Origin of the sequence: Ilumatobacter fluminis, assembly GCF_004364865.1 — a bacterium.
GTDB lineage: Bacteria > Actinomycetota > Acidimicrobiia > Acidimicrobiales > Ilumatobacteraceae > Ilumatobacter > Ilumatobacter fluminis.
In genome coordinates this window covers 2,655,326-2,712,996 of record NZ_SOAU01000001.1, presented here as the reverse complement: position 1 = coordinate 2,712,996, position 57,671 = coordinate 2,655,326, and the positions used below count along the sequence as shown (strand labels likewise).

Sequence of the window (57,671 nt, the reverse complement as noted above, 5' to 3'; positions counted from 1 at the left end):
CACCGTCGTCTCGAGCACGATGCGGTCCTCTTCCTTGACGCGGGTGCCGAATGCGTGAAATCGATCCCACGGCTGCTCCTGTTCCGAACCGGCGAGGGCCGACAGGCGGACGTAGATCGACGTGTGGTCGTCGATCGGCGTGGCGACGCCGAAGAACGCATAGTCGGGCACGTCGCCGTCGAAACGCATACGAACGTGCGTCGTCAGCGGTGCCACGAGTTCGGTGGTGCTCGTCCGGCCGAAGCGGATCGCCTCGTCACCGGTCACGCCGAGTTGGACGCCGAGGCCCTTCTGTTCGGAGCTGAGCACGGCGCGGAAGTACGGGTCGTCGGTGTGCGACACGGCGGGTCGTGCCAGATGGGCGTCGTCCGGGTCGCCGAACGTCGTGCGGTGCACGTAGGCGACATGCGAGTTGTCGAGGTTGTTGTCGATGATACGAGGGGCCGAACACGACCAGGTCTCGAAGAACTCCACGAAGGTCCGCCAGCCGGGGAGCTCGGCCTCCGGCCACGTCGGCGGGTCGTCGAGCACGGGTTCGCCCACCGTGGTCCACACCAGGCCGTAGCGCCGTCGCACCGGCAGCGGTCGCGGTGTCCGCCACGTCGGTGCTGGCGCGGTGACAAACGGTTCACCGGTGCCGTCGAACGTGACTCGGAACGGGGCGCCGAACAGGCGGATCGGCAGGTCGCGGCCGAGTACGCCGTCGACGGCCACCGGGTACCAGTGATCACGCAGGAACGGCAGCTGGCTCACGTACACGATCGGCTCCTCGTCGCGCTCATGATTGCGAGTTCCTCGGTTCCGGCATCGCCTCCGGGAATCGGAACGCTGCGATCTCACGGAGCACCGTCGCGAGGTGCTGAACGCCGTCCTCGAACGCCGCCTTGCCCCGGTCGGCGTCGGCGAGTGTCGGGTCACCGATGACGCCGCCGCTGGCGAAGTCGTTCGACAGCCAGCCGAACGACGTCGTGCCCCCGAAACGAAGGTTGGGGTATGCCGTCAACCAGGTCGGAACCGCTGGTTCGGCGAGCGACAGGTCGACCAGATCAGGACGGATGTGGAGCATCAACGATGTCTCGCCGACGCCGCCGTGGATGCCCTGGCCGGCTTCCTCGGGCGCACCGTCGCCGCCGTGGTCGGGCGGCAGGGCAGCGTGGGCGAGGAAGGTCTCCAGGCCGAACTCGAGACGCAGCTCGCGGCATGCGACGTCGAGCAGGCCGCTGTTGCCGCCGTGCCCGTTGAGGAAGACGAGCTTGCGGGCGGGCAGTGTGCCGAGCGAGCGACCGATGTCTCGCATCATCGCAAGGGCAGTTTCCGGCCCGACCCACAAGGTGCCGGCCGACCAGGCGTGCTCGTTCGACTTGGAGACCGGGATCGACGGCAGGAGCCAGACGTCGAGCTCGTCACCGACGTCGTCGACGACGGCGTCGGCGAAGGCGTCGACGACGATCAGGTCGGTACCGAGCGGGAGGTGCGGACCGTGTTGCTCGATGGCGCCGACGGGGCAGAGCAAGATCGAGTCGGCCCCGATGCGGCGTTCGGCCTCGGGCGACGACAGCTCGGAGAGGCGACGTGAGGTCATGACGCCTCGTCTCCCGGTGCGACCGGATGTCCGGCCTCGACGATTCGGCGCACCCAGCGCCGATACTCGATCGAGGGCCGGTCCGTCTTCAGGTGGACGTTCTCGGTGAGGTCGAGGCGGTAGTCGGTCCAGCAGTGTTCGAGCACGGCCTTGTCCTCGTCCCACACCTGGGCGTCGAACGCCCGGATGTCGTCGGCGGGTCGATCGGCTTCGATGTCGGAGCGCAGGACGAACTGGAGCTGCCGGGTGGTCTCGGCGGTCTCGGGCGTGCACGCCTTGACCATCAGGTGCACGACACCGTCCGGGTAGGTGATCCGGTTCAGCATGAGGAACGGGTTGGCCAGACGGTTGCGGGTGCTGCGGAGCGTCGTGCCTGGTTCGCCGTGTCGGCCCTCGACCTCGATGTCGTAGCCGAGCAGGAGTCCGTCGGGGGAGCGGGTCACGCTCGGCAGCGGTACCTCGGGGCGTTCCGGCGTGCCGAAGCTCTCTCGGTGCACGTAGGCGATGTGCGCGGGGTCGATGTTGTTGTCGATGAGGTGCAATGCCGTGCACGCCCACGCCGACTCGGGTTCGTGGACCGTCCGCCAGCCGTCGAGATCGAACTCGGGGATCTCCGGGATGGCGTGAAGTGGTTCGTCGAGGCACACCCAGACCCAGCCGTAGCGCTCCGCCGCCCGGACGGTGTCGAGCGTCGCCTTGGGCGGATACGACGAGCCGTCGGGGAGCTGGGGGATCCGGCTCGGCGTGCCGTCCTCACCGAACGCCCAGCCGTGATACGGGCACACGAGGCCGCACGTCTCGATCCACCCGGTCGACAGTCGGGCGTCGCGGTGCGGGCATCGGTCGGGAGCGGCAGAGACGATGCCCGGGGCCGACGACCACAGCACCAATTCGACGCCGAGCAGGGTGCGGGCGACGGGTCCGTCGGCCAACGCGTCGGCACGGGCGAGCGGAAACCAGTAGTGTCGGAACGAGGGGTCGTCGAGGACGAGGTCGGGGTTCGATCGAACGGCGAGGGGCACACTCGAAACGTAAGATGACTCTGTTTCCGCAGTGTTTCGGCACGATCAGCCGATGTGGAACCCGTGGTGTGGGTCGCCGTGCTGTTCGCGATGTGATCCGGCGGAGTGGTCAGGAATAGATCGTGCGGATCATGCCGTAGTCGACGAGATCGGGCCGGTGGTACTCGACGGCATAGAACGCCGTCGTCCCCAGCCGCCCGATGCCGAGCTGCTCGGTCCGGAGCGACGCCCTCCCGACCTCGTACTCGAGCAGCGCTGCCGTCTCCGCCGTCAACTCGACCGCCGACGGCCAGGTGCACATCCAGTCGGCTCGGCACGCACCGTACGTCGCGGCGAGTTCGATGACCGGTTCGTCGACGGCGCCGAGGACCGCGGCTTCGTCGCAGCCGCGTCCGAGCGGCACGGTGTCGGTGGCCACGACGGCGACGACGCCGTCGGCCCACCACCGCTTCGTGGTGCGGAGTGCACGAGTCGGAGCGTCGACGTCGAGACGGGTCCGACCGTCGAGCTCGCCGATCGGAGCGACGAACGCCTCGATCACCTCGACGCTGGCCTCGAATCCCACCGCCTCGAGGCGGTCGACGAAGTCCATCTGCTCGTCGAGGCGGACCGGCATCTCCAACGCAGCCGGATTCGCGAACGTGCCCGATCCGTGATGCCGACGCACGAGTCCGTCGGCCTCCATCTGGATGAGCGCCTCTCGAATGGCGATCCGGCTCAGACCGAGCTCTTCGGCCAGGGCGTCGACCGACGGCAACGTGGCGCCGGTCTCGGCCGCCTTCCGCCAGATCGACCGGATGCCGTGGATCGGGCTGTCGGGTCGCGTCACGGCCGGGACCCTAGCGGCACCGGCGCAGGTGATCGGGCTTCGCCGAACCGGCCGTCAGTCGGCGACGGCTGTGCGCAGCATCGCGATGAACGCGTCGTTGTCGGCCTCGGTGACGACGAGCGCGTTGGGTTCGCGGCCCATGAATCCGAGCACGTCCATCACGACCATTCCACGCGTGAGTTCGCTCTCGGTCTCGACCTCGAGGTGCAGGCGGCGGGTCTCGGTCGCGATCGACGGATCGATGGCGTAGGCCATCGTGATCGGGTCGGGCAGATCGAAGCCCGGCAGCTTGGTCTGGGTGGCGCAGAACTCTTCGACGACGCGCTGGATGCCGATGCAGAAGTCGGCGACCGGTGTGCCGATCGAACGCAGGTCGTCCGCGAGTGCGGGTGGCACGACCGCGTGTTTGCGCGAGATGTCCCACCCGACGAACTCGAGCGCCAGGCCCGAGTCGAGCACCGCCTGGACGGCGTGTGGGTCGGCCCACATGTTGAACTCGGCGGCCGGTGTCACGTTGCCGATGTGATCGGCGACGGCGCCCATGACCACCGTCCGCGGGATCCGCTCGGCGAGCGACGGGTCTCGTTCGAGGGCCCGGGCGACGTTGGTGAGTGGGCCGAGGGTGACGAGCGTCAGTTCGCCGGCGTACCGGTGCGATGCGTCGAGGAGGGCACCGACGGCGTCATCACCGTCGGCGGATCGGCCGCTCAGGTCGAGTCCGATGTCGCCCATGCCGTCGCCGCCGTGGACGTTCTGTGCCGTTTCGAGTTCGATCGTGAGCGGCGCTGCCTCGCCGACGTGGACGGGCACGTCGAGCCGCCCGACCAGCTCACGGGTGTAGAGCGCGTTCTGCGCCGCCATGTCGAGCGGCACGTTGCCCGCCACGACGCCGATGCCGACGACGTCGATGTCGGGATGGCGGAGGGCGATCACGAGCGCGACGGCATCGTCGGACGCGGTGTCGGTGTCGACGTAGAACGGGCGGCGGGGCATCCGGCACACGGTACTGCGGGGCCCCGTCGCCCGTTCAGTCTGTCGAGGCCGAACCGGTGTGCTGAACGTCGACTCCCGGAAACCCGCCGTTCACCCGGCCGATCGGATCGCTTCATCCGGTGTGCCTAGGGTGAGCACATGTTCCACAAGCACAAGCGACGGCTGGCCGTCGCGTCACTCCTGGCCATCAGCGGCACGATCGTCGCGACGGCAGGACCCACCCAGGCGGCCGACCCGGCGACGGATGGACTCGTGATCAGCGAGTACGTCGAAGGGTCGAGTTTCAACAAGGCGATCGAGATCTACAACGGCACCGGCGCTCCGGTCTCGTTGTCCGGGTACCAGTTCCGGTTGTACTCGAATGGGCGATCACTGGGCGAGGGGCCTTCGTCGACATACGACTTCCCGTCGGTCGACCTCGCCGATGGAGACGTGTTCGTCGTCGCAAATCCGAGCTTCGACGATGGCCTCGTGCTCGGCGGTGGCATCGACGACGAGTCAAGCGCCATCAACTTCAACGGTGACGACGCCATCACGATCGTCGACGGTGCCGGCACCGTCGTCGACAGCTTCGGCCAGGTTGGAGAACAAGCGAACTACGGCGCCAATGTGACCCTGCGTCGTACCGACTTCGCCCGCGACACCGATCCGGCGGACGCGTTCGATGCGTCGGCCCAGTACGAGGCGTTCGGCTCGAACGACGTCAGCGACCTCGGTCTGCCGGAGATCGATGGCGATCCGGATCCGGACCCGGATCCCGATCCGGTGTGCGACACGCCGGACGCCGACCTGACGCTGATCAGCGAGATCCAGGGTTCCGGCGCCGATCCGGAGGCCCGGTACGACTCGCCGCTCGACGGCCAGACCCACACGATCCGTGCGGTCGTCACGCTCGCCGACTCCGATCTGAACGGCTACTTCGTCCAGGAAGAGCCGGCCGACAGCGATGGCGATCCGACCTCGTCGGAGGGGCTCTTCGTCTTCCAGTCGAGCGGCACGCTTCCCGTCGAGGGTGACACCGTCGAGTTGACGGACCAGGTCACCGCCTACTTCGGTCTCACCCAGTTCTCGTTCCCCGAGACCGTGGTCTGCGACGTCGATCCGGTCACGATCGACCCGACGCCGCTGACCCTGCCGCTCGATCGAACGGGTCGTGAAGCCCTCGAGTCGATGCTCGTCACCACCACCCAGGATCTCCAGGTCACCGGGTTGTTCAGTGCCTACGCCTACGGCGAACTCGGGCTGGCGCTCGATGGTCCGCTGACGCAGGCCACCTCGGCATTCGCGACAGACGATCCGGCGGCCGCCGCCCTCGAGGCCGAGAACCGCACCAAGGAGCTGCTGGTCAACGACCGGAACGAGCAGTTCGACGACTTCACGCCGTACCCCTGGGAGCTGTTCGACGACGGCCTCTCGGCCGGCGACACGATGCCCGCCGGCCGACTCGTCGGTGCGCTGAACTACTCGTTCAGTGAGTACAAGGTGGAGCCCCTCGACAACGAGGTCGGCGATCCGAACGCTCGCATCTTCTTCCCGGAGACCGACGACACGGTTCCCGTTCCGTCGGCGCCGAGCCTGTCGAACGGCAACGACATCGCGTCGTTCAACGTGCTCAACTACTTCAACACGTTCGGCGACAGCGAGGTGCTCCGCGGTGCACGCAACCAGGCCCAGTTCGACCAGCAGACGGCGAAGCTCGTCGACGCGATCAACTCCCTCGATGCCACGATCGTCGGCCTCATCGAGATCGAGAACGACTACGAGGACTTCTACGACGGTGACCCGTCGACCGAGCCCTCGATCGTCACCCTCGTCGACTCGCTGAACGCGGCCGCCGGCTACGACAAGTGGTCGTATGTCCAGCCGGGCGAGGACATCCTGACCTCCGAGGGCCTCGGCGGTGGTGGCCTCGGCACCGACGCGATCGCCAACGGCATCATCTACCAGGGCGCCCGGACCAAGACGGTGCTCCCCGCCACGACGTTCGACATCGACGCCTTGCTCGGCGGTGACGCCGAGAACAGCCGCTGGCCGATCGCCCAGGCGTTCGACCTCGACGGCAACCGGGTGACGGTCGTCGTCAACCACTTCAAGTCGAAGGGTTCGACGTGCGACGACACCTCGGGCCCCGGCTTCGGCCTCGGTGACGACGACGGCTCCACGCTCGCCGGCAACTGCGACCTGACCCGTCAGTACGCCGCCGAGCGACTCGTGGAGTGGGTCGAGACGAAGGGCAACCCGGTCTTCGCCAATCGCAAGACGTTCCTGATCGGCGACTTCAACTCGTACGAGGAAGAAGCGCCGATCGAGATCCTCGTCGATGCCGGCTACGTCGATCTGGTCCAGAGTCAGGGTGACGACGCCTTCACCTACAAGTTCGACGGTCGCTACGGCCGACTCGACTACGTCTTCGCATCGTCGAAGATCGCCAAGAAGGTGACCGACACCGAGGTCTGGCAGATCAACTCGATCGCGCCGACCGGATTCCTGTACTACAACGATCCGATCGACGACAGCGCACACGCGTCGTCTGATCACGACCCGGTCGTCGTCTCGCTGCGCTGACGACGACTCGAACCCGACGGAGCCCCACGCCGGCCGGCGTGGGGCTCCGATACGGGGCGAGCCGTGGCGCCCGTCGTAGGGTCCGGCGGGATGGACCCCCTCATTGCTCGCAAGACGTGGCGGACGCTCGAACCGCTGCACGGGATGATCTACTTCGTGCCGGAGGCCGCCGAACGATATGCGGCTGTCGGCATCACGAACGATCGGGCCGGCTACTTCGCCTCCCGGGCGGCGGCGATGGGGGAGGTGTTGGCCGACGTGGTGATCGCGACCTTCTACAACTTCCATCCCGACGTCGTCCGGCGAGCCATCCCGCACGCCTGGACCGAAGCGTCGGCGGTGAGCCTGCTCGCAGCCCGGCTCGACGCCGTCGATGCAGCGCTCCGACGTGCGCTGGGTGATCTGATCGCCGGGGAGCAGATCGAGCGAGCCGCGACGCTGGCCCGGCAGGCGGCGCTCGTCGCGTGCGAACGTCCGGAAGGCCGACCGCTGTTCGCCGGGCACGCCGGCCTCGAGTGGCCCGACGACCCGCACCTGATCCTCTGGACCGCGCAGACGATGCTGCGTGAATTCCGCGGGGACGGCCACATCGCCGCCCTCACGATCGAGGGCCTCACCGGGTGTGAAGCGCTGGTGATGCACGGCGCAACCGGTGACGTGCCCGGTTCCGTGCTGCAGAGCTCGCGTGCATGGTCCGACGACGAATGGTCGTCGACGATCGTCGGCCTCGCCGACCGTGGGCTCGTCGACTCGGCCGGCGAGTTCACCGACGAGGGGCGAGCGGTGCGGCAGTCGATCGAGGATCGAACCGACCGTCTCGCGCTGGCGCCCTACGAGGCGTTGGGCGAGGAGCGTTGTGCCGAGCTGCGCCAACTCGGTCGTCCGTTGAGCCGCGCTGTCGTCGACGCCGGGCTGCTCGTCCCTGCCCGTCTGCGCTAGCGCAGGGCAGCGCGTCGGCGTTCGAGATGCCGTCGCTCGGGTTCGGTCGTCGCGAGCGCGAGCGCACGGTCGAACTCGCCTGCGGCCTCGTCGCAACGACCGAGTCGCACGAGGAACTCGCCGCGTGCGACGTGGAAGCGGTGTTCTCCGGGAAGGCGCCTGGGGTCGATTTCGTCGAGCGCCTTGAGGCCGGCCCCCGGGCCCGAGGCGTAACCGATGGCGACCGCACGATTCATCGCGACGACCGGGCCCGGATCGACGGTGGCGAGCACGCCGTAGAGCGCTGCGATCTGTGTCCAATCGGTCTCGTCGAACGTCGGGGCCTGACTGTGGAGTGCGTTGATCGCCGCCTGGAGTTGATACGGGCCGACCGACCGGCGTCGCATCGCCGCTTCGAGGAGTGCCGACCCCTCGGCGATCGAGTCGTGGTCCCAGCGGTCGCGCCGCTGGTCGGCGAGCAACACGAGGTCGCCGGCGCCGTCGAAGCGAGCGGGGGAGCGGCCGTGGAGTACCAGCATCAGGGCGAGCAGCCCGATCGCCTCCGGCTCGTCGGGCATCAACTCGGCCAGCTCGCGGCCGAGCCGGATCGCTTCGGCGGCCAGGTCGACACGGAGGGGTTGCCCGGGGCGTGCCGAGAGATACGACTCGTTGAACACGAGATAGACGACCCGCAGAACGGCGTCGACCCGCTCGGGGAGCTCGGCGCCGGAGGGAACTCGGTAGGGCACGTCGGCGCGGGCGATGCGTTGCTTCGCTCGGACGATGCGTTGCCCCATCGTCGTCGTCGGCACACCGAACGCCGAGGCGATCTCGTCGGTCGTGAGCCACGCGACGCTCCTCAGCGTGAGCGCGATCTGCGCCTCGACGTCGAGGCAGGGATGACAGCAGGTGAAGATCAGACGCAGTCGGTCGTCGTCGATGCCGCTGTCCCAGCGTTCGAGGCGTCGATCGATGTCGTCGAGGTCGCGTCGGTCGGCCTCGTCGTGGGCGACGCGTTCCCGGTCGGATCGGCGCCGGTTCGCCTTGATCGTGTCGAGCGCACGTCGGGCGGCAACCGAGTACACCCACGAGTCGGGGCGGTCGGGCCATCCGTCGACCGGCCAGTGCTCGGCGGCGGCGAGCCACGCGTCCTGCAGACTCTCCTCGGCGAGGGTCAGATCGCGGAAACGCCCGACGAGCGCGGCGAGGATGCGGCCCGAGTGGGCTCGGACCGCATCCTCGAAGCGGATGGTCGAGGGATCGGTCAGGCCTGATCCTCCGGCAGCTCCATCAGCGGCCGGACCTCGATGTGACCCCACTTCGCGCTCGGGATCTGGGCGGCGAGTTCCTCCGCGCGATGCCGGTCGGCGACGTCGACGAGGTAGTAGCCGCCGAGCACCTCCTTGGTTTCTGCGAAGGTGCCGTCGGTGACGACGCTCGCCCCGTCGCGAACGGCGACGCAGGTCGCCGTCTCGGGGCCCTGGAGCGGCTCGCCCGAGATCATCTCGCCGCTGTCGACGATGCGCTGGGTGAACGCGAAATAGTCGGACATCATCGACTCGGTCTCCGCCTCGGTCATCTCGATCTCGGGGTCTCCGTAGATCAGCAGCATGTACTTCATGGTGTCCTCCTGGGTTCGGATCGCCGTCGTGCGATCGATGAGGAGACGACACCGCCCCGGTCGATTCGACACCCTCGACGAGATTCCGCGAAGAAATCGCTCGGCGATCGTAACCCGGACGCTGAAAGGCCCCGGGCGGTGCTGCCGGGCCGAAGCCTGGCGCACCCTCCCGGGGCCTCCCAAACAGGTGGGGCATCCACCACTCGGTCGATCGACGGGCGTAGCCTGCGTCACGACCTAACACATCGCCCGTCGTGTTCCCTCGAGAGGGACTCGGCGGGCGATGCCCTTTTTCGGCCGTCGCCGAGGCGAACCTCGGCCGCTGCCGTTCGACGGGCCGTCCGAGCGAACCCGGCTGACCTGTCGCCCCGACCACGGCGGTCGGCGAACCGACCTCCGTCACCGGAGTCGAGACCCGGTCTCCGCCGAAGCGGTCCGTTGCCTCTGCGGCGCCACATCGGTTGCCCGATGCCGGTGCCGCCCCGACCACGACGGCCGGCGAACCGGCCTCCGTTGCCGGAGACCCCCGACCCGGTGACCCGCCAAAGCGAGCTCCGTTGCCGGAGTGGCGCTCCCGGTTGCCGGTTGCCCGGCTCGTGGAGCCCCTCGACGCCGTTCACGCTGACCCGGTTTCCCGCGTCGTCGCACTCGCGCCGCCCGGTCGGGTCTCGAGCCGGACAGTTGGGGTGTCCTGCTCGAGGCCGTCCCGGAACTTCGCCGCCCGACTCACCGGTCTCCCGGTGGGCCGTGCCACGAAGCACGGTGGCTTCTTGCCCCGTCCGGACCCGCTGCGCCTCGTGGACCGAACTCGTGACCGCTCCGCATCGCTCCGAGGAGCGGTGCTGAGCGACCCGGTCGTTCGCTCCCGGTTGGCATGCGCTTTCCGGTACGTTCATCACTCTCGCGAACACGAAACCCCTGGTCAAGCGGTATTTTCGAATCCCCAGGGTTATCCCCCGAACTTTCCTGCAATCCCCAGGATTTCGTCGATCGTCCACCGTCCGTTCACAGGTCGGCACCGTGTTTTCCCCACGGTTGTCCACCGTCATCCACGTGCTCGGATGAACGATCGATGACGTGTCGGTGCGGACGGCGCCGGTGGACTCCGTTGACGGGGCCCTCGGAAGCGGGTTGAATGGTGGCGATGCCGCAGCAGACGTCCACCAACGTTCCGTTCATCATCATTCCGTAGAGCACGTGCCCCGCACGTGCTCGTTCCGCCGCCCTCCGGGCGGCTTTTTTGTTGCCCGAAACCCGACCGAGAGATCACAGCCATGAGCACCCCCGTCGAGATCTTCGACACGACCCTCCGTGACGGCCTCCAAGTGGAGGGCGTCACCGCCACCGTCGAGGACAAGCTCCGCATCGCGGAGCAGCTCGACCACTTGGGCGTGCACTTCATCGAGGGCGGCTGGCCGGGCGCGAATCCGAAGGACATCGAGTTCTTCGCCCGAGCGGCGACCGACCTGTCGCTGACGACCTCGACATTCGTCGCCTTCGGCTCGACCCGACGACCTCGCGGCAAGGTCGACGAGGACCAGACGTTGCAGCACCTCCTCGACGCCAACACCTCGGCGGTGTGCATCGTCGCGAAGAGCTCGGACGACCACGTGACCGAAGCGCTCAAGACGACGCTCGACGAGGGCAGCGCGATGATCGCCGACTCGGTCGAGTTCCTCCTCGCCCACGATCGACAGGTGTTGGTCGACATGGAGCACTTCTTCGACGGCTTCAAGGCGAACCCGGAGTTCTCGTTCCGTGCGCTCGAGGCCGCCGTGGTGAAGGGTGCTTCCCACGTCGTGCTGTGCGACACCAACGGCGGGTCGCTGCCCCACGAGGTCGAGGACATCGTGCGACAGGTGCACGCCCATGTCGGCAACGACGTCGTCATCGGCATCCATTGCCACGACGACACCGGGTGCGCCGTTGCCAACTCGATGGCAGCGGTCCGTGGCGGCGCCCGCCACGTCCAGGGCACGCTCAACGGCCTGGGGGAGCGGACCGGCAACGCCAATCTGACCTCGATCATCCCGAACCTGCAGCTCAAGCAGGACTACACGTGCCTGCCCGAGGGGCGCATCGAGCGCCTGACGGTCGTGTCCCACCGGGTCGCCGAGACGCTGAACCGCGCCGTCGACCCGCAGGCGCCCTACGTCGGATCGTCGGCGTTCGCGCACAAGGCCGGGCTGCACGTGTCGGCCATCGCCCGCGCCAAGGACGCGTACGAACACGTCGACCCTGCGGCGGTCGGCAACGGCACCCGATTCGTGGTGTCGGAAATGGCGGGCCGGGCCACCATCCAGATGAAGGCCGACGACCTCGGGATCGAGCTCGACGGTCCGGCGATCAACGGCGTCATCGACGACCTGAAGCGGCTCGAGCACGAGGGGTATCACTTCGAGGCGGCCGACGCCTCGCTCGAACTGCTGATGCGTCGCGCCGCCGGCTGGCAGCACGACTTCTTCGAAGTCGAGTCGATGCGTCTCATCACCGACGAACTGGGCGACGTGTTCAACACCGAAGCGACCGTCAAGGTGCGGGTCGGCGACGAGCGCCACGTGTTCACCGCCGAGGGCAACGGTCCGGTCAACGCGATCGACACGGCGCTCCGCCGAGCGGTCGGGCGTGCGTACCCGGCTCTCGCCGACATCCACCTGACCGACTACAAGGTCCGCATCCTCGACGGGGGAGAGGCCACCGGAGCCGTGACCCGCGTGTTGCTCACGGCCACGAACGGCGAGCGGGACTGGACGACGATCGGCGTCAGCGCCAACATCATCGAGGCGTCGTGGCGCGCCCTCGAGGACTCGGTCGTGTACGGACTGCTCCACGCCCCGAGCTGATCGCTGGGCACAGCGCTCTCCGGCGTCGGAAGGCGGCGCGTGGATGCGCACCGGAGTACGCTGGCGATCGCTATGGCAGCCCCCAAGTTCGCGCCGAACGGTGCTCGCGAAGACAAGTTCTACTCGTCCCCCGATGTGGTCCCCGATGCCTGGACGCCCGACCGCCCGGGCGTGGTCGACGGTCTCCAGCCGGTCGGTTCCCGCATGGGTGCAATGGGCCCCGACCAGGGCTTCGCCCTGACGATCGCCAACAAGCTCGCCCCGAAGTTGCGCCTCGCCGACGGCGAACGGCTCGACGACGCGATCCGTGGTGGTGTCGTGATCGCCCTGCGCCGTGCGTCGCTGTTCAGCCGGGCGCCTGTGGTCCACGATCTCGATATCGCATTCACGATCTGGGGCTTCTACGACGAGCAACCGCCGGCCGAGCTGCTCGCGCGCCGTGCCGAGCTGTTCGAGGGCGTCGGCAACGTGAACCACCACTACGCCGAGGGTCGCAAGATCGCCGATCTGGTCCCCGAGTCGACGCTCCGCCTCACCCCGGCGGCGGCCGCGGCGGCCTATCCGGCCGACTGGCGATCGCTCACCGGCGCCTGAGCGCCGATCGGCCATACTCGCTCCATGACGACGCCGACGACTCCGGCCGAGGGCAAGCGCGCCCCGGCATTCACCCTGCTCGATCAGCACGAGACCAAGGTCCAGCTCTCGAAGCTGAAGGGCCGCAAGGTGTTGGTCTACTTCTACCCGAAGGCCGACACCCCCGGATGCACCACGCAGGCCTGCGGGCTGCGCGACATCAGCGGTCAGGTCGGCGACACGATGATCATCGGGATCAGCCCTGATCAGCCGGCCAAGCTGGCCAAGTTCGACGCCAAGCACGAACTGGGATTCACGCTGCTGAGTGATCCGGAGCACGAGATCGCCGAGAAGTACGGCGTCTGGGTGCTCAAGAAGAACTACGGACGTGAGTACATGGGCGTCCAGCGGTCGGCGTTCCTCGTCGACGAAGACGGCAAGATCGCCTCCGCGTGGCCGAAGATCTCGCCGAAGGACACGCCGACCAAGCTGCTCGACGCGCTCGCCGAAGCCGGCTGACGCCGACCGCCTAGGCTTCGTCGCATGCTCGACCCCGCCATCCGAGACCTCGCCGCAATCGGTCAGAACTTCGGCACCGTCGCCGTCACCTTGCCCAACGGGCAGATCGCGAGCCATGTCATGTGGGTCGACGCCGACGACGACCACATCATCTTCAACACCGAGGTGCACCGCGCCAAGTTCCGCGCCGTCGAGGCCGGCTCCCCGGTCACCGTCACGGTCTGGAAGGCCGACAACGCCTACGCCTATGCGGAAGTGCGGGGCCACGTCGCCGACATCGTCCGCGGCGATGAGGCCCGCTCGCACATCGACGCACTCGCGGCCCGCTACACCGGCACCGAGTACACCAGCCCGATCGAGAGCGAGCGCGTGATCGTCAAGGTCGCTCCCGATCGCCAACGGGCGAACGGCCTGTGAGCGACGTCACCACGCCGCTCGTCGGCGTGGTCATGGGATCGACCAGCGACTGGCCGACGATGTCGAAGGCGGTCGAGGTACTCGAACGGTTCGAGGTGCCGCACGAGGCACAGGTCGTGTCCGCGCACCGTATGCCCGACGAGATGTTCGCCTACGCCGAAACGGCAGCCGAGCGCGGTCTGCGGGCCATCATCGCCGGTGCCGGCGGCGCCGCCCACCTGCCCGGCATGCTGAGCGCGAAGACGCTCGTGCCCGTGCTCGGCGTCCCGGCGCCGTCGCGGCACCTGTCCGGCCACGATTCGCTGCTCTCGATCGTCCAGATGCCCGCCGGCATCCCGACCGCGACCTTCGCGATCGGCGAGGCCGGCGCGACGAACGCCGCACTGTTCGCCGTGGCGATGCTGGCGGCCGACGATCCGGCGATGGCGCAGGCGCTGCAGCGCTACCGCGACGAGCGACGCGCCCAGGCGGCGACGTCGACCCTGCCGCCCGCATGACCGCGCCACGCATCGTCCCCCCGGCGACGATCGGCATGCTCGGCGGCGGTCAGTTGGGTCGCTACGCGCTGGTGGCGGCCCGCCTGATGGGATACCGGACGATGGTCCTCGAACCCGATCCCAACGCACCGGCCGGTCGCGTCGCCGACGTGCACCTCGTGGCCGAGTACGACGACCCCGACGCGCTCCGACGGCTCGGCGACGAGTGCGAGGTCGTGACGACCGAGTTCGAGAATCCACCCGCCGCAGCGCTCGACGCGCTGTCGCGTCGAACGCTGGTCGCCCCGTCGCCCGCCGCCGTCGCCGTTGCACAGAATCGAATCGCCGAGAAGACGTTTCTCGCCGATGCCGGCTTGCCGGTCGGACCCTGGGCCGTCGTCGACCACGCCGACGCCGATCCCGCCGTCGAGTACCCGGCGATCATCAAGACCGCCCGACTCGGCTACGACGGCAAGGGGCAGCGACTCGTCGACGACCCGTCGGCGATGCGAGCCGCGTGGCGACTCCTCGGAGGGGTGCCGTGCGTGGTCGAGCAGGCGCTCGACCTGGAAACCGAGGTGAGCGCCGTCGTCGCTCGGCGTGCCGACGGCGGATTCGCGGCCTACCCGATCGCCGAGAACCGTCACGTCGACGGAATCCTGGATCTGTCGGTGGTTCCGGCGCGGGTGCCGGCGAGGCTCGCCGACCGCGCCGTGGGGCTGGCGATGACGATCGCCGACGCGCTCGACTACGTCGGCGTGCTCGCCGTCGAGTTCTTCGTCGTCGGTGGTGAGCTGTTCGTCAACGAGATCGCGCCACGTCCGCACAACAGCGGCCACTGGACGATCGACGTCGCACAGACCAGCCAGTTCGAGCAACAGATCCGAGCAGTCTGTGGGCTCGAGCTCGGCGACACCGGCACGACCCGTCCGGCGGCGGCGATGGTGAATCTGCTCGGCGACCTGTGGGAACCCGACACCCCGGAGTGGGGCAACGCCGTGACGGCCACGTCGGCGCTGCACCTGTACGGCAAGTCGGCGGCACGCCCCGGGCGGAAGATGGGCCACCTCACCGCGTGGGGCTCGACGGTCGCCGAGGCCGAGGTGCGGGCGCTCGACGCCCGACGAGCGCTCAGCTCAGGCTGACGCCGGCGATCTCGCCGATCGCGTACGTGACACCACAGGCCACGAGCACGATCGCGACCTGTCGCACGATGCCGAACCACACTGGGCGCTCGGCGAACTTGGCGACGACGCCCCCGACGGCAGCTGCTGCGATGACGCCGATCGTGAGTGCCACCATCGCCGCTGTGCCACCGGTCCAGACGTAGAACGGCCCGAGCGGCAGGAACGCCCCGAAGATGAAGCAGACGAACGACAGCGCTGCGGCTTTCATCGCCGACGGGAGGTCGTCGGGCGCAACCCCCAACTCCTCGCGGGCGTGGACCTCGAGCGCGATGTCGGAGTTCTTCATCACGTCGGCAGCGGCGGCGGCGGCCCGCTCCGGGTCGATGCCGTGCGACTCGTAGATCGCCGCGAGCTCGTCGGTCTCTGCCTCCGCGTTGTGTTCGAGCTCTCGCCGCTCGACCTCGAGCTCGCGCCGGATCAGGTCGTTCTGCGACGTGACCGACACCCACTCACCGGCGGCCATCGAGATCGCGCCGGCGACGGCTCCGGCGAGTCCGGCGAGGCGGACCACACTGTTGTCGACCCCCGATCCGGCGAAGCCCAGGATGAGCGAGACGTTCGACACCAGACCGTCGCTGACGCCGAACACCGAGGCGCGCGCGAGCCCGCCCGAGACGGAGCGGTGGCCGGCGTGTGGTTCGTGGCGAGCGGACACGACATCGACGCTAGCCGTGTGACCGTGGGTTACGGCTTGCCGTTGCCGTTGCCGTTGCCGTTGCCGTTGCCGCCGGCGTTGCCGCCGGGTTCGACGGGCGGTGCGTCGCCGCTGTTGCCACCGGCGTTGTTGTTGCCGGACCCGGCGTTGGGGTTCGGCTCGGCCGGTGCGACGTTGTCGCTGTTGCCGCCGGGGTTGCCGGCGGGCTCCGCCGGCGGGGCGTTGTCGCTGTTGCCGCCGGCGTTGTTGTTGCTGGCGCCGGCGTTCGGGTTGGGTTCGTTGTCGCTGTTGCCGCCGGCGTTGCCGTTGCCGTTGCCGCCGGCGTTGTTGTTGCCGGCGCCGGCGTTCGGGTTGGGTTCGTTGTCGCTGTTGCCGCCGGCGTTGCCGTTGCCGTTGCCGCCGGCGTTGTTGTTGCCGGCGCCGGCGTTCGGGTTGGGTTCGTTGTCGCTGTTGCCGCCGGCGTTGCCGTTGCCATTGCCGCCGGCGTTGCTGTTGCCGTCGGCTCCGGCATCGTCGTCGGCATTCGAATCGGGATCGTCGTCCCGGCCGCAGTTGTCGCGGGCGACGTCGGCCACGTCGGGCGCATCCGGGTCGTCCGATCGGGCAGCGTCGGACACCGCGCTCCCGTGGGCGGCGTCGGCGCAGTCGTTCGGTTTCGACGTACCATCGGCATCTCCGGCGGTTCCGTCGGTCGCCTCGGCGCCGGCCGACGAATCGCCGGCGGCGGTGCCGACACTCGATCCGTCGAGCATGGTGCCGGTCGAGCGCGTGTCGTCGGCCTGGGTCAGGAATGCCGAGTGGACCGGGATGTCGCGGTCGTCGATGTCCGTGTCGCCGGTCGGCACGAAGGTGGCCGTCGACGGCTCCGAACTGCCGAAGTCGAGGACCGACGGGAAGACACCGGGGCCGGCGGCCGCCAGGCCTCCGACCCCGAGACTGGCAGCGGTGACGGCGACGATGGCGACGCCTTTCCGGGAGCGGCGGCCACGTGGCGCGGCGGCGCCCGTCATCGCCCCGGTCATCGCCGCGATCGCCGCGGCCTCGCCGGCGTGCTCCTCGGGGAGGGCCGGCTGGCGGAGCGCGTCGACGAGCGCGTCGGATCGATGGTTTCCCGTCACGATGCGTACATCGCTTTCGGATCGGTGTCCGTTACAGGTATGACAGAATTGATATCACTGTCATCGTTCGCTGGGCCGTGACCGCCTGAGTCGGCTCGCTCGGCGAGTCGCTTCAGGCCGCGGTGGGTGAGAACGCGCACGCTGCCTTCCGAGCGATTCATGATCAGGGCGACGTCGGCGACCGTGAGGTCGGCAACGACGCGGAGGAGTACTGCTTCGGCCTGATCGGGCGGTAGGCCCTGCACCAGCTCGATCGCCCGGTCGAGCGACGCGGCGCGCTCCGCGACGACGTCGGCGCCGGCGGCAGGACCGGGCTGACGCTCGGACTGGAGGATCTCGTCACGGTTCCGACGGCGACGGTCGCGGCGGATCTCGTCGATGCGGCGACGGGCGGCGATCGTGAAGAGCCAGCGCCGGAACTCGTTGGCGTCGCCGTCGAACGTCGACAGGCCGCGAGCGACCTCCACCCAGACCGTCGACGCGAGGTCTTCGGGCTCGTTCATCCCCTTGCCTCGGAAGTAGCGCAACAGGAGGTGTTGATGACCGCGCCACAGCTCACCGAGGGCGTCCGGGTCCCCCGCTGCTGCTCGCACGATCACGTCCTTCACCGTTCTAGTATCGGTCATACGAGGCGATCGGCGTAGCGATTCGTCCGAATCTGTTCCGGTCGAACCAACATCCGGTCACAACGGCGTGGTCGGCGACCCGGGCGGAGGGGGCTCAGATGGGTGACAACGAGGGGCTGCTGGTCGGTCCGGGTACGGGCGAGAACGGGACGATCGACGAGGTCGTCGAGCTGGCGACGCAGCGGCACCCCGACGATCGCCTGCTCCAGACGTTCGTCGCCGAGTACTACCGCGAGCTGCCCGACTTCGATCTCGACGGACGATCACCCGACGATCTGTACGCCGTGGCGCTGACCCACTACGGCTTCGGGTCCCGCCGACCGGCCGGCCAGACCCTGCTGCGCGTGTTCACGCCCGATCGCGAACGCGACGGCTGGTTCTCCGACCGGTCGGTCTTGCTGCTCGTCAGCGACGACGCCCCGTTCCTGGTCGACACCGTGCGTATGGTGATCGAGCGTCACGGCATCGCCACGCATCTCATGGTGCACCCGATGCTGCGGATCGAACGCGACGCCGACGATCAGCTCACAGGGGTCGAGTCGTACGACGCCGACGGGTCGGGCGAGGTCGAGGCGTGGACCCACATCGAACTCGACGGTCTCGACGAGCAACGAATCGCGAGCCTCCAGTCCGACCTCGCGGCAGCGGTCAGCGGTGTCCACGCCGCCGTCTGCGCGTTCGAGCCGATGCGCGACCGCATGCACGGGTTCAGCCGGTTCGACCCGATGCTCGACTGGCTCGCCGACGGCAACTTCGTCTTCCTCAGCGCCGCGCAGTACCGACTCGACGGCGATGAGGTCACGGTGGTCGAGGGCTCGCTGCTCGGCGACTCGACCTACGATGACCCCGGCGATCCACCGATCGACTGGGACGGCGACCGGGTCACGATCACCCGATCCGAGCGCGAGTCGCAGATGCACCGACCCGCACGCCTGACCGTGGTCACCGTGCTCCACGGTGACGACGAAGACGGTCGGCCGCAGTTCGCCGACCGGTTCGTCGGGTTGCTCGCCTCGTCGGCGTACCGCGACAGCGTGCTCTCGATCCCGACGGTCGGCGATCGCGCACGTGGCGTCCTCGGCCTGGCCCACTTCGGCGCCGAGACACACACGGGTCGATCGATGCGGAACGTGCTCGAGACCCTGCCGCGCGACCTGGTGTTCGAGCTGCACAGCGCGGAGCTGGCGCAGCTCGTCATCGACGTCGTCGGACTGCAGGAACGACAGATCGTCCGTGTGTTCGACGTACCCGAACCGGTCGGGTCCGCGTCGACGATCCTCGTGTACCTGCCGAAGCGTCGGTACCACGCCCGGCTGCCCGAGCAGGTCGCCCGGATCGTCGGCGACGCCTACGGCTCGATGCCCCGCGACGTCGAGGCGTTCCTCGGCGCGAGCAGCCTGGCTCGCGTCACGTTCACCCTGACCCGTGGTGACGAGACCCCCGATCTCGACGAACTGTCGGTCACGGTCGACGAACTCACCACGGCGTGGATCGACCGGGTGCACACGGCCGCCGTCGATCGACTCGGCGAGGTCGCCGCGACCGAACTGATGACCCGTCTCGCGAGCGCGGCGCCCGACTCGTACCGGAGCGCGGTCGACCCCGGGACGGCCGTGGGTGATCTCCAGCGGCTCTGTCGGCTGCTCGACGGTGAGCACCACGTCTTGTCGGCGCTCGTGCACCAGCTCGATGCGGCCCCGAACCAGTGGCGGATGCGCGTGTACCGCCGCGACGAGGCGATTCCGCTGTCCGAGTTGCTGCCGATGCTGGCCAACCTCGGGTTCACCGTGCTCGACGAGCACCCGTACGAGTTCCGCGTCGACGGGGTCCACCTGTGGGCGTCCGACATCGGAGTCTGCGTCCCCGACGACGTCGTCGTCGACGAGCGGCGTCACCGGGAGGTGCGGGCTGCGTTCGAGGGCCTCGTCAACGGCACCGTCGAGTCGGATGGCTTCAACCGCCTGGTGCTGCTCGGCGGGTTGACGGCCCAGCAGATCGACATTCTCCGCGTGTATGCGAAGTACACGCACCAGATCGGGTTCACGTTCAGCCAGGGCTACCTCCAGGAGAGCTTCGCCCGGCTCCCCGAGCTGGCAGCGCTGCTGGTCGAGTTGTTCGAGGCGCGGTTCGACCCCGAGCTCGACGAGGCGGAGCGTCTGGCGCACGTCTCCCATGCCGAGGCCGAGATCCTCCAACTGCTCGACGGGGTGCCGTCGCTCGACGACGACCGCATCGGCCGGATGTTCCTGTCGCTGATCCGGGCCACCGTGCGCACCAGCGCCTTCCTCGACCGGCCCACCACGGCGATCAAGCTCGATCCGTCGAAGGTGCCCGACCTGCCCGAACCCCGGCCCGCTCACGAGATCTTCGTCTGCTCGTCCCGTGTCGAAGGTGTCCACCTGCGGGGCGGGCCGATCGCCCGCGGCGGGCTGCGGTGGAGCGATCGTCCGGAGGACTACCGAACCGAGGTACTCGGCCTGGTGAAGGCCCAGATGGTCAAGAACTCGGTCATCGTGCCGGTGGGTGCCAAGGGCGGCTTCGTCGTCAAGCACGCGAGGTCGAACCCGGCCGAGCAACGCGACGAGGGAGTCGCCTGCTACCGGCTGTTCGTCAGTGCGCTCCTCGACATCACCGACAACATCGTGGAAGGCGAGGTCGTCCCACCCGCCGGCGTCCGCCGCTACGACGGCGACGATCCGTACCTGGTCGTCGCAGCCGACAAGGGCACGGCGAGCTTCAGCGACCTCGCCAACGAGGTCGCCTCGGAGTACGGCTTCTGGCTCGGCGACGCGTTCGCCTCCGGCGGGAGCGACGGCTACGACCACAAGGCGATGGGCATCACCGCCCGTGGCGCCTGGGAGAGCGCCCGGCGACATGCGAGGGTGCTCGGCAAGAACGCCGACACCGACGAACTCACCGTCGTCGGCATCGGTGACATGTCGGGCGACGTGTTCGGCAACGGGATGCTCCGCTCGTCGCACCTGAAGCTCGTGGCCGCATTCGACCACCGCCACATCTTCATCGACCCCGACCCCGACCCGCAGGCCTCGTTCGACGAGCGGCTGCGATTGTTCGAGACACCGCGTTCGTCGTGGGCCGACTACGACGACGCACTGCTGTCCGCCGGTGGCGGGGTCTATCCGCGCACGCTGAAGTCGATCGATCTGACGTCCGAGGCGCAGGAGGTGCTCGGAACCACGGTCGGGCGGGTCACCCCGAACGAGCTGATCCGGCTCGTGCTGGGGGCGCCGGTCGACATGCTGTGGAACGGCGGCGTCGGCACCTACGTCAAGGCCTCGACCGAGGCTCACGCGGCTGCCGGCGACCGCTCGAACGACGCCGTCCGCATCGACGCGACCGAGCTGCGGTGCCGGATGCTGGTCGAGGGCGGCAACCTCGGGGTCACCCAGCTCGGGCGGGTCGAGTACGCCGTCGGTGGCGGTCTGATCTACACCGATGCGATCGACAACTCGGCCGGCGTCGACTGCAGCGACCACGAGGTCAACATCAAGGTGTTGCTGCGCAACGCGATCATGGCGGGCGAGCTCACGCTCACGCAGCGCAACGAGCTACTCCATGCGATGACCGACGAGGTCGCCGATCTCGTGCTCGCGAACAACAAGGCGCAGACGCTCGCGCTCCTCATCGCCCGGACCCAAGGTCTGCCGATGGTCAACGTCCACGCTCGGTATCTCGACCAGCTCGAGCTCGAGGGATGGCTCGACCGTTCGCTCGAGTTCCTCCCGACCGACAAGCAGATCTCCGAGCGGCAGGTGGCCGGGTCGGGTCTGCGAACACCTGAGTTCGCCGTGATGATCGCGTACACCAAGAACGCCAACATCACCGAGATCCTGCGAAGCGACCTGCCCGACGATCCGGCGCTCGACGAAGATCTGCTCGACTACTTCCCGACGCCGCTCCGAGAGGGATACCGCCGCCACATCCACGACCATCGGCTCCGGCGTGAGATCAAGACCACGCAGCTCGTCAACCAGATGGTCAACCTGTCGGGCATCTCGTACGACCACCGCATGACCGAGGATTCCGGTGCGTCGGTCACCGACGTCGCCCGAGCCTGGTTGGTCACCCGGGAAGTGCTCGACTTCCCGTCGTGGTGGGCCGAGATCGACGAGCTCGAACACATGGAGCTCGCCGACCAGCTGGCGATGTACCTCGACTGCCGTCGCACCGCCGAGCGGTGCTCGATGTGGTTCCTGCGCCACCGTCGCCCGCCGCTCGACATCGCGGCCGAGATCGAGCGATTCCGCGGTCCGGTCCTGTCGCTCGCCGACGACCTGCACGAGCGGATGCGCGGGCCGATGGCCGAAGCGCTGGCCGAGTTGGCCGAGCAACGCCGCGAACAGGGCGTCCCCGAGCGGTTGGCCGTCCGGTCGACCATGTGGCGGGTGTTACACACCGCGTTCGACATCGTCGAGCTGGCGCGTCGGCTCGACGTCGACCACGGCGCCGTTGCCGACACGTACTGGGATCTGTTCGCCCGACTCGACCTGCTCTGGGTCTGGGAGGGCATCGGCGCGCTGCCGCGCTCCGATCGCTGGCAGACCCAGGCTCGCAGTGCGCTCCGCGACGATCTGCTCGGGCTGCTCTCGATGCTGACCGCAAACGTGATCGAACTCGACGGTGCCGGCCCGGGCGCAGTCGAACGATGGATCGACGCCAACGCCCGCTCGGTCGAGCGTGCGACCCAGCAGCTCACCGAGATCCGGCGCGCCGAGACCTTCGACATCACGAACCAGTCGGTCGTGCTACGTCAGCTCCGGAACCTGGCCCAGACCAGCGTTCGCGGCGCCTGACCCGGCGGTCACCACCGACGAATGCGGCGGATAGCGTCGGGCGGGCATGGCTGACGCACCCCGCTACCGATTCGCTCCTTCGCCCACCGGCATGTTCCACGTGGGCGGCGCCCGCACGGCGCTGCACAACTGGGCGCTCGCCCGACAGAGCGGCGGCACCTTCGTGCTCCGAATCGAGGACACCGACGAGGCGCGCAACCGGCCGGAATGGACCCAGGGCATCATCGACGCGCTCGAGTGGATCGGCATCGCCGCCGACGACCCGCACTTCGAAGGACCCCTGTTCCAGAGCGAGTACGCCGACGCCCACCTCGAGGCGGCGCAGCAGCTGTTCGAGGGTGGCCACGCCTACTACTGCGACATGACCTCCGAGCAGATCCAGGAGCGTGCCAAGGCCGAAGGCACGACCGGGTACGGCGGTTGGTCGCGCGATCGAGGGCTCGGACCCGGCCCCGGCCATGTGCTGCGGTTTCGCGTGCCGGAGGGCACGACGGTCGTGCGTGATCAGGTGCGAGGCGACGTCGAGTTCGACAACGGGGTGATCGAGGACTTCGTGTTGGTGCGTGGCAACGGCACCCCGGTGTTCATCCTCGCCAACGTGGTCGACGACCGATCGATGGGGATCACGAACGTCGTCCGTGCCGAGGAACACCTACCGAACACCCCGAAGCAGCAGATGATCTGGCAGGCACTCGGCCACGAGCCGCCCGTGTGGGCGCACGTGCCGGTGCTGGTGAACGATCAGCGCAAGAAGCTGTCGAAGCGTCGTGACAAGGTGGCGCTCGAGCAGTACCGCGACGAGGGCTACCTGCCGGCGGCGATGATCAACTATCTGATGACCCTCGGCTGGTCACCCGGCGAGGAGGAGATCCAGCCGTGGTCGGTCATGGAGCAGTCGTTCCGACTCGACGACGTCAACCTGTCGCCGGCGTTCTTCGACCTGAAGAAGCTCGCGGCGTTCAACGGCGAGTACATCCGCCGACTGTCGGTCGACGAGCTGGTCGAGGCGTGCGATCCGTGGCTGCCCGCCGAGTGGGATCGGTCGGTGTTCCGTGAGATGGCACCGCACATCCAGCCCCGACTGGTCACCCTCGGTGATGCGCCGGGTGTGGTCGACTTCCTGTTCGCCGACGATCCCGAGGTCGACGAGGCGTCGTGGGACAAGACGATGAGTACCGAGTACGCCGGTCCGCTGCTCGCCGACGCGATCGCGGCGTACGAGGGAAGTGACTGGACGGCCGACGCGTTGAAGACCACGCTGGAGGATGTGATGACCCGCTACGAGCTGAAGCTCGGCAAGGCGCAGGCACCCGTCCGCGTCGCGGTGACCGGTCGAACGGTCGGCCCGCCGCTGTTCGAGGCGCTCGAGGTCATGGGGCGCGACGAATCGTTGCGTCGGATGCGCAACGCACTCGAGCGGATCGGCTGACGACCCACGTGCCCGACGAGTTCTCGCTCGATCGTGCGCTCGGCGACCAGGCCGCCGACCGGCACGCGGCGGATGCGCTCGCCAAGGACTACTCGCCGCGCGGCGAGGTGCGGATCGGGAGCGCAATGGTGGCCCCGCTCCGGGTGTTCTTCGTCGTCGTCGGGGTCATCGTCGTCTACTTCCTCGTCAACCTCGCCCAGGTGGTGCACACCGGCGGCTCGCACGGCGCCGACCCGACCGACGCGATCATGGTGCTCGGCGCCGCACAGTACGACGGCCGACCGTCGCCACAGCTGGCCGGCCGGCTCGATCACGCCGCCGACCTGTACGCGGCCGGGGTCGCGCCGACGATCGTGGTGACCGGCGGCAACATCCCGGGCGACCGCTTCACCGAGGCCGAGGCGTCGGCCGCCTACCTGATCGACCGGGGCGTGCCCGAGGCAGTGATCGTCCAGGTGGGGGAGGGGAACACCACCTACGACTCGGTCGCCGCCGCGGTGCCGGTCGCCGAGACGCTCGGGATCGAACAGGTCGCGCTCGTCACCGACCCGTATCACGCGCTGCGGGCGAGGTTGATCACCGAGGAGCTGGGTCTCGACGTCGACGTCGCGTCGGTACCCGACAGCGTGGTGCAGGGCTGGACGGCGTGGCGGCGCAACGTCGAGGAGGCCGGTGGCGTGTCGCTCGGTCGCCTGGTCGGCTGGGAACGCTTCAGCGATCTGACCAACTGACGTCCCGTCCGGGTGCTCGAACCGGATGCTCGTCGTGACAACTGTTTTCCCAGGTTGATGCCGTCGCTGTCGCCGATACACTCGTTCCTCGCTCCAGTGGGGTGTGGTGTAATTGGCAACACGAGAGTTTCTGGTTCTCTTATTCAAGGTTCGATTCCTTGCACCCCAACCATCCGGGAAGCCGTGAGGCTTCGTCCGGTTGACAGAGCCCGGCGATAGAGTCGGGCGACGCAGCTTGGCCCGTTCGTCTAGTGGCCTAGGACACCACCCTCTCAAGGTGGCGGCACGGGTTCGAATCCCGTACGGGCTGCCAAGGAAACCCCTGCCGATCCGGCAGGGGTTTCGTCGTTTTCCGGGGTCGGCCGGCGCGGCGAGTCAGCTCACGTCGTGAGCAGGTGGTCGAAGGCCGCTTCGACGGCGGTGACGAACACCTCGGGGTCGGGCAGCGCTGCGTGGTCGGTGGTGATGCCGATCTCGAGCGTGCCGTCGTAGGAGAGCAGGGTGAGGTTGATCGCCGAGCCTGCCGGTGGGCCATATGCGAACATCTGCTCCGCCTTGGCACCCGCGAGGTACACCGGGAACGGCGGACCCGGCACGTTCGAGGTCGTGACGTCGACCCCCTTCATCATCGAGCCGATCAGCGTGACCGTGGCCGTCGGGCCGAGTCGTTCGACGATGCCTGCGATGTCGTTCACATGGGGGAGTGCCGGTTCGGCGCGCACCTCGGCCAGGCGGGCCGTGGTGTCGACGACGCGTTCGGCCAGCGGCCGATCGCCGAGCGGGAGTACGAATCGAGCAGGCACGAACTGGTTCGTGATCGCGTCGGCGCCGTCGCCGTCGGTCGAGCGAACACTGACCGGCATGTGCATCCGGATGTCGGCAGCGTCGACACCGTGATGCCGGTGGTACTCGTGCAACGCCTCCAGGACGACGGCGACGAACGCATCGTTGAGCGACGCACCGAGGGCTCTGGCGGCTTCGCGCACCGGATCGAGTTCGACCTCGACGCGATGGAGTCGGAGCGTCAACGAACGTCCGGTCATGATCGGGCTCCGCGGTGTCGTCGCCGGCTGGATCAGCTTGGCGATCGAGCCGGCCGTCCGCGTCGTCCCGGACGCCGTACCGATCGGGTCGCGGACGAACCCGGCGGCGGTGTGCAGCGACGCCGTCCCGAGGCGCGCCAGGGCGCGGGTGTCGGTGGCGACGCGGTGACGAACGGCCCGGATGGTCGCCGCCCACGGGTGCTCGGCCGACCGTTCCGACCTGGCGCGCTCGGGTGGTCGCCCGGCGGTTCCGTCGTCGTCCGGGCCGAACGAGACGATGTGCGCCAGCATCTTGACCAGGCCGATGCCGTCCGCGATGGCGTGGTGCACCTTCATGACGAAGGCGCCGCGTCCGCCGGGGAGGCCCTCGACCACCTCGAGTTCCCAGAGCGGTCGGTCCTTGTCGAACGCAGTCGTCGCCAGTCGCTCCGCGTAGTCGAGCACCGCTCGTTCGTCGCCGACGATCGACACGCTGCGAACGTGATGGTCGAGGTCGAACAACGGGTCGTCCGCCCAGCGCGGTGCGGCGAGCCCTGGCTGGGCGTCGACGACGTGCTGCCGCAGTCGGGGGAGCGCCTCGACCATCCGCTCGGCGCTGAGCCGGAGCCGGGCGCCGTCGGGAACCCGGTCGAGGAACCAGACCGAGGTGATCGTCGACCGCAGGATCGGGTCGCGCTCGATGTGCCACAGGACCGCGTCGCTGTCGCCCATCCAGTCGTCGTGTTCGAGCTCGGTCATGTTCCCCTCGTTCGCCCCGCTCACCGATGCGGCCGGCTCAGGGCACCCGGACGCCCGCCTCGCGCATCTCGGCGATTGCTCGCTCGCCGTCGCCGTCCTCGAGCTCGACCGGAGCGGACGCCTCGGCGACCACGGTGGTGTCGTAGCCGAGGCGGACGGCGTCGAGGGCCGTGGCCTTCACACACACGTCGAGCGCCAGACCGACCACGACGACGCGTTCGGCACCGCGCTCGGCCAGCAGCTCGTGCAGCCCGGTGGGCGACACCTCGCCGCTCTCGGGGTCCTGCATCGAGAAACCGGAGTAGCCGTCCTCGCCGCCGGTGCCCTTCCGGACGGTCGGACCCTCCATCACCAGATCGGGGTGGAGCTCGGCTCCCCACGTGTCACGAACGCAGTGCACCGGCCACGTTCCGCCGTCGGTGACGAAGTGCGGGGTCTCGGGCGGGTGCCAGTCCTGGGTGTACGCAATGGTGGCCCCGCCGGCACGCGCCGCCTCGATCTCGGCGTTGACCGCCGTCACCACCTGCTCGCCGCCGGTGACGAACAGCGATCCGTTCGGGTCGGCGAAGTCGTTCTGGACGTCGACGACGACGAGCGCCGTCCGGGAATCGTACGAATCGGGCATCGAGTTCGATCGTACCCACCCCTATGGTGTGCCGATGACGTCGATGCCGGCGGTCGGGCGGGGTGTGCTCCGTACCGACGCCTACCAGGTCACGATGGCGCAGCTGTACTTCCGGTTGGGTCTGCACGAACGCCGGGCACGCTTCGAGCACTTCTACCGGTCGAACCCCGACTACGGCGAACACCAGGCCGGCTACTGCGTCACCGCGGGTCTCGGCCCCTTCCTCGATTGGGCCTCCGAGGCGCGTGCGACCGAGGGCGACGTCGCCGCGCTACGAGCCCACCGAGGACGCGCCGGCGACCCGCTGTTCGACGACGCGTTCTGCGACTGGTTCGCCGACGTCGACTTCGGCGGTCTCTCGATCTCGGCGGTACCCGAGGGCCGAGTGGTGCACCCGAACGCGCCGATCACCGTGGTGGAGGGTTCGCTCGGCGAGGCGCAGCTGATCGAGACGCCGCTGCTCAACCTGCTCAACTTCCCGACGCTCATCGCGACGAAGGCGTCGCGTGTCGTCGACGTGGCGCACGGCCGGCCGGTGCTCGAGTTCGGCATGCGACGCGGCCCGGCTTCGGGTGCCGACGACGGATCGCGAGCGGCGCTGATCGGCGGTGCGGTCGGGACCTCGAACGCGGCAGAGGGCTACCGGCTCGGCATGCCGCCCTCGGGCACCCATGCCCACTCGATGGTGCAGCTCTTCATGGCGCTGGGTGACGGCGAGCGAGGAGCGTTCGAGGCCTACGCCGACGTCTACCCCGACGACTGCCTCCTGCTCGTCGACACCGTCGACACGCTCGAATCGGGCATCCCGAACGCGATCGCCGTGTTCGAGCAACTCCGCAAACGCGGGCACGAGCCGGTCGGTGTCCGACTCGACTCGGGCGACCTGGCGTATCTGGCGGTGCAGTCGGCGAAGCGGCTCGACGCGGCCGGCTTCCCCGACGCGACGATCGTGCTGTCGAGCGATCTCGACGAGTTGCGCATCTGGCAGATCCTGCAGCAGATCGCCGATGAGGCCCCACGGTCGGGTATCGACGCCGACGGGGTGGTCGGCCGATTGGTGTTCGGTGTCGGTTCGCGCCTTGCCTCGAGCCATGGCGACCCCAGCCTCGACGGGGTCTACAAGCTCGTGGCGGTCGACGACGACGGCGACTGGCTGCCGGCGATGAAGCTGTCCGACAACCCGGCCAAACTGCTCAACCCGGGTCCGAAGCGGCTGTGGCGGCTCTACGACGCCGAGGGCACGGCGACCGCCGACGTGCTGTCGACGGCCGAGGAGGAGCTGCGGCCCGGTGACGACCTGGTCTTGCACCACCACGCCCGCAACGACCTGGTTCGGTCGCTGCCGGGTACACGGTGGTCACGTGCCGAGGAGCTCCTGCTCCCCGTGTTCTCCGACGGTCGGCCGACCGGGCCGGTCGACGACCCGTACGTCTCGGTACAGGCGGCTCGGGCCTGGCGTGACCACGACGTGGCGCTGCTCGACCCGGGTGTGCGCCGCATCGTCAATCCGCACGTGTACCACGTGTCGATCACCGATGCGCTCGCTCGCCTCAAGGCCGAGCAGATCGAGCGGTTCCGTCGCCCCGACTGACGTCCGATGTCAGCGGGCGGCGCGGCCGCGGGCGCCGACGACGATCAGCGCGACCGAGCCGAGCACACCGATCCCGCCAAGTACCAGCAGGACGATGCCGATCGGCAGCACGGCGTCGGAGCTGACGCCGACGTTGACGTCGGCGGCGACCTCGGGCGATCCGTCGGCGTTCATGACGACCACCGACCAGTCACCGTTGCGCGCCTCCCACTCGAGTTGTCGCACGCCCGGACCGCTCGCCTCGGCCACCCAGAAGGTCTGTTCGGTCGGCGGTGCCACGACGGCGTCACCGGCTCGCGGGAGATACGTCGGTGTCCGGTCGTCGAACGAGGTGATCTCGTCGAACGAGGCACCGTCGAGGTAGGCCTCGATGTCGTCGGTGGCCGCGATCCCGATGAAGACGTCGTCGGTGGACCGAGCGCCTCGGGCCTCGAGCCGGATGTCGGGATCGAGCCAGTCGAGCACCCACGGCCAGTCCTCGTCGTCGGCCGCCGTGTCCCACAGGTCGACGGCGGCGACCGCGACCCCGTCGGAGTCGATCCGGTCGATCGTGACGTCGAAGAAGCCGTCGTCGGCGACGCCGTGCGCGACGGTGATCGCAACGCCACCGGCGAGCATGCCCAGTGCCGGCAGCAGGGTGAGGCAGCCGATGACGAGGGCGGCGATGTGGCCGGCACCCCGCTCGCGTCCGTGCTGAGGCGGTTCGGTCGGGGCGAAGCCGGTCGGGGCGGTGCGGTTCGGGGGAGGGGGGACCGCATCGTCGACACTGGGCGGCGGGAGCGGTCCGGGGTTCGTCGCTGGTCGGGGCTCGGTCGCGTTCGTCATGGTTCCATCGTCCTCCTGTCCGGTGGCCGGGGGAACCTGGCCGATCGGACCATTTCCGGTGGGGATAACCCCACCGTTCGGCCGATGGACCGTTTGCGGGGTGCGGGTCGAATACGATGACCGAGCGTCGTTCGACACGCGCGTTCCGTAGCCATGGATACCCAGCCCGATCTGCTCCCATCGATCCCGTATGTGGTCGTCCGCGACGAGACCGTGATCGAGTACGCGGCAGATATCGAGCGTGAGCTCGGGGTCGATCCGGCGCCGGTGATCGGTCCGCTCGCCGCGCTCGGGCAGCGACTCGACGACGTGTCCTATGCCGATGTGATCGCCGGCCGGGCCGAGCTGCGTGTCCGGTTGGGGGCGCGTCTGGCCGACCGTCCGGTCCGACTGCGTCGACTCGCCTCCGACGGAGATCGAACCTGGATCGAGGTGCGCTCGCTCGCCGACGAGTTCCGACTCGAGACGCTCCTGCGTCGTTCGAACTTCGGTCACATGCTGCTGTCACCGCGCGTCGAACTCCTCTGGTCGATCACGTCGAACGATCTCGCCGACGTGTTCCCGGGCGACGACCCGATGAACTGGGTCGAGCTGATGGATCCCGACGACATGGAGTCGCTCGGTCGGGCGATCGCCGAGGTGGGCGCCGACCCCAACCTGCGGCGCAGCGTCACCCACCGACTCAACGCCGACCGGACGTACACCATCACCGACACGGTCGAGTCCGCGGTGCACGACCCCGACCTCCGCGGCGTGCTCGTCCGGAGTCGCCTCGAGGAAGGCGCCGACGTGGTCGACGGCGACACGGCATCGGCCTACGCCGGGGTCACCGTGTCCGATCACATGCCGATCGGCGTCATCGTCGCGTCCGACCAGGGGCGTGTCCTGCACCGCAACGCCGCAGCGGGCTCGTACGTCGGCGCTCGAACCGGACAGCTCGTCGTGCCCAACGGCGACGAGCCCGGCCTCTTCGAAGGGCTGGGTGCCGACCACGTGGCCAAGTTCGCCTCGGTCTTCGCCGCTGCGACCGCCGGCATCGCCGGCCACTGCACGCTGGTGTCGCCGACCGACCATCGCCGCTGGTTGCGGTTGTCGGTGTCACCCGCCGCTGCCTCGACGGTGGTCATCACCATCGAGGATCACACCGAGCTGGCCGAGACCGAACGGGCCCTGCGCGCGTCGAATCGCCTGCTCGAAGCGCTCGACGCCCACTCCGAAGACCTGGTGTTGGTGTTCGACGCCGTCGGGAGCAGCCACTATGTGAGCTCGGCCGTTGCGCGGCACCTCGGCGACGGTGTCGAGATCCACTCACTCGACGACCTGCTCCCGTTCGTGCACCCGACCGACCGACACACCGTCGACGAGCTGTGGCGCCGCATCCGCTCCGAGCCGTCGAGCTCGTCGTCGACCGAGTTCCGGCTGACCGGCGGCGACGAGAGCGCCAGTCGTTGGCACCACATCACGATCACCAACCTCATCGACGACCCCGACGTCGGCGGCGTCGTCGTGACGATGCGCGACGTCCACGAACGGCACCTCGTCGAGCGCGAGCTCCGCTTCAAGGCGACCCACGACGCGCTCACCACCCTGCCCGACCGGGCCGCGCTGCTCTCGCGCCTGGAGGCGCTGCTCCGCAAGGGCGAGCACGACGGGTGGCGAACGGCGATCGTGTTCTGCGACGTCGACCGGTTCAAGCTGATCAACGACAGCGCCGGCCACCGTGTCGGCGACCGTGTGCTCACCGAGGTGGCCAACCGGTTGCGCGGCGCGCTGCGCTCGAGCGACTTCGTCGGCCGGTTCGGTGGCGACGAGTTCGTGGTCGTGGCTCCCAACGTCGTCGACGACGAACACGCCCTCGCGCTGGCGCAGCGAATCTTCGATGCGGTCGTCGGTCCGGTGCGCGAAGAGGGCGTCGACGTCGACGTGACGCTGAGCATGGGCGTCGCCGTGAGCGACCAGGACTGCGCCACCGCCGCCGGGCTGCTGCACCGCTCCGACCTCGCGATGTACGAGTCGAAACGGACGGGGCGTGCCCGGATCACCCTGTACCACCCCGAGCTCGACCTCGGCGGTGACGGAGCGGGCGCGCTTCGGGCCGATCTGCGCGCGGCGATCGACGGCGAGCAGTTCTCGATCCACTATCAGCCGATCGTGTCGCTGGTCGACGGGCTCGAGTCGGGGTACGAGAGTCTGGCGCGATGGGAGCATCCGGAGCACGGTCTCGTCGGGGCCGGACGGTTCATCGCCGTCGCCGAGAGCGCCGGCATGACGACGGCGCTCGGTGACGAGCTGATCAAGCTCGCCTGTCGCAACGCCCGGGGTGCGCTCCGCGGGAACGGCTCGTTCGTGTCGATCAACCTGTCGTCGGCCCAGCTCAGCCATCGCGACGCCGCTGCGACACTGCTCGACCAGGTGCTGCTCAACGGCGTCGACCCGAGCTCGATCGTGATCGAGCTCACCGAGGCCGCCTTCGCCCAGGGCCCGACCGTCCAGGCGAACCTCGAGATGTTCCGGGCCGCGGGCGTGCGGATCTTCCTCGACGACTTCGGGGTCGGCTATTCGTCGCTCAGCCACCTCCACCACTTCCCGGTCGACGGGATCAAGATCGACACGTCGATCATCAACCCGACCGTCGACGTCGACCTCGTTCGACTGATCGTCGGCGTCGCTCGCACCCTCGGGATCAGAACGGTCGCCGAGGGCGTCGAACGGCAGGAGCAGCTCGACGTCGTGCGTGCCGAGGGTGTCGACTACGCCCAGGGTTACCTGCTCGGCAGACCGTCCCCCGCTCCCTCCGCCATCGCCAGGATCGATTGATGCCGAACCGTCCACCCACCTCGTCGGCGAGCGAGTTCGCCCTGCCGACCGACGACGAACTCGACCGCTGGCGCAACATCGCCGACCCGCCGGCCGACTATGCGGTCGCCGCCTACTTCGCCGCGGTCGACGAGGAGTCGCCGGGCCAGCTGTTCGGGCACCTCGTGCGACACACGCAGTTGCCGCCCGAAGACCGGGTGCCGGCGATCGCCGACTTCTTCGAGGCAGCGTCGGCGCGGCCCGACTGGGTCGACGACCAGGCGGTCGAGCGTGGGCAGGCGTTCTTCAACCGCCTCGTCTCCCATCAGTTCGCCGCGCTGTACTTCGCGTCGCTGCCCAGCTCGTACGCGGCGGCGAAGGGTGTGCAGGTGCTGCACATGACCGGTCGACTGCGCACCGACACCGAACGCCGCCTCAACGAGACCGCCCAGTTCATGATGGACATCTCCGGCCCGGGAGCGCTCGACACCGACGGTGTCGGGGTCCAACGCATCCTGCACGTCCGGCTGATGCACGCCGCGGTCCGGTGGATGATCGCCAACGACCCGTCGGTGAAGCACGTGCCCGACCTCGATCCGCCTCGGGTGTTGTTGCCCGATCTGATCTGGTCGTCGAGCTGGGGCCTCCCGGGCAATCAGGAGGACCTGGTCGGAACGTGGCTGACGTTCACGGCGCAGGTCTACGACACGTTCGACGCGAGCGGGGTCGAGTACACCGAGCGCGACATCAGCGATCATCTGCACATGTGGCGGCTGGTTGGCCATCACCTGGGTGTCGCACCGCGTCTCGTCCCGTCGAGCCGACGCGATGCCGATGCGCTGCACGAGATGGTCTGGCATCGTCAGCAGGCGCCGAGCGCTTCGGGCGTCGCGATGACCGAGGCGCTGCTCGATCAGGCGCACCATCACATGCCGCGCCCGACGTGGCCGCTCATCCCGACGACGTTCCGTCACTTCCTCGGCGACGACGTCGCCGACATGATCGAGATCCCACCGGCGAACTGGACCCGTCGCGTCTTCCCGGTGATGAACCGCGTCGCACGGTTCTTGACGCGGGGGAGTGCGAAGCATCCGCTCCACGCCCGGATGAGCGCGTACATGGGCCGCCACCTGATGCAGGGCCTGCTCGACGAGATGCGCCACGGCGACCGGCCCGACTTCGCCATCCCCGACCACCTGGCCGAGTAGCCCGTCCCGCCTGGGTGGCTTCGCTGCTCAGCCGAGCGGGGGCCGTCGACCCTCGGCCATGTGGGCGAGCTGCTCGTCGGTGAACGGTGGGGTGGTGAGCGTCAGCGTCTGCTGCCGACTCCGGAACAGGTTGACGATGAAGCCCATCCGCACGTGGAGGTCGGCCCAGTCGTGGGCTCCGCTGCCGATGCCGGTCCCGCCCGTCGGGTCCCAGGCCGACAGCAGCGCCGCCAGTTCGTCGGACACGATCGGGTCGAGCGCCGGCGGGAAGAGCGGCCCGTCGGCAGGCGGCGGAACATCGCGTGAGAGTCGCAGCGTCTCTCCCGGGACGTCCATCGTCATCAAGAGGCAGGTCGCGACGTGGTCCCAGAGGCGTGCGACGTGGCGTGCGACTCGCTGTTCGGCCGCCTCGGCCACGCGGCTGCGGACGAACGAGGGGAGCCAACGGCTGCAGAGCCGCTCGACTTCGGCGGCGACGTCGACCAGCCCGGCGTCGAGGGCCGACGCGACGTCGTCCTGGAGACGCTGTTGCTCGTGGAGCACGGCCGCGATGTTGGCGGCCAGGACGTACTGGGCGCGCTCGGTCGGGTCGTCGGCGGCGATCGCTCGCGCGTAGTCGTGGAAGGCGTCCCGGACGAGGGGGAGATCGGTCGGAATGGCCGCGCATCGGAGGACGTCGTCGACGTCGGCGGCGGTGACGACGTCGCGTCGTTCGATCTCGTCGATGAACCGCACGAACAGCGGACCCAGCTCGGCGAAGACGAGCGCATTGCCGTGGGCGATGTGATCGGCGACGTCGCCGAGTGCCTGGCGGATCAGCCGGTCGATGTGGACGCGGTGGAGATTGCCGACGAGCCAGTCGACGGCGGGATGGTGGTCGGAGCCGATCTCGACGATTGCGTCGACTTCGTGATCGCACTCTGCGAGCAGACGCTCGACGGCGTGCGGGAGTTCCTCCTGGCGGATCGAGACCCCGGCCGTGTTCGACGCCCAGATCGCGAACGTGCACCACGTCTGGTCGGTCCGGAGCCGGTCGAGGAGGTGGTGGGCGAAGCGCGCGTAGCACTCCGTGATCCACAAGTTGCGCAAGACGGGATCGTCGAGGCCGGCGATGCGGGCGATCTCGCCCTCGTCGGGCAGGGCGACGAACGGGGTCGTGTACGGGGCACCGTCGATCTCGAGGCTCACCCTATTCCTATCGGCACGATGGCCAGCGGACCTGAGGCGCCGTTCCGGGCGGCGCCGAACGGATCGTGCCCCGTACGCTGGTCGGATGCCCGATGCGCCCCTCGTCGCCGTCCTCGGTCACGGCATCTGCTCCGACGAACCGGTCCTGCACGCGGACGACCTCGGGTTGACCCGTGGCGACGGCTGTTTCGAGGCGACCCGCATCCAGGTCGACGGTGCGGGCACGCACGTCGACCACCTCGAGGCACATCTGGCCCGGTTCCGACGCTCTGCCGCGTCGCTCGAGATCGACGTCGACGACGCCGCGTGGCGGGCGCTGCTCGACGAGGTGATCGCAGCGTGGCAGCAGCCCGGTGAAGCGATACTCCGCTGGATGCTGACGCGCGGACGCGAGCGCGGCGGCGGCCCGAGCGGTGTCGTCACGGTCACCCCGCTCGACGAACGGACGCTGCGGGCCCGGGACGGCATCGCCGTCGTCCTGCTCGACCGGGGCCACCCGGCCGACGCCTTCGTCGAGCGGCCGTGGCTGCTCGGCGGGGTCAAGACGCTGTCGTACGCCGTCAACGTCGCCGCAGGACGCGAGGCGGCGCGGCGCGGTGCCGACGACGCGATCTTCGTCTCGACCGACGGCGTCGTGCTCGAAGCGCCACGGGCCGCTGTTGTCTGGCGGTTCGGTGAGCGGTTGGGCACGACCCCGACCGACGGCACGGGGGTGTTGGCGTCGATCACGTGCGACGTCGCGCTCGCGGCCGCCCGGTCCGACGGCGTCGGAGTCGATGTCGAGTTGCGACCCGTCGACGACCTGTTCGGCTCCGACGGCGTGTGGCTGGTGTCGTCGGGGCGACTGGTGGCGCCGGTGACCACGATCGACGGCCGTTCGATCGCCACCGACGACGCATGGACCGATCGCATGCGCTCGTTCACCACCCGTCGCTAGCGCCGTTTCGGCGGCGGTCGACGCGGGTACCGGCGGTCCACCCGAACGGGTGACCCGCCATGCCCGAAACGACGACCGAGAACCCAGCCCAGCGCGAGTCGATCGCCATTCCCATCGACCGCGTGGCATCGTTCGTCGTCGGCGTGCTCGTCGTGGTGGTCACCGCATCGTTCGCCCGCCGACTGGGTGATGTCGTCGGCCTCTTCCTCGCAGCCGTCGTGATGGCGATCACGACGTTGCCGGTGCAACGGTGGCTTCGGCGTCGGGTCGGCAACGCCGCCTCCTTGGTGATCACGGCGCTCGGCACGCTCGCCGTCTCGGCCGCCGTGATCTTCGTCGCAGTCCGCGACTTGTCCGCCCGAACGGCGCAGGTCGCCCAACTGGTCGATCGACGGCTCGACCAGCTGCGTGACGACTCGCTGCTCGCTCGCGTCGTCCGTGCCACGCGCCTCGACACCGGCGTCGCCCAGTGGCTCGAAGACCTCCCGGCCCGCATCGTCGTCGGTGCCGACGAGGGCAGCGAGATGGCGACCCAGGGATTCCTGTTCCTGACCGTCGTGGTCCTCGCGACGTTCCTGCAGGCGAGCGGCGGGGGCATCGTCGACTGGTTCGTCGGGCGGTGGCCGCGTGGCGACGACGGCCCCGGGCGGCGTGGCGATGCCCGCCTCCTCGTCGACGACATCGAGTGTCGTGGCTTCGGCTTCTTCCGTCGGACGCTCGCCGTCGTCGCGCTGGCGTCGACCATCGTCGGCGGTGTCGGACTGATCGTCGGGTTACCCGGAGCCGTCGGCGTGGGGATCTGGCTCGGTGTGTGGTCGGTGGTGCCGGTGGTCGGCAAACCGGTGGGGCTGCTCCCGGTCGTGCTCCTCGTCGCGCTCGATCAACGGCCCGTCGCCTACACGGTGCTCGCTGCGTCCGTCGTGGCGCTCGCCGTTGCACACGTGATCCGTCGACGATGGATCGAACCGCGCCTGCCGATGACCGTCGCGCCGTACACGCTGGCCGTCTCGGTGGGTGTCGCGGTGGCCGGTGTCGGCGGATCGGTGGTCGCACTCGCCGGTGCCGCCGCACTCGTCGCCGTGCTCGCCTCCGATCATCGCCCCGGCCCCCCGGTGTGGTGGGAGGTGCCGGCGGAGCACACCTGGATGCTCGGCGGCGTGGCGCTCCCGACGGGTTGGCGCCTGCCCGCACTGGCCGCAGCGGCCGCTGCCGGCGGTGTGCTCGCTTGGGTGGCGCTCGTCGATGCTGGACGTGCGGCCATCTGGTTCCTGATCGCCGGGTTCGTCGCCATCGCACTATCGCGTCCTGCCGGTTGGCTCGCCCGGCGCACCGGTATGCCGCATCGAGTCGCCGGACAGGTCGTCTGCGTGATGATCGCGCTCGTGCTCGCCGCCGCGACACTCACCGGTGCCGACGAAGGCGCCCGCGCCACGACGACACTCACCGAGCGGCTCCCCAGCATCGTCGCCGACCTCGAGGACGCGCCGCTGATCGGCGGGTTCCTGGCCGAGCGCGACGCCGCTGTCTGGGTCGAGCAACGGATGGAAGACCTGCCGCAGCAGGTGCGGACCGGACGACCGGCCGACTGGATGCCCTTCGTCGGCGATCGCATCCTCGACCTGTTCTGGATCGCCGTGCTCTCGGTCGCGTTGCTCGCCGACGGGCCGCGGCTGGTCCGGGGCGCGACGCGGTTGGTTCCGGCCCGGCACCGGCGGCAGTGGACCCGGCTCGTCGGCGCAGCCGGGGTCGCACTCGGCGGCTACGCAGCGGGCGCTGCGTTGGTCGCGTCGATCAACGCCTCGGTGATCTTCGTGATCGCCGTGCTCCTCGGGTTGGGGGTCGCTCCTGCCCTGGCGCTCTGGGGATTTCTCTGGAACTTCGTCCCCCAGATCGGTGGGTTCATGGGTGGCGTGCCGCTCGTCGTGTTCGCGTTCGTGCTCGGCCCGCTCGAGGGGTTGTTCGCCGGCGTTGCCTTCGCCGGCTACCAGCTGATCGAGAACCACCTGATCCAGCCGTCGGTGATCGGTGCCGCGATCGACATCGCGCCGTGGGGCACGCTGCTCGCCGCCGTCGCCGGCGGGGCCGCAGCCGGTGTGGTCGGCGCCGTGGTGCTGACACCGCTCGTCGGGGTGCTCCTCGTGATCCGACGGGAGCTGGCGAGCGACGACTTCCCGGGAACCACGGCGACGCAGTTACCGCACGTCCGGGAGCAGTCGGTCGACGCGGTCGTCAGCCAGGTGTGACCACGTTGGCGCACGCCTCGCCGGCGAGCACGGTGGAGATGTTGCCGAGCGTCGTGGTCGCGATCGCGTCGAGGGCCTCGCGAGTGAGGAACGCCTGGTGGGCGGTGATCAGGACGTTGTGGAACGTGAGCAGGCGGGCGAACACGTCGTCGTCGATGATCTCGTGGCTCCGGTCCTCGAAGAACAGGGCGCCTTCCTCTTCGTAGACGTCGAGGGCGAGTGAGCCGATGCGGCCGCTCTTGAGGCCCTGGATGACCGCCTCGGTGTCGATCAGGGCGCCGCGGCCGGTGTTGACGATCATCACGCCATCGCGCATCGTGGCGATCGACTCGGCGTCGATCATGTGATGTGTGTCGGGGGTCAGGGGGCAGTTGAGCGAGATGATGTCGCTCTCGGCCATCAGCTGATCGAGTTCGACGTACTCGACACCGAGGTCGACGAGGTGCTGGTCCTGCTGCACGTCGACGGCGAGTACGCGGCAGCGGAGGTGCCACAGGAGGCGGGCGACGATCATGCCGATCTTGCCGGTTCCCACCACCCCGGCGGTCTTGCCGGCCAGGTCGAAGCCGACGAGGCCGTCGAGCGCGAAATTGCCGTCGCGGACGCGGTTGTGGGCGCGGTGGATGCGCCGGTTGAGCGACAGGATGAGCGCGAGGGTGTGCTCGGCGACGGCGTTGGGGGAGTAGGCCGGCACGCGCACCACGGTGATGCCGAGGCGTTCTGCTGCGTCGAGGTCGACATTGTTGAAGCCGGCGCAGCGGAGGGCGACGATGCGGGTGCCGCCGGCCGCCAGGGCTTCGAGCACGGGTTCGGAGACGACGTCGTTGACGAACACGCAGACGGCGGGCGCCCCGGCGGCGAGGTCGACGGTGTCGGGGCCGAGTCGGGTCTCGAGGTAGGTGAGGGCGTGGTCGTGATCGGCGTTGGCGCCGTCGAAGCCGGCGTGGTCGTAGGGCTTCGACGAGAACAGTCGGACGTCTGCCATGCCCGCGACGCTAGTGATTCCGCGACCGGCCTCGCGACGAACGAATCCGACCCCCTTCGTCACGTGTCTCGGCGGCGTTCGAGGCCGTCGACGATGAGGTCGAGGACGAACCGGAACTCGTCGGGCCGATCCTCGGAGTGGTCGTGGTGCTGCTCGTGGTAGCGCACGTGTTCGACCATGAGCGGGAACGTGTCGGCGCTGACGTCGCGGCGGAAGCGGGCCATGCCATCGGCCAGGTTGTTGTCGGGCGTCGAGTAGCCGAGCTGCTGCTGGGTGAAGCCGGCGACGTGGATGATGATGGCGTGGTAGCCGAGGTCGCGCAGGTGATCGTCGAACCCGCCTGCGGTGAGCAGTTCGAGCAGTCGCTCGGCGTGGCCGAAGCGGTTCGGGCCGGGGAACTGGACGGGGATGAGCGGCGCGACCCACGGGTGGCGCACGAGCAGGTGGTGGGTCTCGACCGCCAACGCGATCACGCCCTGTTTCCACCCGAGTTCGTCGGGGATGGTGGGCAGCTCGGCGTAGATCTCGTCGACCATGCCCTCGAGGAGGTCGTTCTTGTTGGCGACATGGTTGTAGAGCGACATGACCTCGAAGCCGAGCGCGGCGGCGACCTTGCGCATGCTCACGGCCGACACGCCGCCTTCGTCGGCGAGGGCGATCGCCTGCTCGAGGATGCGTTGCCGAGAGAGCGGAGCACGGTCGTCGGTGCTGGTCGTGGAGGTATCCGGCGTTTCTCGGGCCGACGGGGTTGCCATACGTACAGTGTACGTCTACAGTGGTTCGCAGTCCAACGTACGCTGTACGTAACCGATGACAGGAGTCACGATGAAAGCGATCGCCCACGACCGATACGGGTCGCCCGACGAGTTGGTGTTCCGCGACGTCACCGATCCCACGCCCGGGCCCGGTCAGGTCGTGCTCGACGTGCACGCAGCGTCGGTCAACCCGCTCGACGTCCACATGATGACCGGCACGCCGATGCTCGTTCGGCTGACGGCCGGCCTCCGTCGGCCGAAGCAGACGGTGCGCGGTGCCGACGTCGCCGGCGTCGTCGCCGCGGTCGCCGACGACGTCACCGATCTGGCGGTCGGCGACCGCGTCGTCGGCATGGCCCGAGGGAGCTTCGCGGAGCAGGCGATCGCGAGTGCCGGAGCACTGACGACGATCCCCGACGAGATGAGCTTCGCCGACGCTGCTGCGCTGCCCGTCGCCGGCGTCACCGCACTGCAGGCCATCCGCGACTACGCCCGCGTCCCGGCCGGAGGGTCGTTGCTGATCATCGGTGCGGCCGGCGGCGTCGGCACGTTCGCCGTACAGATCGCCGCATCGATGGGCATCGAGGTCACCGGCGTGTGCAGCACCCGCAACGTCGAAATGGTGCGCGAGCTCGGTGCCACGCGGGTGATCGACTACACCAGCGAGCGGGTGGTCGACGGGACGAAATACGACGCGATCATCGACAACGTCGGCAGCCACTCGCTCGGCGACATGCGCCGCTCGCTGACCGACGACGGAGCACTCGTCATCGTGAGCGGGAAGAAGGGGCGCTTCATCCGGCCAGTCGACCGTGTGGTGGCCGCCAAGTTGCGCTTCCTGTTCGGTTCGCAGCGCGCCGAGAGCTTCACGGCGACCGAGACGCCGGACGAGCTGCGGGAGCTGCTCGGTCTGATCGAGCGCGGCGAGCTGCGACCGGTGATCGATCGTCGCTTCCCGCTCGCCGACACGGCCGAGGCGATGCGTTACGTCATGACCGGGCACGCCCGGGCCAAGGTCATCATCGACGTGGTGGCGTGATGTCGTCGGTCGAGATGCGTCAGGCCGGCGCGAGTTCGAGTGCCAGGTCGAAGCGGAAGTCGGGGAGCGAGAGGCGGCAGACGTCGCCCTCGCACGTGAACGGGATCGGGGCGAGGCGCTCGCCGATCCACGTGTCGTACGGCGTCGCGCTGTAGTCGCCGTCGGGGAGGCCGTCGATCGAGATCGACACGCCCGACAGTGCGGGGCGGGCCCGCATGGCGTCGAGGTCCTCGACGTCGGTCTCCGATCGGGCGGCGCCGGTCGTGTCCTGGATCCAGACGACGCCGCCGCCTTCGGAACCGACGCCCCACGCCCGTGCGGCGGCGTCCGACGGGGTGACGGTGAGCTGTTCGGGGTCGAGCCGCACCATCGGGATCTGCTCGGCGAAGGCGACGAACCGGGCCATGTCGGCGGCCTGGTCGTCGTCGAACCGGCCGTAGTCGTAGCCGTCGTTCCACTCGATGGGGGTCGTCGCCCCGCCGGCGGCGAAGGTCGCCCAGGTCGCGTTGTGCGAGAACTCGGGGTACGTGCCGGGGCGGCGGTCGCCGTACTCGCCGATCCAGTTCGGCTTGTCCTGGAACTCCCACATGTCGATCGTCCAGTCGGCCATGATCTCGGCCGCCTCGATCGGGTTGGCGTGGAACTGCTCGTACACGTGCATCTGCGGGACGTCCATCACCTCGAACGCTGCCGGCCACCAGTAGCCGCCCGAGCCGGTCGCCGTCGTCGGGTGGCGGTACGGGTCGTGGTCCTGGAAGTAGGCGTTGAGTCGTTCGTGCCACGCGTCGGTCTGCTCGTAGGAGTTGGTGCCGTTCACCTCGGTGATCGTCTGCCACATGGCGATCGCGGGTGAGTGACTCCATCGGGCGATGACGTAGCGGTAGTAGTTCTCCTGCCAGGCCCAGGCCTCGTCGTCGACAAAGAAGTCCTCGGGTCGGTCGACGAGTTGGTTGAAGCCGTTGCGGCCCCACTCGCCGGTTCCCCACGGGTGGTCCTCGGTGCGGAGGAGTTGATGGATCCAGATGGTGAACGCCAGGGAGATGCCGTTGCGCTCGGCCTCGGCGACGACCAGGTCGACGGTGGCTGCCGAGCCGGCGTTGTACGTGTCGTACGAGTTCTGCACCAGGTTCGACGACCACTGCGGCCACCACATCTCGAAGTTCTCGCCGATCTCGGCCATGTCGGCCATCTTCGAGAACGTCTCGCCACTGAAGCCACCGAACGCCATCTCGAGATCGGCGTGGCCGTAGCCGAACCACGGAGTGCCGTCGTCGTGGGCGAAGTAGCGGGTGCTGTAGTCGGGGTCGACGTCGCTGCCGACGCGGATGAACCCCGGATGGTCCGATGCCGTGGCCGAGAACGTTCCGCTCGTCGGACGGCTCGCGCCACGCGCGTCGGTCGCGACGACGTCGTAGGTCCACTCGCCGGGCTCGTCGGCGGTGATTCGGAACGTCCAGCCGTCGTCCGCGTGCCAGAAGCCGGGCACGGTCCGTTCGGTCCCGGTGGGGGAGGTGAGGGTGAGATCGAGTGCGATCTCGCGCTGGTCGAAGTGGTTGTCGAACTCGGCGCTGACGTCGACGAGCAGGTCGAGGCGCTCGTAGGTCGCGACCGTGTCGGCGGACGCCGTCACCGATTCGACGACGGGCAGATCGTCGGGGATCGTCGGTGACTCCGGTGCGGAGGTCGTCGGCGGGTCGGTCGATGGAGTCGTCGTAGAGATCGACATCGCCACGGTCTCGCTCGTGTCCGTCTCGGTCGTGTCGGTCTCGCTCGTGTCACCGGCGCCGCTGCATCCGGCGAGGAGCAGCACGAGCGCGACCCGAGAGCGCTTCCGACGGTTCCCCCAATTGTTCCCCACGGGGACGGTCTAGCAGACCTGGAAACGCTCCCAGGTTCGTGCGGAAGGCTCAGGTGGGGCGTTCGGTCCGTCGGAACGGGCGCCGGGCCGGGAACGGCTCGACGGGGTCGTCCGGATGAATCGAGCGGGTCTCCGAGCGGCGGCCGCCGCGGTGCACGAAGTCGCTGACGTACAGCTTGGGCACGATCTTGAAGATCGAGAGCGTGACGTAGAGGATCGTGTTGATCGCCACGAAACGGGCCAGGATGCTGAACCAGTCCGACGCGAGGATCGTCGACGGCAGGACGTCGAGGGCGAGGATCATCACGCCACCGTCGTCGGTTCGAGGGGGCGGTCTTCGGGGGCGTCGACCGTGGGAGGTTCGACAGCAGGCTCGTCCGGGGCGGGGTCGTCGACCGGATGGTGGACGTGCGCCCAGGCGGCACGACGACCGATGGTGATGTCGAGGACGCCCTTCATGTAGACGACGTCGAGGAACAGGTCGTAGAGCAGCTCGGGGAAGATGAGCGCGGCGAGTCCGCGAGCACGCCAGCCACCGTCCCAGACGCCGATGACCCGGTCGACGACGAAGGTCGCCCCGATGACGAGCCAGAACGGATACCAGACCCAGTCGGGTGACGACAGGACGGTGAGTGCGATCAGGAGCCAGAACGCCGAGAGGGCGATGACGCTGTAGCCGATGCCGAGTTGCTGGGCCCAGTACCGGACGAGCGACGACCGGAAGCCGTAGGCGCCGAGGTTCTCGAGGGCGCCGCGCTGCCAACGCAGGCGCTGGTTCCAGAGGTGGCGCCACTTCGGCATGAGCTCGGTGACGACGCGGCACTCGCTCGGGCTCCACATGAGGCCCCCGAGCGTCTTGAGCGCGAGCGTCAGCTCGTTGTCCTCGGTCAGTGCGGTGGTGTCGTACACCTTGCCGTGCGGGCCGGGCAGCAGCGCGCCGCGCATGGCGGCCACGGTGCGCAGACCGCGCGGCCGGAACATCGACGCCGTCCCGGTCAGGACGAACACGCGCCCGCGGCGACGTTCGAGCTCCCGGCTGTAGCGCAGGTACTCGTTGCGCTGGAGCTGGGCGAGCAGACCGCGACGTTCTTCGCCGTAGAAGAGGCCGCCCACCGCCATGATGCCTCGGTCGGCGGTCATGCGGTTCGCCGCCACTTCGATGAAGGCAGGATCGAGGATCGTGTCGGCGTCGACGACCAAGACGCAGTCGTTCTCACCCAGTTCGTCGAGCTGGAACGCGAGGGCCTGGTTGAGCGCTCCGGCCTTTTTCTCGGTGTTGCCGACGGTCTCGAAGACCTCGGCGCCGTGTCGGGTGGCGACCGCCACCGTGTCATCGGTGCAGTTGTCGGCGACGACGACGATGCGTTCCGGGGGTCGGGTCTGGTCGAGCAGCGAATCGAGCGTCGCGCCGATCGACGCCTGCTCGTTGTGCGCCGGGATCAGCACCGTCACGGTGACCTCGCCGTGGAACTCACCGCGGGTTTCGGCGAGGACGGTGCGCGGTGACAGTGGCTTGGTCGGGTCGCCGACGGACCGACGAGCTCGATTGTTGACGACTCGCTCGGCGACGGCGACACCGACGGCGGCCAGCACGGCGATGCCGAGCGCCGCCACGATGACGGTGATCGACGGCATGTGCGCGTCGTAGAGGATGTTCCACGTGCCGATCGCTGCGGTCTCGTGGAGGCCGATCGCCATCTCGGGCATCCACCGGGCGGCGCCGTACCACAGCAGCGCTGCGGCGCCGGCGACCACGACGAGCACGAACACGCCCACGAGGCGTCCGAGCGGGGCGTTCGGGGTGGTCGTACCGATCGATGGTGCTGGTGGATCGAGGTGATCGTCGGAGCGGGTTCGCTGCGACGTCGAGGGGGGACGCGTCACGCCTCTGCGTCGGTCGAAGACGCGCGTGACTTGAACGTTTTGTGGTGTGGTCGTCGTGTGACGTGAGGCGGGCTGGACCCGACCCACCGTCGGGCGCGTCAGCCGTTGCGCTTCTGGATGTTGGCCCACTCGTCGCGGAGGCCGACGGTGCGGTGGAACCACATCGGGTCGCGCGGGTCGAGCGCGAAGTAGCCGAGTCGTTCGAACTGGACGACCTCGCCGGGCGTCGTGTCGCCGAGTGCTGCCTCGACCTTGCACTCGGACAGCACCTCGCGTGACGAGCGGTCGAGATCGTCGAACGGATCGCCCGACTCACCGCCCGGCACCTCGGCCGAGAAGAGTCGTTCGTAGAGGGCGACCGTGGCCGACAGGGCGTGGGGCGCCGAGACCCAGTGCATGGTCGACTTGACCTTGCGGCCGTCGGGGGCCGAGCCGCCCTTCGTCTCCGGGTCGTACTCGGCGAGGACCCGGGTGACGTTGCCGTCGTCGTCGGTCTCGAAGCCGGTGCACGTCACGAGGAACGCACCGCGGAGGCGTACCTCGCGGCCGGGGGAGAGACGGAAGAACTTCTTCGGTGGGTCGACCATGAAGTCGTCCTGTTCGATCCACAGTTCGCCGGTGAACGCGACCGAGCGGGTGCCGTCGTCGGCGTTCTCGGGGTTGTTCACGATGTCGAAGTGCTCGACGACGGGTTCGCCGTCGTCGCCGGTCGGCCAGTTGGTGATCGACAGGCGGAGCGGACGCAGCACCGCCATGCGGCGCTGGGCCGTGCGGTTGAGGCGTGTGCGGACGAACGACTCGAGCAGTTCGATCTGGTGGCGGCTGTTGGTGCGGGCCACACCGATGTAGGTGCAGAACTCGCGGATCGACTCCGCCGGGTAGCCGCGTCGGCGCAGGGCGCGCACCGTGGGGAGGCGGGGGTCGTCCCAGCCGTCGACGACGCCGTCGGCGACGAGTTGCGCGAGCTTGCGCTTCGAGGTGATCGTGTGGGTCAGCTCGAGGCGGGCGAACTCGGTCTGGTACGGCCGATCGCTCGGGAGCGGCAGCTGTTCGAGGAACCAGTCGTAGAGGGGGCGATGACTGTCGAACTCGAGGGTGCACAGCGAGTGGGTCGTGCCCTCGATGGCGTCGCTCTGACCGTGCGCCCAGTCGTACGTCGGGTAGATGACCCACGAGTCGCCGGTGCGGTGGTGGTGGCCACGGCGGATGCGATACATGACCGGGTCGCGCAGCTGCATGTTCTCGTGCTGCATGTCGATCTTGGCGCGCAGCACCATGGCGCCGTCGTCGAACTCGCCGGCACGCATGCGACGGAGGAGGTCGAGGTTCTCCTCGACGGAGCGGTCGCGGCAGGGCGACTCGATGCCGGGCTTGCCGTAGCCGCCGCGCTGGGCGCGGATGGTTTCGAGATCCTGGTCGTCGACGTAGGCCTTGCCGTCGTGGACGAGGAGTTCGGCCCACTCGTAGAGCTGCTCGAAGTAGTCGCTCGCGTAGACGACGTCGTCGGGCTCGTAGCCGAGCCAGTTGAGGTCGGCGATGATGCCCTCGACGAAGGAGGTGTCCTCGGTGTCGGGGTTCGTGTCGTCGAAACGGAGCACGCACGTGCCGCCGAACTCGCGCGCGAGTTCGAAGTCGAGATGGATCGCCTTGGCGTGGCCGATGTGGAGGTAGCCGTTCGGTTCCGGTGGGAAACGCGTCTGGACGCGGCCGCCGAACCGGTCGGTGGAGAGGTCGTGCTGCACCCGCTCGCGCACGAAGTCGGTCCGTTCGGTGGACTCCTCGGGAGTGGTGTCGGTGTCGTCGGCTGCCATAGCGGCCTCCAGTATGGAGGGCAGCGGGCGCCCTGCGGGTCATCGGTTCGGTGGCGGGCGCTTCCACCCGGTCGGGTGTCGGTACGAGGCGTTAGCACTCGGTAGGATCGACTGCCAAGATGTTGGACGATCGCAAGGCCGCCATTCTCCGCGCCGTGGTGCAGGAGTACATCGCGACCGCTCAGCCGGTCGGGTCCACCCACGTCGCTCGCGCCCCCGGCGTCGGCGTGTCGTCGGCCACGGTCCGCAACGAGATGGCCGTGCTCGAGCAGGAGGGCTACCTGGCCCAGCCGCACACCTCGGCCGGGCGGGTGCCCACCGATCAGGGCTACCGCTTCTTCGTCGATCACCTGGGCCGTCCGGGCCAGGCCGACGCCCTCACGACGCGTCAGGTCGGCGAGTTCTTCGAGGCGTCGCACGGTCGGCTCGAGGAGATGCTGCACCACACCTCCGATCTGCTCACCCAGTTGACGCGCAACGCGGCGGTGGTGGTGGGTCCGAAGGCGGCCGAGGTGCCGATCCGGAGTGCCCAGATCGTCCGGTTGTCGGCCACCGCCGCCACGGTCGTGTTCGTGTTCGCGAACGGCAGCGTCGACAACGAGGTGATCGAGATCGGCGAGGAGGTCAGCGACGCAGCGCTCGCTGCGGCGACGGTGCACCTCTCGACGCATCTCGTCGATCGGGTGATGGGTACGGGCAGCGTGCCCGACACGGGCGACGCCTCGACCGACGAGCTGTGCCGGTTGGCGCTCGACGCGATGTCGGTCCACGGCAGCGACGACGAGCCCGCCTACGTCGGCGGTGTGTCGACGATGGCCGAGGCGTTCGACGCCGTCGAGGTGGTGCGGCAGGTGCTGCACACCCTCGAGCAACAGTTCGTGGTGGTGTCGCTCGTCCGCGACATCGTCGACCGGGGGATGTCGGTGGCGATCGGCGTCGAACACGGAGTCGAGCCGCTGTCCGCGTGCTCGGTCGTGGTCGCGCCCGTCGTGGTCGACGGCGAACACGTCGGGTCGGTCGGAGTGCTCGGCCCGACCCGCATGAATTATCCGCAAGCCCTGGCGACCGTCGACATCGTGAGCGACCAGCTGGGGCGCAGGTTGGGAGACGGTTGATGGCTGCCGATTACTACGAGTTGTTGGGTGTGTCGCGCACGGCGAGTGCCGACGAGATCAAGAAGGCGTACCGCAAGCGGGCGCGTGATCTGCATCCCGACGCGAACCCGGACAACCCGGAGGCCGCCGAGCAGTTCAAGGAACTGTCGAAGGCGTACGCCGTGTTGTCCGACGACGACCAGCGTGCCCGGTACGACCGGTTCGGTGAGCAGGGCGTCGGCGGTGCCGGCGGCCAGAACTTCGACGACCTGTTCGGTGGTGGCGGTCTCGGCGACATCTTCGAGGCCTTCTTCGGCGGGCAGGGCGGCAACCCCTTCGGTGGGGGTCGTCGCGGACCGTCCGGCCCGCCCCGCGGGCAAGACATGGAAGTCGTCGTCACGATCGACTTCGAGCAGTCGGTGTTCGGGGCTCAGATCCCGGTCGAGTTGAAGCTGCCACAGCGATGCGACACGTGCGACGGCAGTGGCGCCGGCGAAGGCACGCAGCCGGTCACGTGTTCCGAGTGCGATGGTGCCGGTCAGGTGCGTCGCGTGCGCCAGAGCGTGCTCGGCCAGATGGTGTCGTCGAGCCCGTGCCCGCGCTGTGGCGGTCTGGGTCAGGTCATCACCACGCCGTGCGAGTCGTGTCGCGGTGAGGGCCGCGTCACGGTCGACAAGACGTACAACGTCGACGTGCCGGCCGGTGTCGTCGACGGGTCGACGTTGCGTCTCACCCGTCGTGGCGCCGCCGGGCCGCGCGGTGGGGCGCCGGGCGACCTGTACGTGCACCTGCGGGTGCGTGCCCACGACCGGTACCGCCGGGTCGACGATGATCTCGTCACCGAGGTGCCGATCTCGATCGCGCAGGCCTCGCTCGGCACGAAGGTGCTGCTGCCGACGCTCGACGGCGACGAAGACCTGATCGTGCCACCGGGCACCCAGCCCGGGCACGAGTTCCTCCTCCGTGGCCGTGGCGTGCCTCGGTTGCAGGGCCGGGGTCGTGGCGATCTGCGGGCGGTCGTCCGGGTCGAGGTGCCGACGAAGCTGAGTGGCGACGAACGCAAGTTGCTCGAGTCGTACGCCGAGGGGCGCGGCGAAGAGGTCGGTGAGTTCTCCGGCGGACTCTTCTCCAAGATCAAGTCCGCCTTCTCGTGACGCCCGACGAGCGAGCACTGCTGCGCGATGCCGCGGCCCACGTGCTGCTCGACGACATCGAGATGGTGACGCTCGACGACGACAGCGCCCACCATCTCTTTCGCGTGTTGCGCGTCCGCGATGGCGAGATCGTGACGGTGACCGACGGGTCCGGTGGCTGGCGCGTGTGTCGCTCCGCCGGCGGGGTGCTCGAGCCGAACGGGCCGGTGTGCCGTGACGAGCGGACGACGGAACCCGCTCGGATCGCGGTCGCGGTTCCGAAGCGGGACCGCCCGGAGTGGATCGTGCAGAAGCTGACCGAGTTGGGCGTCGACGAGATCACGCTGCTGCATGCCGACCGCTCGGTCGTGCGGTGGGATCCGGAGCGGGCCGACAAGCACCGTCGGAAGCTGGGCAAGGTGATGGCCGAGGCGCTGCAGCAGTCGCGTGGCGTGTGGTTGCCGTCGCTCGTCGGTCCGGTCGACGCCAGTGCGGTGCTAAACGAGTTCGCCGTTGCCGAGCCGGGCGGACGTCCGATCACCGACCGTGATCGGGCCGTCGCGATCGGTCCCGAAGGCGGTTGGTCCGAGGCCGAGCTGTCGGCGGCCGCCGATCAGGTGGGTCTCGGTGCCACCGTGCTGCGCGTCGAAACGGCGGCCCTGGCGGTGGCTTCCCGGTTGCGGCTACGCTGAGTGGCGGCGGGTGGAAGAACTGAGGGTGTACCGGACGACATTGCCACGCTGTGTCGTCATGCTGGTAGATTTTCGGGCGACCACACAGCATCTGAGGGAGACCGATGGACGCAGTAGAAGAGAACGACGACGCTGGCTACAGCGTCCAGGTCGGTGAACGCCTGCGCGCGATCCGTAAGCAGAAGCGTCTGTCGTTGCACGACGTCGAAGCTCAGTCCGAGCAAGAGTTCAAGGCGTCGGTGCTCGGTGCCTACGAGCGTGGCGAACGTGCGTTATCGCTGCCGCGCCTCGATCGGCTCGCCCAGTTCTACCGCGTGCCGGTCGACCAGCTGCTGCCGCGCAGCGACCGCGATCCCGGCAACGCCGAAGAGGGCACCGGCCCGCGTCCGAAGCTGGCGATCGACATCTTGAAGCTCAGCCAGCTGTCGGGTGCCCCGTTCGAGATGCTCACCCGCTTCCTGCGCATGATCCAGGTGCAGCGCCAGGACTTCAACGGTCGCGTGCTCACGATCCGCGCCGACGACAAGCGTGCGATCGCCGCCATGCTCGACATCCCGGTCGATCAGGTGGCGCTCCGCCTCGAGGCGCTCGACCTCGTCTTCCGCCCGAACTGACCCGGCTCCTGGTTCACTGGCCGACATGTCGGCCGACCAGCAACCGTTCGGGGTGTACGTCCACATCCCGTTCTGCGCGTCGAAGTGCGACTACTGCGCGTTTGCGACGTGGACCGACCGGCATCACCTGACCACGGCCTACCTCGAGGCGCTCCGCGTCGAGATCGAACGCGCCGTCGCGGATGGGATGCCGGTCGCGACCACGGTGTTCGTCGGCGGGGGCACGCCGTCGATGGTGCCGCCTCACGAACTGGGTGCCGTGATCGACGCGATCCCGAAGATCGACGGGGCCGAGGTGTCGGTCGAGTGCAACCCGGACGACGTCGACGCCGCGCTGCTGCGGGCCTTCGTCGAGCACGGCGTGAACCGGGTGAGCCTGGGCGTGCAGTCGATGGCGACGCACGTGCTCGGCACGTTGGGGCGTCGACACGATCAGCGCAACGTAGAGCGGGCTGTTGCGGCCATCCGTGAGGTCGGGTTGCCGACGTTCAACCTCGACATCATCTACGGCGCCGCCGGTGAGTCGGTCGACGACTGGCGCCGCACCGTCGACGCAGTCGTGGCGCTGGAGCCACCGCACGTGTCGGCGTACGGGCTGACCGTCGAGCCCGGCACGCCACTCGCGGCCGACACGGCGCGGCATCCCGACGACGACGACCAGGCCGACAAGTACGAGGTGGTCGACGACGGGCTGACGGCCGCCGGCCTCGAGAACTACGAGATCTCGAACTGGGCGAAGCCGGGCCACGAGTGCGAGCACAACATGATCTATTGGCGCCAGGAGAACTACCGGGGCTTCGGCTGCGCAGCGCACTCGCACGACTCGGGTCGTCGGTGGTGGAACGTGCGAACACCCGACCGCTACATCGACCTCGTGGCCGACGGGAAGTCGACGGAGGCGGCGGGGGAGACCCTCGACGCCGACACCCGCAAGTTCGAGCGGCTCGAATTGCTGCTGCGTCTCCGTCCGGGCGTTCCGCTCGACGCACTCGACGGTGACGAGCTGCCCGGTCTGGTCGAGCGTGCCGGCGACCGCTGGGTCCTCACCAGAGCCGGCCGCCTCGTGCAGAACGACATCGCCACGAGACTCAAGACCTGACGGGTCGGGGGTCAGGTGTCGGAGGTGACGGCGAGGAACGAGCCGTTACCGGAGATCACCTGACCCCGGGTGGCCGGACCCTCCGCCCGCCCGAACCGAGGCGAAGAGCTCCGGGAAGACCCGCGCCACCTTGGCGGTCAGGTACTCGCCGTACGTCCCGCTCCAGGCGTGCACGCTCGCGCCGTCCCATCGTCGTTCGCCGTCATCGGCCGGTGGCGAGCCTTCCAACGGCAGCGGCACGACCTCGGCGTCCCACGACGGGTCGAAGAAGTAGGGGAACGACAACCGGCTCCGTCCGCTCGTGTTCCGCACGCGGTGCGGGGTCGACCGGTACCGGCCCTCGGTGAGCCGGTCGAGCATGTCGCCGATGTTGCACACCAGCACGCCCGGTTCTGCCGGCACGTCGAACCACGTGCCGTCCGGGCGCTGCACCTCGAGTCCGCCCCGGTCGTCCTGCAGGAGCAAGGTCAGGAGGCCGTAGTCGGTGTGGGTGCCGACGCCGTACTCGTCCGACGTCTCGTTGTCGGGCAGGTCGGGGTAGTGGAAGATCCGGAACAGCTGCGTCGGCTCTGCGGTGAGGTTGTCCTCGAACCAGCGAGCGGGGAGTCCGAGCCCGACGGCGGTGGTTCGCATGACCAGGTCGGCCACGGGCCGGATCGCGTCGAGGTACTCGAGCACCGTCGGCCCGAGCGACCCCGGCGGGAAACGATTGGCTCCGTGGAGCGGGGTGCCGGCCTCGACCCGTGGGTGGTCGGAGGGATGCTCCTCTCCGACGTACAGACCCTCCTTCCGGTCGGGGCGACCCGAGGTGATCTCGCCCTTGACGGGGAACCACCCGCGCCAGGCAGCGCCGGCTCTCGACATCGCGACCTCGGCCTTCACCTCGTCGGGTTGGTCGAAGAACGCCTGGGCCTCGATCGCCAGCCGGTCGACGAGGGCGGGGTCGATGCCGTGCCCGGTGAGGCGGAAGAAGCCGAGTTCACGACAGGCCCGGTCGAGCGATCGAGCCGTCTCGATCGCAGCGCTGCCGCTCAGTTCCGGGTCGGCGACGACGGCCCCCAGGTCGACCAGATCCATCACCCCGCCAGTCTGCCGCACCCCGGTTCGGCGAGCGTCTCGAGTGCTCAAGCACTCCGTCTCCGGGCGGCCATCGCAGGCACGAATGCGTGAACAATGCACATCTGAAACATCGATGAGCTGGGCATGGTCACCGTGAACGAACTGGTGTACTGTATCTGCATGGTCGTCACATTCTCCGAAATGTGTGCCTCCGACGAGGGGGTAGCGGAGGTCGCCGGCGCGCTGAATCTCGCCAACGCCGCGATGACCCGGGTCGTGCGGCAGGCGATCGATCTCGGCACGTGGAGCGGTGTCTCGCCGGCGCAGTGGCTCACCCATCAGGCGGGCATCACCCGCACCCGGGCCGACCTGGTCCTCGCCGTCGCCGAGAAGCGGCACCAGTTCCCGACGATCATCGGCCGGTTCGACAAGGGCGAGCTGTCGCTCGAGCAGGTCGCCGAGCTGGTCAAGGCGCCACCGTCGGCCGACGCCCACCTCGAAGACTGGGCGCTCGTCGCGACGCCGTCACGTATCCGTCGATCGATCAAGATGCGATACGGCCCCGAGTCCGACGCCAGCGACGACGCTCCCGCCGATGGGGCGGCGGAGACGCAGCCCGAGCCGTCCGAGGTCGACCGGGTGACCGTCGGCGTCACCGACGACCATCGCTGGCAGATCCGTGGCGAGTTCGATCTCGACACCGGTTCGATGATGAACGCGCTGCTCATGCACGCCCGCGAAGAACTGTGGAACCGTGGTCAGCGCGAGATCAGTCAGGCCGATTGCCTGCGTGAGGTGTTCGAGCGGTACGCCGACGGCATCGAGTCGCCGCTGCGCCGCGATCGCAGCAAGGTCTGGCTCCACCTCGACGCCGCATCGGGTTCGTCGACCGAGGCGAGCGGCGTCCGGATGCCCGACTCGGTCCGCGACAAGGTCTGCTGCGACGGCATCATCCAGCCGGTCTGGGAGCACGACGGTGTGCCGTTCAATCTGGGTCGTGCGCAGCACATCGTGCCCGAGCGCACCCGTCGTGTCGTGAAGCTCCGTGATCGCGGGTGTCGGGTGCCGGGATGCGATCACGATCGCATCATCGAAATCCATCACATCATCCACTGGATCGACGGCGGCCCGACCGACACGTGGAACCTCGTCGCCTTGTGCCCGAAGCATCATCGGATGCATCACCAGGGTCGGCTCGGCATCACCGGCAACGCCGACGAGCCGACCGGGCTGGTGTTCACCGACGAAGCCGGACGACAACTCGAGCCCTGCGGGGCCCCGAAACCTCCGGCCCGGCTCGAACTGCCGGCGAACGGATACCGACCGCCACCGATGGGCCCGGTCGAATGGGACTGGCTGACCGTCAGCTGGCCCGACCCTGCACCGACACCGACGTCTTCTTCGAACTGACGCAACCCAGCGCTGCGACGGGTCGCGAGCGGATGCGCTCGGGAGACCGGGGAGGGGTTCGGATCTCGGCCGACGCAGCCGGGACGAGCCTGGACGAGTTCTGACGTGAACAGGGTGTGACGTAGCCGTCGGCGCTGGTAACGTACGCACCCGCTACGGGCGTATGGCTCAGTTGGTTAGAGCGCCACCATGACACGGTGGAGGTCCGAGGTTCGATTCCTCGTACGCCCACCCCGTAGAAGCCCCGGCCCTCGTGCCGGGGCTTTGTCGTTCCTGAGAAGACGGGTCAAGTTCAGGGCGGCGCGCTCCAGGAAGATCACGCTGGCTCATGCAAGTATCTTGTTCCTTGACGAGGTGAGTACACGCGACCCAAGTGGTTCGACGGGTTCAGCACGGCGATGGTGACCGAGAGGATCAGGGGCCGGCCGAACTCCTCGGCTACCCGCAAGCAGCGAATAGCCCCGGGCGGTCGTTCCCGGGGGAGTTCCGCGGATCCTCGTGGCCAGTCGCACTGGGCGATGCCTGAGGTTCCTCGACCCGCTGGCGCAGCGGTCGCTCACACCCACAGCGTCCATTGTTCAGGCCGTTCGAATATCTGTTCAAAAGACTTGAATCAATTGGTTCAAGCTGCTTGAATAAGCGGCATGTACAACGAACTCGCACTGCACGCCGAGCACGACGAACGGCGCCGCCGACTCACGAACGACCTCGAGGCCCGCCGTGTGCGCAGCGCTCGAAGCGCTCCGTCGACCTTCTCGTCGACGTCCTCGAAGTCGCTCGGCCGGGTCCGCACCGGCGTGGCGACCGAGGCTCGTCGCGCACGTCTCCTGTTCAGGAGACACGGCGTCGTCAGAGCGTGAGCTCGGCGGCGGGCGTCGGCGCGCAGGTGGGGTGAGGGATAACCCTCGGTCGGCGTCGGGACATCTCGCTGTCGTCGTCGTCTCGGGCCTGTCACGGTGGGGGCATGGATGGGCAGCAGCAGGGAATCCGCCGCCGGCGGTGGGGCATGGCGATGGCTTCAACACTGATCGGCACGGGTGTGACGGCGTTCGCGATGGCGGGCACGGCACAGGCCGACCTGGAGCGGGCGGATCAACGCTGCTTCACGGTGGCGGGCGGCTGGAAGGACGCCGCACTCGTCAACCTGACGCCGGTCGGTGCGACCGGTTCGGGCGACGGCCAGCTCATCTCGTCGCAGGTCAAGAACGACCCGCCGGTCGCCTCGAACGTGAACTTCGGGGTCGGAACGGTCGACCCGAACGTCGCCGTCACGCCGATCGGATCCGATCGTGAGGTGTGCTTCCAGAACTCGGTGCACGCCTCGGTCGACCTCGTCGCCGACCACCTCGGCACGATCGTCGACCATGCGTACCGGATGGCGACGCCCACCGGAGCGCCCAATCGCGTCGTCGACACGCGTGAGCAACTCGGCGGCGACCGGGTCGCACCGGCGGGTCAGTTGTGCTTCGCGGTCGAGGGCGACCCGGGCGACGCTGCGCTCGTCAACATCACGCCGGTCGGGGCGTCGGGCGCCGGTGACGGCCAGCTGATCTCGTCCGACGCGAAGAACGATCCGCCCGTGGCGTCGAACGTCAACTTCGGTCCGGGCACGGTCGACCCGAACGTGGCCGTCGCACTCATCGGTGTCGACGGCGAGGTGTGCTTCCAGAACTCGGTGCACGCCTCGGTCGACCTCGTGGCCGACCACCTCGGGAGCATCGCGGCGTCGGCGTTCCGCTCGGCGACCGAGTCGGGTGCACCGAACCGGGTCGTCGACACCCGGCGTCGGCTCGGCGGCGAGCGCATCCCGCCCTCCGGGCAGTTGTGCGTCGCCGTCGAAGGCGCCGTCGGTGATGCTGCGCTCGTCAACCTGACCCCGATCGGGGCGTCGGGTGCCGGTGACGGCCAGCTCATCTCGTCGGACGTCAAGAGCGACCCGCCGGTGGCGTCGAACGTGAACTTCCGGGACGGCTCCGTCGACCCCAACGTGGCGATCGCGCCGATCGGTGCCGATGGCGAGGTGTGTTTCCAGAACTCGCAGCACTCGAGCGTCGACGTCGTCATCGACCACCTCGGCAGCGTGGCCTCGTGGGCGTACGAGCCGGCATCGGCGTCGGGCGCACCCGAGCGTCGGATCGACACCCGGTACGACACCGACGACGACCGTCCCGAGTGCGCCGGTTCCGACGCCCTCACCTTCGACTGGCAGACCGCCCGCACCATGTACGGCATCTCCTCCCGTGTGTACGAGATCGATCCCGGCGAGCGCATCGGGGCGACGCTCGACACCTACGGTGGCGGTGCCGTTCAGATGCGAGACGAGATGGAGTGCTGGAAGCTCGTCGGCGCCTTCCGTGGCACCGATGGTGGTGCGTCCTTCGAGGTCGACACCGAGGTGATCGTTGCCCGCAACGTCGCCACCTACGACGTCGTGGTGGCCTTTCGAGGCACCGAGTTCTCGCTCACCGACTTCCGCGACATCGAGACCGACCTGGCAGCCGAGCTCACCAGCTTCCGGCTGCCCGACGGCCAGCTGGTGAACAAGGCGGTCCACGAGGGATTCGAAGCCGGCTATCAGGCCTCGCGCACGAAGCTGCTCAACGTGCTGGCGCTGGTCGACTTCTCCGATGTGCCCGACGCCCGTGTGTACTTCACCGGCCACAGCCTCGGCGGCGCCCTGGCGACGCTCGGCTCACTCGACCTGGTCGACGAACTGATGGCACGCGGCTACGACCGCGACGAGGTCGTCACCTACACCTTCGGCGCACCCCGTTCGATGACCCGCACCATGTCCGGCCACCATGCCAGCTTCGTGCCCCAGTCGTACGCCGTGGCGAATGCGACCGACATCGTGCCGCACGTACCGCCACGTGGCGGCGACACCGACTACACGCATCTGCGCAACATGGTGGTGCTCCACGCAGTCGACGACGACCCCCGACTCCGCATCGAACAGGGCGACGGACGCAACTACGGCGGCTGCTCCAACATGCTGATCGCCTCGTTCGCCGACCACGGCCGTGCCGAGTACGACCGACGTCTGAACATCACGGACTTCGTCGGCAAGCCGACGGCCTCGATCTCGATCTCGGGTGGCGAGTTCCGCCTCCGGTGGACGTCGCCGATCGAGGGGCCGTGCGACTGGATCGGGCTGTTCGAGAAGGCCGGCACCCTCACCAGCGCCTCGAACCCGATCCGCGACCGCTGGGTCGACGACGACGGCGACAACAGCTACACGACGAGCGTCGGCAAGAGCTGGGACCACTGGGTTGCGTACGTCAACATGTTCGGCGAGATCGTCTCGAAGCAGGAGTACTTCCCCGGCTTGCCCAGCGTGTCGCTGCGCCGCAACGAGAACTGCTGCTCACCCGACACGATCGACTTCTACTGGAGCGTCGGCGACCCGGGCGACCACGATCTGATCGTGCTGTTCGACCGTGATCCGAACGTGGTGGGTCCGAACGGTTACTACAAGCAGTTCGGCGTCAACCGGGTCGAGGCGAAGGCCGACACCAACTCGCCCGAACGCACGGCGATCTGGGTCGGGAGCGACCCGAACGACTGGTGGGTGGCCTACATCATGATCGACGACGACGGGCGCCAACGGATCCTCGCGACGTCCCGCGGCGTGCGGGGCTGACCGTGGGCGGGGCGCTGCGATCTACCCTGGACCGCATGGGAGGAGCGGAGACGGGCGACACCGTCGAGGCGACGCGCGTCGTCATCGCCGATGATGCGCTGTTGCTCCGGCAAGGTGTCGCCGCTGTGCTCGGCACGCTGCCCGGCGTCGAGATCGTCGCCGAAGCCGACGACCGGCCCGGCTTGATGACGGCGGTCGCCGAGCACCGACCCGATCTCGTCGTGACCGACATCCGGATGCCTCCGACGCACACGAACGAGGGCGTCGCGGCCGCACGCGAGATCCGCTCCACCTACCCCGACACCGGCGTCATCGTGCTGAGCCAGTACCTCGACGCCGACTACGTGATCGAACTGCTCGAAGACGGCACCGAGGGGTTGGCCTACCTCCTCAAGGAGAACGTCGCCGACCGACGGCAACTCGCGTCCGCGATCGACGCCGTGTGTTCGGCCAGCTCGATGATCGACCCGGCCGCCGTCGAGGTGT

At 68.8% G+C, this 57,671-nt stretch carries 47 protein-coding genes and 3 tRNA genes (2 of these 50 running past the window's edge); 29 read left to right on the top strand and 21 right to left on the bottom strand.

The window, feature by feature from the left end; genetic code table 11:
- From BDK89_RS12300 to BDK89_RS12280, 5 genes are all read right to left on the bottom strand, one after another.
- Nucleotides 1-759: the 5' portion of a hypothetical protein gene (locus BDK89_RS12300; RefSeq protein WP_166657552.1), read on the bottom strand. It extends 144 nt beyond the left edge of the window; only the first 759 of its 903 coding nucleotides appear in the window; its start codon is at nt 757-759; its stop codon lies beyond the left edge, outside the window.
- A gap of 19 nt (nt 760-778) precedes the next feature.
- Nucleotides 779-1,582, bottom strand: coding sequence for a creatininase family protein (locus tag BDK89_RS12295; protein WP_133869218.1), 804 nt, complete (start codon nt 1,580-1,582; stop codon nt 779-781).
- Nucleotides 1,579-2,604: an aromatic ring-hydroxylating oxygenase subunit alpha gene (locus tag BDK89_RS12290; protein ID WP_133869217.1), complete on the bottom strand. Its 1,026-nt coding sequence runs from the start codon at nt 2,602-2,604 to the stop codon at nt 1,579-1,581. Before BDK89_RS12290 ends, BDK89_RS12295 begins: the two co-directional genes overlap by 4 nt.
- 109 nt (nt 2,605-2,713) lie before the next feature.
- The gene (locus BDK89_RS12285) at nt 2,714-3,433 is read right to left on the bottom strand and encodes a GntR family transcriptional regulator (RefSeq protein ID WP_133869216.1); all 720 of its coding nucleotides are present in this window, start codon (nt 3,431-3,433) and stop codon (nt 2,714-2,716) included.
- 54 nt (nt 3,434-3,487) lie between these two features.
- On the bottom strand, nt 3,488-4,426 hold the full coding sequence (locus BDK89_RS12280; protein WP_133869215.1) for a nucleoside hydrolase: 939 nt from the start codon (nt 4,424-4,426) through the stop codon (nt 3,488-3,490).
- A gap of 138 nt (nt 4,427-4,564) precedes the next feature.
- Between BDK89_RS12280 and BDK89_RS12275 the strand changes: the two genes are divergently transcribed.
- A complete protein-coding gene (locus BDK89_RS12275; protein WP_133869214.1) occupies nt 4,565-6,991 on the top strand; it encodes an ExeM/NucH family extracellular endonuclease in 2,427 nt (808 codons plus the stop codon).
- Between the two features lie 90 nt (nt 6,992-7,081).
- The gene (locus tag BDK89_RS12270) at nt 7,082-7,930 is read left to right on the top strand and encodes an SCO6745 family protein (RefSeq protein WP_133869213.1); all 849 of its coding nucleotides are present in this window, start codon (nt 7,082-7,084) and stop codon (nt 7,928-7,930) included.
- On the opposite strand, the gene BDK89_RS12265 is transcribed toward BDK89_RS12270, so the two are convergent.
- Both BDK89_RS12265 and BDK89_RS12260 read right to left on the bottom strand, forming a co-directional pair.
- Complete coding sequence (locus tag BDK89_RS12265; protein ID WP_208294059.1) at nt 7,927-9,228, bottom strand: RNA polymerase sigma factor; 1,302 nt, start codon at nt 9,226-9,228, stop codon at nt 7,927-7,929. The two genes, BDK89_RS12270 and BDK89_RS12265, sit on opposite strands and share 4 nt — an antisense overlap.
- Nucleotides 9,174-9,530, bottom strand: a complete 357-nt coding sequence (locus BDK89_RS12260) for a YciI family protein (protein WP_133869212.1) — start codon at nt 9,528-9,530, stop codon at nt 9,174-9,176. Before BDK89_RS12260 ends, BDK89_RS12265 begins: the two co-directional genes overlap by 55 nt.
- 1,274 nt (nt 9,531-10,804) lie before the next feature.
- On the opposite strand from BDK89_RS12260, the gene cimA reads away from it, so the two are divergent.
- The 6 genes from cimA (at nt 10,805) to BDK89_RS12230 (ending at nt 15,503) form a co-directional block, all read left to right on the top strand.
- On the top strand, nt 10,805-12,373 hold the full coding sequence (gene cimA, locus BDK89_RS12255) for a citramalate synthase (RefSeq protein WP_133869211.1): 1,569 nt from the start codon (nt 10,805-10,807) through the stop codon (nt 12,371-12,373).
- Between the two features lie 72 nt (nt 12,374-12,445).
- Nucleotides 12,446-12,967 carry a hypothetical protein gene (locus BDK89_RS12250; protein WP_133869210.1) on the top strand — a complete coding sequence of 174 codons (522 nt, stop codon included), beginning with the start codon at nt 12,446-12,448 and terminating at the stop codon, nt 12,965-12,967.
- Nucleotides 12,968-12,991: 24 nt separating this feature from the next.
- A complete protein-coding gene (gene bcp / locus BDK89_RS12245) occupies nt 12,992-13,465 on the top strand; it encodes a thioredoxin-dependent thiol peroxidase (protein WP_133869209.1) in 474 nt (157 codons plus the stop codon).
- 24 nt (nt 13,466-13,489) lie between these two features.
- On the top strand, nt 13,490-13,882 hold the full coding sequence (locus BDK89_RS12240) for a pyridoxamine 5'-phosphate oxidase family protein (protein ID WP_133869208.1): 393 nt from the start codon (nt 13,490-13,492) through the stop codon (nt 13,880-13,882).
- A 32-nt stretch (nt 13,883-13,914) separates the two neighbouring features.
- Nucleotides 13,915-14,379, top strand: a complete 465-nt coding sequence (purE, locus tag BDK89_RS12235; RefSeq protein ID WP_133871080.1) for a 5-(carboxyamino)imidazole ribonucleotide mutase — start codon at nt 13,915-13,917, stop codon at nt 14,377-14,379.
- On the top strand, nt 14,376-15,503 hold the full coding sequence (locus tag BDK89_RS12230; protein ID WP_133869207.1) for a 5-(carboxyamino)imidazole ribonucleotide synthase: 1,128 nt from the start codon (nt 14,376-14,378) through the stop codon (nt 15,501-15,503). The genes purE and BDK89_RS12230 overlap by 4 nt, the downstream gene beginning before the upstream one ends.
- On the opposite strand, the gene BDK89_RS12225 is transcribed toward BDK89_RS12230, so the two are convergent.
- The 3 genes from BDK89_RS12225 to BDK89_RS12215 are packed head-to-tail and all read right to left on the bottom strand — an operon-like array spanning nt 15,490 to nt 17,926.
- On the bottom strand, nt 15,490-16,200 hold the full coding sequence (locus BDK89_RS12225; protein ID WP_133869206.1) for a VIT1/CCC1 transporter family protein: 711 nt from the start codon (nt 16,198-16,200) through the stop codon (nt 15,490-15,492). The genes BDK89_RS12230 and BDK89_RS12225 overlap by 14 nt on opposite strands.
- Before the next feature lie 29 nt (nt 16,201-16,229).
- Nucleotides 16,230-17,318, bottom strand: a complete 1,089-nt coding sequence (locus BDK89_RS21795) for a hypothetical protein (RefSeq protein WP_166657551.1) — start codon at nt 17,316-17,318, stop codon at nt 16,230-16,232.
- Nucleotides 17,315-17,926: an RNA polymerase sigma factor gene (locus BDK89_RS12215; protein WP_166657550.1), complete on the bottom strand. Its 612-nt coding sequence runs from the start codon at nt 17,924-17,926 to the stop codon at nt 17,315-17,317. The genes BDK89_RS21795 and BDK89_RS12215 overlap by 4 nt, the downstream gene beginning before the upstream one ends.
- Before the next feature lie 116 nt (nt 17,927-18,042).
- Here BDK89_RS12215 and BDK89_RS12210 point away from each other — a divergent pair, with 116 nt between their 5' ends.
- The 5 genes from BDK89_RS12210 (at nt 18,043) to BDK89_RS12190 (ending at nt 25,231) form a co-directional block, all read left to right on the top strand.
- Nucleotides 18,043-22,758 carry an NAD-glutamate dehydrogenase gene (locus BDK89_RS12210; RefSeq protein WP_133869204.1) on the top strand — a complete coding sequence of 1,572 codons (4,716 nt, stop codon included), beginning with the start codon at nt 18,043-18,045 and terminating at the stop codon, nt 22,756-22,758.
- A gap of 46 nt (nt 22,759-22,804) precedes the next feature.
- Nucleotides 22,805-24,187: a glutamate--tRNA ligase gene (gene gltX / locus BDK89_RS12205; RefSeq protein WP_133869203.1), complete on the top strand. Its 1,383-nt coding sequence runs from the start codon at nt 22,805-22,807 to the stop codon at nt 24,185-24,187.
- Between the two features lie 8 nt (nt 24,188-24,195).
- Nucleotides 24,196-24,918 carry a YdcF family protein gene (locus BDK89_RS12200; RefSeq protein WP_133869202.1) on the top strand — a complete coding sequence of 241 codons (723 nt, stop codon included), beginning with the start codon at nt 24,196-24,198 and terminating at the stop codon, nt 24,916-24,918.
- Between the two features lie 97 nt (nt 24,919-25,015).
- Nucleotides 25,016-25,090, top strand: a tRNA-Gln gene (locus BDK89_RS12195).
- Nucleotides 25,091-25,155: 65 nt separating this feature from the next.
- Nucleotides 25,156-25,231 (top strand) — tRNA-Glu (locus BDK89_RS12190).
- Nucleotides 25,232-25,298: 67 nt separating this feature from the next.
- Here the strand turns inward: BDK89_RS12190 and BDK89_RS12185 are convergent.
- Together BDK89_RS12185 and BDK89_RS12180 are read right to left on the bottom strand one after the other, a co-directional pair.
- Nucleotides 25,299-26,699, bottom strand: a complete 1,401-nt coding sequence (locus tag BDK89_RS12185; RefSeq protein WP_133869201.1) for a wax ester/triacylglycerol synthase domain-containing protein — start codon at nt 26,697-26,699, stop codon at nt 25,299-25,301.
- A 37-nt stretch (nt 26,700-26,736) separates the two neighbouring features.
- A complete protein-coding gene (locus BDK89_RS12180) occupies nt 26,737-27,324 on the bottom strand; it encodes an isochorismatase family protein (protein ID WP_133869200.1) in 588 nt (195 codons plus the stop codon).
- Between the two features lie 34 nt (nt 27,325-27,358).
- On the opposite strand from BDK89_RS12180, the gene BDK89_RS12175 reads away from it, so the two are divergent.
- Nucleotides 27,359-28,915 (top strand): nicotinate phosphoribosyltransferase, encoded by a 1,557-nt coding sequence (locus BDK89_RS12175; RefSeq protein ID WP_208294058.1) that lies wholly within the window; start codon nt 27,359-27,361, stop codon nt 28,913-28,915.
- Nucleotides 28,916-28,924: 9 nt separating this feature from the next.
- On the opposite strand, the gene BDK89_RS12170 is transcribed toward BDK89_RS12175, so the two are convergent.
- Nucleotides 28,925-29,740: a hypothetical protein gene (locus BDK89_RS12170; protein WP_133869199.1), complete on the bottom strand. Its 816-nt coding sequence runs from the start codon at nt 29,738-29,740 to the stop codon at nt 28,925-28,927.
- Between the two features lie 153 nt (nt 29,741-29,893).
- On the opposite strand from BDK89_RS12170, the gene BDK89_RS12165 reads away from it, so the two are divergent.
- Complete coding sequence (locus tag BDK89_RS12165) at nt 29,894-32,557, top strand: putative bifunctional diguanylate cyclase/phosphodiesterase (RefSeq protein ID WP_133869198.1); 2,664 nt, start codon at nt 29,894-29,896, stop codon at nt 32,555-32,557.
- Nucleotides 32,557-33,744 carry an oxygenase MpaB family protein gene (locus BDK89_RS12160; protein ID WP_133869197.1) on the top strand — a complete coding sequence of 396 codons (1,188 nt, stop codon included), beginning with the start codon at nt 32,557-32,559 and terminating at the stop codon, nt 33,742-33,744. The genes BDK89_RS12165 and BDK89_RS12160 overlap by 1 nt, the downstream gene beginning before the upstream one ends.
- Nucleotides 33,745-33,771: 27 nt before the next feature.
- Here the strand turns inward: BDK89_RS12160 and BDK89_RS12155 are convergent, their stop codons facing one another.
- Nucleotides 33,772-34,932, bottom strand: a complete 1,161-nt coding sequence (locus tag BDK89_RS12155; protein WP_133869196.1) for a hypothetical protein — start codon at nt 34,930-34,932, stop codon at nt 33,772-33,774.
- Between the two features lie 85 nt (nt 34,933-35,017).
- Between BDK89_RS12155 and BDK89_RS12150 the strand changes: the two genes are divergently transcribed.
- Both BDK89_RS12150 and BDK89_RS12145 read left to right on the top strand, forming a co-directional pair.
- Nucleotides 35,018-35,869 (top strand): aminodeoxychorismate lyase, encoded by an 852-nt coding sequence (locus tag BDK89_RS12150; RefSeq protein ID WP_133869195.1) that lies wholly within the window; start codon nt 35,018-35,020, stop codon nt 35,867-35,869.
- Between the two features lie 59 nt (nt 35,870-35,928).
- Entirely contained in the window at nt 35,929-38,112 is a 2,184-nt protein-coding gene (locus tag BDK89_RS12145) for an AI-2E family transporter (protein ID WP_133869194.1), read from the top strand.
- On the opposite strand, the gene BDK89_RS12140 is transcribed toward BDK89_RS12145, so the two are convergent.
- Nucleotides 38,099-39,097, bottom strand: a complete 999-nt coding sequence (locus tag BDK89_RS12140) for a 2-hydroxyacid dehydrogenase (protein ID WP_133869193.1) — start codon at nt 39,095-39,097, stop codon at nt 38,099-38,101. The genes BDK89_RS12145 and BDK89_RS12140 overlap by 14 nt on opposite strands.
- A gap of 59 nt (nt 39,098-39,156) precedes the next feature.
- Nucleotides 39,157-39,852 carry a TetR/AcrR family transcriptional regulator gene (locus BDK89_RS12135; protein ID WP_133869192.1) on the bottom strand — a complete coding sequence of 232 codons (696 nt, stop codon included), beginning with the start codon at nt 39,850-39,852 and terminating at the stop codon, nt 39,157-39,159.
- Nucleotides 39,853-39,907: 55 nt separating this feature from the next.
- Here BDK89_RS12135 and BDK89_RS12130 point away from each other — a divergent pair, with 55 nt between their 5' ends.
- Entirely contained in the window at nt 39,908-40,891 is a 984-nt protein-coding gene (locus tag BDK89_RS12130) for an NAD(P)-dependent alcohol dehydrogenase (protein WP_208294057.1), read from the top strand.
- 19 nt (nt 40,892-40,910) lie between these two features.
- Here the strand turns inward: BDK89_RS12130 and BDK89_RS12125 are convergent, their stop codons facing one another.
- From BDK89_RS12125 to BDK89_RS12110, 4 genes are all read right to left on the bottom strand, one after another.
- The gene (locus BDK89_RS12125; protein ID WP_133869191.1) at nt 40,911-42,749 is read right to left on the bottom strand and encodes a DUF5060 domain-containing protein; all 1,839 of its coding nucleotides are present in this window, start codon (nt 42,747-42,749) and stop codon (nt 40,911-40,913) included.
- 49 nt (nt 42,750-42,798) lie between these two features.
- Entirely contained in the window at nt 42,799-43,053 is a 255-nt protein-coding gene (locus BDK89_RS12120) for a hypothetical protein (RefSeq protein ID WP_133869190.1), read from the bottom strand.
- Nucleotides 43,053-44,633, bottom strand: a complete 1,581-nt coding sequence (locus BDK89_RS12115; protein WP_208294056.1) for a glycosyltransferase family 2 protein — start codon at nt 44,631-44,633, stop codon at nt 43,053-43,055. Before BDK89_RS12115 ends, BDK89_RS12120 begins: the two co-directional genes overlap by 1 nt.
- Nucleotides 44,634-44,731: 98 nt before the next feature.
- Nucleotides 44,732-46,444, bottom strand: a complete 1,713-nt coding sequence (locus BDK89_RS12110; protein WP_133869189.1) for a glutamine--tRNA ligase/YqeY domain fusion protein — start codon at nt 46,442-46,444, stop codon at nt 44,732-44,734.
- A gap of 119 nt (nt 46,445-46,563) precedes the next feature.
- Between BDK89_RS12110 and hrcA the strand changes: the two genes are divergently transcribed.
- The 5 genes from hrcA (at nt 46,564) to hemW (ending at nt 51,076) form a co-directional block, all read left to right on the top strand.
- Nucleotides 46,564-47,559 carry a heat-inducible transcriptional repressor HrcA gene (gene hrcA / locus BDK89_RS12105; RefSeq protein WP_133869188.1) on the top strand — a complete coding sequence of 332 codons (996 nt, stop codon included), beginning with the start codon at nt 46,564-46,566 and terminating at the stop codon, nt 47,557-47,559.
- Nucleotides 47,559-48,692, top strand: coding sequence for a molecular chaperone DnaJ (gene dnaJ / locus BDK89_RS12100; RefSeq protein WP_208294055.1), 1,134 nt, complete (start codon nt 47,559-47,561; stop codon nt 48,690-48,692). Before hrcA ends, dnaJ begins: the two co-directional genes overlap by 1 nt.
- Nucleotides 48,689-49,363 (top strand): RsmE family RNA methyltransferase, encoded by a 675-nt coding sequence (locus tag BDK89_RS12095; RefSeq protein WP_133869186.1) that lies wholly within the window; start codon nt 48,689-48,691, stop codon nt 49,361-49,363. Before dnaJ ends, BDK89_RS12095 begins: the two co-directional genes overlap by 4 nt.
- Nucleotides 49,364-49,467: 104 nt before the next feature.
- Entirely contained in the window at nt 49,468-49,977 is a 510-nt protein-coding gene (locus tag BDK89_RS12090) for a transcriptional regulator (RefSeq protein ID WP_133869185.1), read from the top strand.
- Nucleotides 49,978-50,002: 25 nt separating this feature from the next.
- Complete coding sequence (gene hemW, locus BDK89_RS12085) at nt 50,003-51,076, top strand: radical SAM family heme chaperone HemW (protein WP_133869184.1); 1,074 nt, start codon at nt 50,003-50,005, stop codon at nt 51,074-51,076.
- A 45-nt stretch (nt 51,077-51,121) separates the two neighbouring features.
- On the opposite strand, the gene BDK89_RS12080 is transcribed toward hemW, so the two are convergent.
- Nucleotides 51,122-52,153, bottom strand: coding sequence for an isopenicillin N synthase family dioxygenase (locus tag BDK89_RS12080; protein WP_133869183.1), 1,032 nt, complete (start codon nt 52,151-52,153; stop codon nt 51,122-51,124).
- Between the two features lie 162 nt (nt 52,154-52,315).
- On the opposite strand from BDK89_RS12080, the gene BDK89_RS12075 reads away from it, so the two are divergent.
- The 5 genes from BDK89_RS12075 to BDK89_RS12055 all read left to right on the top strand — a co-directional run.
- A complete protein-coding gene (locus tag BDK89_RS12075) occupies nt 52,316-53,545 on the top strand; it encodes an HNH endonuclease signature motif containing protein (RefSeq protein ID WP_166657549.1) in 1,230 nt (409 codons plus the stop codon).
- Between the two features lie 157 nt (nt 53,546-53,702).
- Nucleotides 53,703-53,776 (top strand) — tRNA-Val (locus tag BDK89_RS12070).
- Between the two features lie 413 nt (nt 53,777-54,189).
- On the top strand, nt 54,190-54,405 hold the full coding sequence (locus tag BDK89_RS12065) for a hypothetical protein (RefSeq protein ID WP_133869181.1): 216 nt from the start codon (nt 54,190-54,192) through the stop codon (nt 54,403-54,405).
- Nucleotides 54,406-54,509: 104 nt separating this feature from the next.
- Nucleotides 54,510-57,185: a lipase family protein gene (locus BDK89_RS12060; protein ID WP_133869180.1), complete on the top strand. Its 2,676-nt coding sequence runs from the start codon at nt 54,510-54,512 to the stop codon at nt 57,183-57,185.
- Nucleotides 57,186-57,220: 35 nt separating this feature from the next.
- On the top strand, nt 57,221-57,671 hold the 5' portion of the coding sequence (locus BDK89_RS12055; protein WP_133869179.1) for a response regulator transcription factor. Its footprint extends 242 nt past the window's final position; only the first 451 of its 693 coding nucleotides appear in the window; its start codon is at nt 57,221-57,223; the stop codon falls past the right edge of the window.

Bases quoted from the DNA above. Each gene is read 5' to 3' on its own strand.
- BDK89_RS12295 (WP_133869218.1), bottom strand. From the start codon at position 1,582: ATGACCTCACGTCGCCTCTCCGAGCTGTCGTCGCCCGAGGCCGAACGC.
- BDK89_RS12280 (WP_133869215.1), bottom strand. From the start codon at position 4,426: ATGCCCCGCCGCCCGTTCTACGTCGACACCGACACCGCGTCCGACGAT.
- BDK89_RS12275 (WP_133869214.1), top strand. From the start codon at position 4,565: ATGTTCCACAAGCACAAGCGACGGCTGGCCGTCGCGTCACTCCTGGCC.
- BDK89_RS12270 (WP_133869213.1), top strand. From the start codon at position 7,082: ATGGACCCCCTCATTGCTCGCAAGACGTGGCGGACGCTCGAACCGCTG.
- BDK89_RS12260 (WP_133869212.1), bottom strand. From the start codon at position 9,530: ATGAAGTACATGCTGCTGATCTACGGAGACCCCGAGATCGAGATGACC.
- cimA (WP_133869211.1), top strand. From the start codon at position 10,805: ATGAGCACCCCCGTCGAGATCTTCGACACGACCCTCCGTGACGGCCTC.
- BDK89_RS12250 (WP_133869210.1), top strand. From the start codon at position 12,446: ATGGCAGCCCCCAAGTTCGCGCCGAACGGTGCTCGCGAAGACAAGTTC.
- bcp (WP_133869209.1), top strand. From the start codon at position 12,992: ATGACGACGCCGACGACTCCGGCCGAGGGCAAGCGCGCCCCGGCATTC.
- BDK89_RS12240 (WP_133869208.1), top strand. From the start codon at position 13,490: ATGCTCGACCCCGCCATCCGAGACCTCGCCGCAATCGGTCAGAACTTC.
- purE (WP_133871080.1), top strand. From the start codon at position 13,915: ATGGGATCGACCAGCGACTGGCCGACGATGTCGAAGGCGGTCGAGGTA.
- BDK89_RS12230 (WP_133869207.1), top strand. From the start codon at position 14,376: ATGACCGCGCCACGCATCGTCCCCCCGGCGACGATCGGCATGCTCGGC.
- BDK89_RS12210 (WP_133869204.1), top strand. From the start codon at position 18,043: ATGGGTGACAACGAGGGGCTGCTGGTCGGTCCGGGTACGGGCGAGAAC.
- gltX (WP_133869203.1), top strand. From the start codon at position 22,805: ATGGCTGACGCACCCCGCTACCGATTCGCTCCTTCGCCCACCGGCATG.
- BDK89_RS12185 (WP_133869201.1), bottom strand. From the start codon at position 26,699: ATGACCGAGCTCGAACACGACGACTGGATGGGCGACAGCGACGCGGTC.
- BDK89_RS12180 (WP_133869200.1), bottom strand. From the start codon at position 27,324: ATGCCCGATTCGTACGATTCCCGGACGGCGCTCGTCGTCGTCGACGTC.
- BDK89_RS12175 (WP_208294058.1), top strand. From the start codon at position 27,359: ATGACGTCGATGCCGGCGGTCGGGCGGGGTGTGCTCCGTACCGACGCC.
- BDK89_RS12170 (WP_133869199.1), bottom strand. From the start codon at position 29,740: ATGACGAACGCGACCGAGCCCCGACCAGCGACGAACCCCGGACCGCTC.
- BDK89_RS12165 (WP_133869198.1), top strand. From the start codon at position 29,894: ATGGATACCCAGCCCGATCTGCTCCCATCGATCCCGTATGTGGTCGTC.
- BDK89_RS12160 (WP_133869197.1), top strand. From the start codon at position 32,557: ATGCCGAACCGTCCACCCACCTCGTCGGCGAGCGAGTTCGCCCTGCCG.
- BDK89_RS12150 (WP_133869195.1), top strand. From the start codon at position 35,018: ATGCCCGATGCGCCCCTCGTCGCCGTCCTCGGTCACGGCATCTGCTCC.
- BDK89_RS12145 (WP_133869194.1), top strand. From the start codon at position 35,929: ATGCCCGAAACGACGACCGAGAACCCAGCCCAGCGCGAGTCGATCGCC.
- BDK89_RS12140 (WP_133869193.1), bottom strand. From the start codon at position 39,097: ATGGCAGACGTCCGACTGTTCTCGTCGAAGCCCTACGACCACGCCGGC.
- BDK89_RS12135 (WP_133869192.1), bottom strand. From the start codon at position 39,852: ATGGCAACCCCGTCGGCCCGAGAAACGCCGGATACCTCCACGACCAGC.
- BDK89_RS12130 (WP_208294057.1), top strand. From the start codon at position 39,908: ATGACAGGAGTCACGATGAAAGCGATCGCCCACGACCGATACGGGTCG.
- BDK89_RS12120 (WP_133869190.1), bottom strand. From the start codon at position 43,053: ATGATCCTCGCCCTCGACGTCCTGCCGTCGACGATCCTCGCGTCGGAC.
- BDK89_RS12110 (WP_133869189.1), bottom strand. From the start codon at position 46,444: ATGGCAGCCGACGACACCGACACCACTCCCGAGGAGTCCACCGAACGG.
- hrcA (WP_133869188.1), top strand. From the start codon at position 46,564: ATGTTGGACGATCGCAAGGCCGCCATTCTCCGCGCCGTGGTGCAGGAG.
- dnaJ (WP_208294055.1), top strand. From the start codon at position 47,559: ATGGCTGCCGATTACTACGAGTTGTTGGGTGTGTCGCGCACGGCGAGT.
- BDK89_RS12090 (WP_133869185.1), top strand. From the start codon at position 49,468: ATGGACGCAGTAGAAGAGAACGACGACGCTGGCTACAGCGTCCAGGTC.
- hemW (WP_133869184.1), top strand. From the start codon at position 50,003: ATGTCGGCCGACCAGCAACCGTTCGGGGTGTACGTCCACATCCCGTTC.
- BDK89_RS12080 (WP_133869183.1), bottom strand. From the start codon at position 52,153: ATGGATCTGGTCGACCTGGGGGCCGTCGTCGCCGACCCGGAACTGAGC.
- BDK89_RS12075 (WP_166657549.1), top strand. From the start codon at position 52,316: ATGGTCGTCACATTCTCCGAAATGTGTGCCTCCGACGAGGGGGTAGCG.
- BDK89_RS12065 (WP_133869181.1), top strand. From the start codon at position 54,190: ATGTACAACGAACTCGCACTGCACGCCGAGCACGACGAACGGCGCCGC.
- BDK89_RS12060 (WP_133869180.1), top strand. From the start codon at position 54,510: ATGGATGGGCAGCAGCAGGGAATCCGCCGCCGGCGGTGGGGCATGGCG.